The sequence below is a fragment of the Actinomadura sp. NBRC 104412 genome, assembly GCF_030269515.1.
GTDB lineage: Bacteria > Actinomycetota > Actinomycetes > Streptosporangiales > Streptosporangiaceae > Spirillospora.
Genome location: NZ_BSTM01000035.1, coordinates 1 through 56,252, shown reverse-complemented (window position 1 = coordinate 56,252; position 56,252 = coordinate 1). Strand labels below are relative to the sequence as shown.

55 protein-coding genes and 3 tRNA genes (1 of these 58 running past the window's edge) are annotated in these 56,252 nt (G+C 70.1%); 34 read left to right on the top strand and 24 right to left on the bottom strand.

The features are described from left to right. The 9 genes from dnaA to QSK21_RS30950 all read left to right on the top strand — a co-directional run. On the top strand, positions 1–212 hold the 3' portion of the coding sequence (dnaA, locus tag QSK21_RS30990; protein ID WP_285701032.1) for a chromosomal replication initiator protein DnaA. Its footprint begins 2,029 nt before the window's first position; only the last 212 of its 2,241 coding nucleotides appear in the window; the start codon falls outside the window, past its left edge; the stop codon is at positions 210–212. 725 nt (positions 213–937) lie between these two features. Beyond that, positions 938–2,080, top strand: a complete 1,143-nt coding sequence (gene dnaN, locus QSK21_RS30985; RefSeq protein WP_285701031.1) for a DNA polymerase III subunit beta — start codon at positions 938–940, stop codon at positions 2,078–2,080. 187 nt (positions 2,081–2,267) lie between these two features. After that, entirely contained in the window at positions 2,268–3,275 is a 1,008-nt protein-coding gene (gnd, locus tag QSK21_RS30980) for a phosphogluconate dehydrogenase (NAD(+)-dependent, decarboxylating) (RefSeq protein ID WP_285701030.1), read from the top strand. A 95-nt stretch (positions 3,276–3,370) separates the two neighbouring features. Then, a complete protein-coding gene (recF, locus tag QSK21_RS30975; protein ID WP_285701029.1) occupies positions 3,371–4,495 on the top strand; it encodes a DNA replication/repair protein RecF in 1,125 nt (374 codons plus the stop codon). 289 nt (positions 4,496–4,784) lie between these two features. Further along, on the top strand, positions 4,785–5,099 hold the full coding sequence (locus tag QSK21_RS30970) for a DciA family protein (protein WP_285701028.1): 315 nt from the start codon (positions 4,785–4,787) through the stop codon (positions 5,097–5,099). 620 nt (positions 5,100–5,719) lie between these two features. Next, the gene (gene gyrB / locus QSK21_RS30965; RefSeq protein WP_285701027.1) at positions 5,720–7,669 is read left to right on the top strand and encodes a DNA topoisomerase (ATP-hydrolyzing) subunit B; all 1,950 of its coding nucleotides are present in this window, start codon (positions 5,720–5,722) and stop codon (positions 7,667–7,669) included. A 235-nt stretch (positions 7,670–7,904) separates the two neighbouring features. Further along, a complete protein-coding gene (gene gyrA, locus QSK21_RS30960) occupies positions 7,905–10,418 on the top strand; it encodes a DNA gyrase subunit A (protein WP_285701026.1) in 2,514 nt (837 codons plus the stop codon). A 57-nt stretch (positions 10,419–10,475) separates the two neighbouring features. Further along, a complete protein-coding gene (locus QSK21_RS30955) occupies positions 10,476–11,624 on the top strand; it encodes a DUF3566 domain-containing protein (RefSeq protein WP_285701025.1) in 1,149 nt (382 codons plus the stop codon). A gap of 90 nt (positions 11,625–11,714) precedes the next feature. After that, positions 11,715–11,788: transfer RNA gene (locus tag QSK21_RS30950), tRNA-Ile, on the top strand. A 776-nt stretch (positions 11,789–12,564) separates the two neighbouring features. Here QSK21_RS30950 and QSK21_RS36240 read toward each other — a convergent pair. Further along, positions 12,565–13,050: an excalibur calcium-binding domain-containing protein gene (locus QSK21_RS36240; protein WP_352231350.1), complete on the bottom strand. Its 486-nt coding sequence runs from the start codon at positions 13,048–13,050 to the stop codon at positions 12,565–12,567. Positions 13,051–13,479: 429 nt separating this feature from the next. Here QSK21_RS36240 and QSK21_RS30945 point away from each other — a divergent pair, with 429 nt between their 5' ends. Then, a complete protein-coding gene (locus QSK21_RS30945) occupies positions 13,480–14,277 on the top strand; it encodes a DUF4253 domain-containing protein (protein WP_285701024.1) in 798 nt (265 codons plus the stop codon). Positions 14,278–14,790: 513 nt separating this feature from the next. Here the strand turns inward: QSK21_RS30945 and QSK21_RS30940 are convergent. Next, a complete protein-coding gene (locus QSK21_RS30940) occupies positions 14,791–15,558 on the bottom strand; it encodes a methyltransferase domain-containing protein (RefSeq protein WP_285701023.1) in 768 nt (255 codons plus the stop codon). A 211-nt stretch (positions 15,559–15,769) separates the two neighbouring features. Here QSK21_RS30940 and QSK21_RS30935 point away from each other — a divergent pair, with 211 nt between their 5' ends. The 3 genes from QSK21_RS30935 to QSK21_RS30925 are packed head-to-tail and all read left to right on the top strand — an operon-like array spanning position 15,770 to position 17,914. Beyond that, on the top strand, positions 15,770–16,003 hold the full coding sequence (locus QSK21_RS30935; RefSeq protein WP_285701022.1) for an RNA-dependent RNA polymerase family protein: 234 nt from the start codon (positions 15,770–15,772) through the stop codon (positions 16,001–16,003). A 52-nt stretch (positions 16,004–16,055) separates the two neighbouring features. Continuing rightward, complete coding sequence (locus QSK21_RS30930) at positions 16,056–16,862, top strand: AraC family transcriptional regulator (RefSeq protein WP_285701021.1); 807 nt, start codon at positions 16,056–16,058, stop codon at positions 16,860–16,862. A gap of 44 nt (positions 16,863–16,906) precedes the next feature. Further along, entirely contained in the window at positions 16,907–17,914 is a 1,008-nt protein-coding gene (locus QSK21_RS30925; RefSeq protein ID WP_285701020.1) for a DMT family transporter, read from the top strand. 27 nt (positions 17,915–17,941) lie between these two features. Here the strand turns inward: QSK21_RS30925 and QSK21_RS30920 are convergent, their stop codons facing one another. The 4 genes from QSK21_RS30920 to QSK21_RS30905 all read right to left on the bottom strand — a co-directional run bounded on the left by QSK21_RS30920 (position 17,942) and on the right by QSK21_RS30905 (position 22,026). Then, positions 17,942–19,807 carry a M64 family metallopeptidase gene (locus QSK21_RS30920; RefSeq protein ID WP_285701019.1) on the bottom strand — a complete coding sequence of 622 codons (1,866 nt, stop codon included), beginning with the start codon at positions 19,805–19,807 and terminating at the stop codon, positions 17,942–17,944. A 151-nt stretch (positions 19,808–19,958) separates the two neighbouring features. Further along, positions 19,959–20,831, bottom strand: coding sequence for an aldo/keto reductase (locus tag QSK21_RS30915; protein ID WP_285701018.1), 873 nt, complete (start codon positions 20,829–20,831; stop codon positions 19,959–19,961). Between the two features lie 85 nt (positions 20,832–20,916). After that, a complete protein-coding gene (locus QSK21_RS30910) occupies positions 20,917–21,714 on the bottom strand; it encodes an SDR family NAD(P)-dependent oxidoreductase (RefSeq protein ID WP_285701017.1) in 798 nt (265 codons plus the stop codon). Between the two features lie 99 nt (positions 21,715–21,813). Continuing rightward, entirely contained in the window at positions 21,814–22,026 is a 213-nt protein-coding gene (locus tag QSK21_RS30905) for a hypothetical protein (protein ID WP_285701016.1), read from the bottom strand. 234 nt (positions 22,027–22,260) lie between these two features. On the opposite strand from QSK21_RS30905, the gene QSK21_RS30900 reads away from it, so the two are divergent. From QSK21_RS30900 to QSK21_RS30890, 3 genes are all read left to right on the top strand, one after another. Then, the gene (locus QSK21_RS30900) at positions 22,261–22,380 is read left to right on the top strand and encodes a DLW-39 family protein (RefSeq protein ID WP_211245696.1); all 120 of its coding nucleotides are present in this window, start codon (positions 22,261–22,263) and stop codon (positions 22,378–22,380) included. Positions 22,381–22,450: 70 nt separating this feature from the next. Then, positions 22,451–23,170: an HAD family hydrolase gene (locus tag QSK21_RS30895; RefSeq protein ID WP_285701015.1), complete on the top strand. Its 720-nt coding sequence runs from the start codon at positions 22,451–22,453 to the stop codon at positions 23,168–23,170. 351 nt (positions 23,171–23,521) lie between these two features. After that, positions 23,522–23,594 (top strand) — tRNA-Ala (locus QSK21_RS30890). A gap of 97 nt (positions 23,595–23,691) precedes the next feature. Here QSK21_RS30890 and QSK21_RS30885 read toward each other — a convergent pair. The 5 genes from QSK21_RS30885 to QSK21_RS30865 form a co-directional block, all read right to left on the bottom strand. After that, positions 23,692–24,009 (bottom strand): MazG nucleotide pyrophosphohydrolase domain-containing protein, encoded by a 318-nt coding sequence (locus QSK21_RS30885; protein WP_285701014.1) that lies wholly within the window; start codon positions 24,007–24,009, stop codon positions 23,692–23,694. A gap of 83 nt (positions 24,010–24,092) precedes the next feature. Continuing rightward, positions 24,093–25,130, bottom strand: coding sequence for a radical SAM protein (locus QSK21_RS30880; RefSeq protein WP_285701013.1), 1,038 nt, complete (start codon positions 25,128–25,130; stop codon positions 24,093–24,095). 28 nt (positions 25,131–25,158) lie between these two features. Then, on the bottom strand, positions 25,159–25,641 hold the full coding sequence (locus tag QSK21_RS30875; RefSeq protein ID WP_285701012.1) for a hypothetical protein: 483 nt from the start codon (positions 25,639–25,641) through the stop codon (positions 25,159–25,161). Positions 25,642–25,658: 17 nt separating this feature from the next. After that, positions 25,659–26,261: a dTMP kinase gene (locus QSK21_RS30870; RefSeq protein ID WP_285701011.1), complete on the bottom strand. Its 603-nt coding sequence runs from the start codon at positions 26,259–26,261 to the stop codon at positions 25,659–25,661. Positions 26,262–26,873: 612 nt separating this feature from the next. Beyond that, on the bottom strand, positions 26,874–27,266 hold the full coding sequence (locus QSK21_RS30865; RefSeq protein ID WP_285701010.1) for a VOC family protein: 393 nt from the start codon (positions 27,264–27,266) through the stop codon (positions 26,874–26,876). A 172-nt stretch (positions 27,267–27,438) separates the two neighbouring features. On the opposite strand from QSK21_RS30865, the gene QSK21_RS30860 reads away from it, so the two are divergent. Genes QSK21_RS30860 through QSK21_RS30845 form a run of 4 tightly spaced genes read left to right on the top strand, consistent with a single transcriptional unit; the run spans position 27,439 to position 31,411 of the window. After that, entirely contained in the window at positions 27,439–28,134 is a 696-nt protein-coding gene (locus tag QSK21_RS30860; RefSeq protein WP_285701009.1) for a carotenoid biosynthesis protein, read from the top strand. Then, a complete protein-coding gene (locus QSK21_RS30855) occupies positions 28,122–29,573 on the top strand; it encodes a phytoene desaturase family protein (RefSeq protein WP_285701008.1) in 1,452 nt (483 codons plus the stop codon). The genes QSK21_RS30860 and QSK21_RS30855 overlap by 13 nt, the downstream gene beginning before the upstream one ends. Before the next feature lie 5 nt (positions 29,574–29,578). Next, positions 29,579–30,670 (top strand): glycosyltransferase family 2 protein, encoded by a 1,092-nt coding sequence (locus QSK21_RS30850; protein WP_285701007.1) that lies wholly within the window; start codon positions 29,579–29,581, stop codon positions 30,668–30,670. A 6-nt stretch (positions 30,671–30,676) separates the two neighbouring features. Continuing rightward, positions 30,677–31,411 (top strand): spheroidene monooxygenase, encoded by a 735-nt coding sequence (locus tag QSK21_RS30845; protein WP_285701006.1) that lies wholly within the window; start codon positions 30,677–30,679, stop codon positions 31,409–31,411. Between the two features lie 2 nt (positions 31,412–31,413). On the opposite strand, the gene QSK21_RS30840 is transcribed toward QSK21_RS30845, so the two are convergent. From QSK21_RS30840 to QSK21_RS30825, 4 genes are all read right to left on the bottom strand, one after another. Continuing rightward, positions 31,414–32,328 (bottom strand): phytoene/squalene synthase family protein, encoded by a 915-nt coding sequence (locus tag QSK21_RS30840; RefSeq protein ID WP_285701005.1) that lies wholly within the window; start codon positions 32,326–32,328, stop codon positions 31,414–31,416. Then, positions 32,325–33,770, bottom strand: a complete 1,446-nt coding sequence (gene crtI / locus QSK21_RS30835; protein ID WP_285701004.1) for a phytoene desaturase family protein — start codon at positions 33,768–33,770, stop codon at positions 32,325–32,327. Before crtI ends, QSK21_RS30840 begins: the two co-directional genes overlap by 4 nt. 73 nt (positions 33,771–33,843) lie before the next feature. Further along, positions 33,844–34,137 (bottom strand): hypothetical protein, encoded by a 294-nt coding sequence (locus QSK21_RS30830; RefSeq protein ID WP_285701003.1) that lies wholly within the window; start codon positions 34,135–34,137, stop codon positions 33,844–33,846. 109 nt (positions 34,138–34,246) lie between these two features. Beyond that, a complete protein-coding gene (locus QSK21_RS30825; protein WP_285701002.1) occupies positions 34,247–34,660 on the bottom strand; it encodes a hypothetical protein in 414 nt (137 codons plus the stop codon). 68 nt (positions 34,661–34,728) lie between these two features. Here QSK21_RS30825 and QSK21_RS30820 point away from each other — a divergent pair, with 68 nt between their 5' ends. Next, a complete protein-coding gene (locus QSK21_RS30820) occupies positions 34,729–34,959 on the top strand; it encodes a hypervirulence associated TUDOR domain-containing protein (RefSeq protein ID WP_285701001.1) in 231 nt (76 codons plus the stop codon). 12 nt (positions 34,960–34,971) lie between these two features. On the opposite strand, the gene QSK21_RS30815 is transcribed toward QSK21_RS30820, so the two are convergent. Then, positions 34,972–36,267, bottom strand: a complete 1,296-nt coding sequence (locus QSK21_RS30815; RefSeq protein WP_352231349.1) for a cryptochrome/photolyase family protein — start codon at positions 36,265–36,267, stop codon at positions 34,972–34,974. 128 nt (positions 36,268–36,395) lie between these two features. Here QSK21_RS30815 and QSK21_RS30810 point away from each other — a divergent pair, with 128 nt between their 5' ends. Further along, a complete protein-coding gene (locus QSK21_RS30810) occupies positions 36,396–36,893 on the top strand; it encodes an RNA polymerase sigma factor (protein WP_285700999.1) in 498 nt (165 codons plus the stop codon). 101 nt (positions 36,894–36,994) lie between these two features. Here QSK21_RS30810 and QSK21_RS30805 read toward each other — a convergent pair. Beyond that, a tRNA-Ser gene (locus QSK21_RS30805) sits at positions 36,995–37,084 on the bottom strand. Positions 37,085–37,217: 133 nt separating this feature from the next. On the opposite strand from QSK21_RS30805, the gene QSK21_RS30800 reads away from it, so the two are divergent. Continuing rightward, entirely contained in the window at positions 37,218–37,388 is a 171-nt protein-coding gene (locus QSK21_RS30800; RefSeq protein ID WP_285700998.1) for a hypothetical protein, read from the top strand. 15 nt (positions 37,389–37,403) lie between these two features. Here the strand turns inward: QSK21_RS30800 and QSK21_RS30795 are convergent, their stop codons facing one another. Next, positions 37,404–38,138, bottom strand: a complete 735-nt coding sequence (locus tag QSK21_RS30795) for a M15 family metallopeptidase (protein WP_285700997.1) — start codon at positions 38,136–38,138, stop codon at positions 37,404–37,406. 162 nt (positions 38,139–38,300) lie between these two features. Between QSK21_RS30795 and QSK21_RS30790 the strand changes: the two genes are divergently transcribed. Further along, positions 38,301–38,864, top strand: a complete 564-nt coding sequence (locus QSK21_RS30790; protein WP_285700996.1) for an MFS transporter — start codon at positions 38,301–38,303, stop codon at positions 38,862–38,864. A 94-nt stretch (positions 38,865–38,958) separates the two neighbouring features. On the opposite strand, the gene QSK21_RS30785 is transcribed toward QSK21_RS30790, so the two are convergent. Then, positions 38,959–39,420 carry a MarR family winged helix-turn-helix transcriptional regulator gene (locus tag QSK21_RS30785; protein ID WP_285700995.1) on the bottom strand — a complete coding sequence of 154 codons (462 nt, stop codon included), beginning with the start codon at positions 39,418–39,420 and terminating at the stop codon, positions 38,959–38,961. 183 nt (positions 39,421–39,603) lie between these two features. Between QSK21_RS30785 and QSK21_RS30780 the strand changes: the two genes are divergently transcribed. Next, entirely contained in the window at positions 39,604–40,629 is a 1,026-nt protein-coding gene (locus QSK21_RS30780; RefSeq protein WP_285700994.1) for a pirin family protein, read from the top strand. 365 nt (positions 40,630–40,994) lie between these two features. Next, positions 40,995–42,182, top strand: a complete 1,188-nt coding sequence (locus tag QSK21_RS30775) for an ATP-binding protein (protein ID WP_502871614.1) — start codon at positions 40,995–40,997, stop codon at positions 42,180–42,182. A 1,113-nt stretch (positions 42,183–43,295) separates the two neighbouring features. Here the strand turns inward: QSK21_RS30775 and QSK21_RS30770 are convergent. Together QSK21_RS30770 and QSK21_RS30765 are read right to left on the bottom strand one after the other, a co-directional pair. Continuing rightward, on the bottom strand, positions 43,296–44,168 hold the full coding sequence (locus QSK21_RS30770; RefSeq protein WP_285700992.1) for a MauE/DoxX family redox-associated membrane protein: 873 nt from the start codon (positions 44,166–44,168) through the stop codon (positions 43,296–43,298). A gap of 3 nt (positions 44,169–44,171) precedes the next feature. Next, positions 44,172–45,431: a hypothetical protein gene (locus QSK21_RS30765; protein WP_285700991.1), complete on the bottom strand. Its 1,260-nt coding sequence runs from the start codon at positions 45,429–45,431 to the stop codon at positions 44,172–44,174. 303 nt (positions 45,432–45,734) lie between these two features. Here QSK21_RS30765 and QSK21_RS30760 point away from each other — a divergent pair, with 303 nt between their 5' ends. From QSK21_RS30760 to QSK21_RS30745, 4 genes are all read left to right on the top strand, one after another. Then, positions 45,735–46,256 (top strand): SigE family RNA polymerase sigma factor, encoded by a 522-nt coding sequence (locus QSK21_RS30760; RefSeq protein WP_285700990.1) that lies wholly within the window; start codon positions 45,735–45,737, stop codon positions 46,254–46,256. Between the two features lie 190 nt (positions 46,257–46,446). Continuing rightward, on the top strand, positions 46,447–48,057 hold the full coding sequence (locus tag QSK21_RS30755; RefSeq protein WP_285700989.1) for a long-chain fatty acid--CoA ligase: 1,611 nt from the start codon (positions 46,447–46,449) through the stop codon (positions 48,055–48,057). Between the two features lie 30 nt (positions 48,058–48,087). After that, positions 48,088–48,279, top strand: a complete 192-nt coding sequence (locus QSK21_RS30750; protein WP_285700988.1) for a hypothetical protein — start codon at positions 48,088–48,090, stop codon at positions 48,277–48,279. Between the two features lie 126 nt (positions 48,280–48,405). Beyond that, positions 48,406–48,849, top strand: a complete 444-nt coding sequence (locus QSK21_RS30745) for a hypothetical protein (protein ID WP_285700987.1) — start codon at positions 48,406–48,408, stop codon at positions 48,847–48,849. Between the two features lie 145 nt (positions 48,850–48,994). Here QSK21_RS30745 and QSK21_RS30740 read toward each other — a convergent pair whose 3' ends face one another. Together QSK21_RS30740 and QSK21_RS30735 are read right to left on the bottom strand one after the other, a co-directional pair. After that, a complete protein-coding gene (locus tag QSK21_RS30740; RefSeq protein WP_285700986.1) occupies positions 48,995–49,537 on the bottom strand; it encodes a GNAT family N-acetyltransferase in 543 nt (180 codons plus the stop codon). Positions 49,538–49,539: 2 nt separating this feature from the next. Continuing rightward, positions 49,540–50,850 carry a helix-turn-helix domain-containing protein gene (locus tag QSK21_RS30735; protein WP_285700985.1) on the bottom strand — a complete coding sequence of 437 codons (1,311 nt, stop codon included), beginning with the start codon at positions 50,848–50,850 and terminating at the stop codon, positions 49,540–49,542. A 138-nt stretch (positions 50,851–50,988) separates the two neighbouring features. Between QSK21_RS30735 and QSK21_RS30730 the strand changes: the two genes are divergently transcribed. The 4 genes from QSK21_RS30730 (at position 50,989) to QSK21_RS30715 (ending at position 55,312) form a co-directional block, all read left to right on the top strand. Continuing rightward, a complete protein-coding gene (locus QSK21_RS30730) occupies positions 50,989–51,204 on the top strand; it encodes a hypothetical protein (RefSeq protein ID WP_285700984.1) in 216 nt (71 codons plus the stop codon). 230 nt (positions 51,205–51,434) lie between these two features. Continuing rightward, positions 51,435–52,304 (top strand): radical SAM/SPASM domain-containing protein, encoded by an 870-nt coding sequence (locus QSK21_RS30725; RefSeq protein ID WP_285700983.1) that lies wholly within the window; start codon positions 51,435–51,437, stop codon positions 52,302–52,304. A gap of 9 nt (positions 52,305–52,313) precedes the next feature. Further along, entirely contained in the window at positions 52,314–53,123 is an 810-nt protein-coding gene (locus QSK21_RS30720) for a protein kinase (RefSeq protein WP_285700982.1), read from the top strand. Between the two features lie 1,133 nt (positions 53,124–54,256). Further along, positions 54,257–55,312: a virulence RhuM family protein gene (locus QSK21_RS30715; RefSeq protein WP_285700981.1), complete on the top strand. Its 1,056-nt coding sequence runs from the start codon at positions 54,257–54,259 to the stop codon at positions 55,310–55,312. A gap of 323 nt (positions 55,313–55,635) precedes the next feature. Here the strand turns inward: QSK21_RS30715 and QSK21_RS30710 are convergent, their stop codons facing one another. After that, a complete protein-coding gene (locus tag QSK21_RS30710; RefSeq protein ID WP_285700980.1) occupies positions 55,636–55,725 on the bottom strand; it encodes a peptidoglycan-binding domain-containing protein in 90 nt (29 codons plus the stop codon). Positions 55,726–56,252 lie beyond the last annotated feature (527 nt).

The following is a 56,252-nucleotide window of genomic DNA, read 5'->3' as shown; positions in this document are numbered from 1 at the left end:
TGGTGACCGCCAGGCAGATCGCGATGTACCTGTGCCGCGAGCTGACCGAGCTGTCGCTGCCCAAGATCGGCCAGCAGTTCGGCGGCCGCGACCACACCACCGTGATGCACGCCGAGCGCAAGATCAGATCTCTGATGGCCGAGCGCCGCGCGATCTACAACCAGGTGACCGAGCTGACCGGACGGATCAAACACCAGGCGCGCAAGCGCTGACCCAAGCCCGTCGGCTCCCGTCCAGGGGGTCCGGCGGGTCGGTGGGGTCCGGCTTGAACGCGAATCCGAGCGCCTAGGGCCGCCCACACCAGAGCCGGACGACCCCAGCACATGGACAGGGCAAGAGGCCGGGCGCGCGTGGAGTGGCGAGAGCCAAGGCAAACCCCCGATACCCACAGGCTGGGGAAAACACTGGGGATCCAAGTGGAAAAGCCAGGGGACAACCTGCGGAGAACCTGAGGACAAGACGTGGATGGTTTGGGGACGGGCTGGGGACGCCGCCCGGCATCATGGGGACGGCTCCGTGGACAAGCTGAGGATTGCCTGGGGACGCGCTGGGGACGGAGCGTCCGGCGGCCCCGGCTCGGCGCGGTCTCCGGGGTGTCGGTCGACGGATCCGCGGTGTCCGGCTGGAGAACCTGCGGAGAACCCGTGGATAACCGGGGGATGAGGTGAGGATGACGTGTGGGGACGGTTTCGCCATCCTCAGGCGGCGCCGCCGCGTCCACTTCGAACCCACAGCGCCGGTGGACAAAAACAGGTCACCCACCTGCGCGGACGCCGGATGTCCACACTGTCCACCGCCCCTATGACGAGTACTGCCTCTTGTCTCTATCCAAGAAAAGAACATCTCAACTCAGGGCCTGGGGATCCCGTGTCCCGGGCGTCCCAAATGATCAGTTCCACCCAATCCGCGAACCGAAACCTTCAGGAGGCGGGTCCCCATGAAGTTCCGCATCGACAGAGACGCCCTCGCCGACGCCGTGGCGTGGACCGCCCGGACCCTTCCGGCCCGGCCGCCCGTGGCGGTGCTGGCCGGCATGCACATGGTGGCCGGGGGTGAGGGCAACACGGACCGGCTGAAGCTGTCGGCATTCGACTACGAGGTCTCCGCACAGGTCGCCACGGAGATCGACGTGGAGGAGGCGGGAAGCGCCCTGGTGTCGGGGCGGCTCCTGGCCGAGATCTCGCGCAGCCTGCCCCCACACCCTGTGGAGGTGACCACGGACGGCGCCAAGGTCATGCTCCGTTGTGGCAGCGCGAAGTTCACACTGCTCACCATGCCTGTGGAGGACTACCCGACACTCCCCCAGATGCCACCGGCCGCCGGTTCCGTGGGAAGCGACGAGTTCGCCGCCGCGGTCAACCAGGTCGCCGTCGCGGCCGGTAAGGACGCGACCATCCCCATGCTCACCGGTGTGCGTGTGGAAATCGAGGGCGAGACGGTCACCCTGGCCGCGACCGACCGCTACCGGCTCGCCGTACGGGAGATGCACTGGAAGCCGGACCGTCCCGACTTCACCGCGGTGGCCCTGGTGCCCGCCAAGACCCTGGCCGACACCGCCAAGTCACTGACCGCGGGCGCGGAGGTGTCCATCGCGCTGGGCGGCGCCGACGGCGCGGGCGAAGGGATGATCGGTTTCGAGGGCGGGGGGCACCGCACCACGTCCCGGCTGCTGGACGGCGACTTCGTGAAGTACCGCTCGCTGCTGCCCAGCGAGTACGCGGGCCTCGCCGAGGTCCAGACCGCGCCGTTCATCGAGGCGGTCAAGCGGGTGTCCCTGGTGGCCGAGCGGAACACCCCTGTACGGCTCTCGTTCAGCCAGGGAGAGGTCGTCCTGGAGGCGGGGACCGGTGATGAGGCCCAGGCCGTCGAGGCGCTTGAGGCGACGTTGGAGGGCGACGACATCGCGATCGCGTTCAACCCCGGGTTCCTGCTGGACGGGCTGGCGGCGATCGGCTCGGACGTGGCGCGGCTGTCGTTCACCACGCCCACCAAGCCCGCAGTGCTCACCGGCAAGCCTCCGCAGGAGGGTGAGAACCCCAGCTACCGTTACCTGATCATGCCGGTGCGGCTGTCGGGCTGACCCTCGGACCTGCACGGGTCCAGGGGTCCGCACCGTAGGGGAGGATGAGGCGGACTATGCGGACGCCCGTGCGGGTTGTCCACATCGGCTTCCGCCCTTGGGATCGCACCGGATCCACATGGGTTCACAAAGGCGGGCATTGCACGCGTAGGCGGCTGTTTGCGGGTACGCCTAGGCGCGATGCGGTGTGGGCCGCCCTGGGCGGGACGCCGACGATGTAGGGCACGCACGGCGACGTGTACGGCGACGACGCCACGTACAGGGGAGAGAAGACATGGAGATGGGGATCATCGGCCTGGGCAGGATGGGCGGCAACATGGCCGATCGCCTCCGCCGCGGTGGCCACACGATCGTCGGTTACGACCACCATCCGGAGAACAGCGATGTCTCCTCGATGGAGGAACTGGTGGAGCGGCTGACCCCGCCCAGGACGGTGTGGCTGATGATCCCCGCCGGCCCCCCCACGCATGAGGCCATCCACAGGCTTGGGGAAATCCTCGAACCTGGGGATCTCGTCATCGACGGCGGCAACTCCCACTATGTGGACGACCAGAAGCACGGCGAGGAGCTGTCGGCCCGAGGGATCGGCTTCCTCGACTGCGGGGTCAGCGGCGGCGTATGGGGGAACAAGAACGGCTACGCCCTCATGGTCGGCGGCGACGAGGAACTGGTGAAGCGCGCCATGCCGATCTTCGAGACGCTCAAGCCCGAGGGCGAGTACGGCTTCGTGCACGCGGGGAAGGTCGGCGCCGGGCACTTCGTCAAGATGGTCCACAACGGCATCGAGTACGCGATGATGCAGGCGTACGGGGAAGGTTGGGAGCTGATCGAGGCCAGCGACCTGGTCACCAACGTGCCCGAGACGTTCCGCAGTTGGGAGCAGGGCACCGTCGTCCGCTCCTGGCTGCTCGACCTGATGAACCGCGCGCTCGCCGACGACCCCCACCTGGAGCGGCTGCGCGGCTACGCCAACGACTCCGGTGAGGGACGGTGGACCGTCCAGGCGGCGGTGGACCACGCCGTGCCGCTCCCCGCCATCACCGCCGCGCTGTACGCCCGGTTCGCCTCCCGCCAGAAGGACTCTCCCGCGATGAAGGTCGTCGCGGCCCTCCGCAACCAGTTCGGCGGCCACCCGGTCGAGGCCGCCAAGGGCGCCGACTCCCCCGGCGCAGACGTCAAGCCGCCCTCCCTGTAGTCCCTTGTAGTTCTCCGGGGCCGCGCGGGCGGACGCTCGGTGGTGTACCGGCCGCCAGGTACCGCGGGCCTGCGAAGGCTCTACCCTCGTGTCTCGTGCACGTCGCCCACCTCTCGCTACAGGACTTCCGCTCGTACGCCTCCGCCGAGGTCGCGCTGGAGCCGGGAGCCACCGCGTTCGTGGGGCCGAACGGCCAGGGCAAGACCAACCTTGTGGAGGCCATCGGTTATGTGGCCTCGCACAGCAGCCATCGTGTGGCGACGGACGCCCCCTTGGTACGCCAGGGGGCTCCCCGGGCGATCGTGCGGGCCGGGGTGGTGAAGGACGACCGCAAGGCCCTGATCGAGCTGGAGATCAACCCGGGCAAGGCCAACCGGGCGCGCCTCAACCGTTCGCCGGTCCCCAGGCCCCGCGAGATCCTGGGGATGCTGCGCACCGTCCTGTTCGCCCCGGAGGACCTGTCCCTGGTCAAGGGGGACCCTGGGGAGCGGCGCCGCTTTCTGGACGAGTTGCTGACGGCACGCGCGCCCAGGTTCGCGGGCGTCAGGTCCGACTACGACCGGGTTCTGAAGCAGCGCAACGCCCTGCTCAAGTCGGCGGCCGCGCACAGGCGGTCCCCCGGACCGGAGGTGCTGGCCACCCTTGACGTATGGGACTCGCACTTGGCCCGTACGGGTGCGGAGTTGCTCTCAGCCCGGCTGGAACTGGTGGCCGCGCTGCGTCCCCTGGTCGCCCGGTCCTATGCGGCGATCGCGCCTGGGAGCGACTTGGCGGGGCTTGTGTACAAGAGCTCCTTGAGTGAGACGGAGTTGTCCACAGACCGTGCACAACTCGAGGAGCAGATGCTCGCCGCTGTGGCGGAGACGCGGCGGCAGGAACTGGAGCGCGGGATCAGCCTCATCGGCCCGCACAGGGACGACCTCGTCCTGCGCCTGGGGGAACTGCCCGCACGCGGCTATGCCAGCCATGGCGAGTCGTGGTCATTCGCCCTGGGACTGCGGCTGGCGGCCTTCGACCTCCTGCGCGCGGACGGGGACGACCCAGTGCTGATCTTGGACGATGTGTTCGCCGAGCTGGACACGGGACGGCGCAGCAGGCTCGCGGAGATGGTGGCGCAGGCGGAACAGGTCCTCATCACTGCGGCGGTGCCGGTGGACGTCCCAAGGGAACTGGCCGGCAACTCTTACACCGTCGCCGATGGGAAGGTGACCCGTGAGTGAGCCCACTTCCAGTCGGCTGCCCGACGGCCCTTCGGGTGGCGATGATCCACAGGCTGTGCATAACTCCACCGATGCGGCGAATTACGCCGGAGATCCGGCCGACTCAGGTGGGGACGACGGCAAGTCCGTATCTTCGGCGAAATCGGGGATCGAGCTCGCTCGCGAGGCCCTGGCGCAGGCGAAGGCTGACGCCCGCAAGTGCGGCTCCGTACCGGGGCAGGGCGGAAAACGTAAGGGCGGCGGCCGTCCCCTCGTAATACGGGAGCCCGGCCGTGGGGGCGATCCCAAGTTGTTCGGGACGGCCATACGCGAGCTTCTGGCGTCCCGGGGCTGGGAGCAGCGCGCAGCCGTCGGAGGGGTCTTCGGCAACTGGCCCGGCATCGTGGGCCCTGAGCTGGCCGAGCACACCCGTCCCGAACGCTTCGAGGACGGTGAGCTGACGGTGGTCGCGGACTCCACCACCTGGGCGACGCAGCTCAGGTTGCTGGCGTCCACGCTGGTCAGGCGGCTGAACGAGGAGCTGGGGCACGGAACGGTCCGGAAGGTCAAGGTCGTCGGCCCGTCCTCGGGCCCCCGCCGCCCCGGAGGCTGGCGCGTCCGCTGACCGGCGGCCCGAGCCTGACCGGCGGCCCGAGCCTGACCGGCGGCCCGAGCCTGACCGGCGGCCCGAGCCTGACCGGCGGCCCGAGGCTCCGCGGCGGCCTTGAAACCGCGGCCGGGCACGGCTCCGAAGCCACCGCCGGGCGCCCGGCGGCGGGCACCCTGCGTGATCGAATCGGCCTTCGGCGAACACGGAATGTCAGTGCCGTGTGACAGCGTTCATTCCGTACGACTGGACCACGCGCAGGAGGCGCTATGGACCGGCCACGCGGCGCGATCGGGCGGCTGCGCGCGGCCATCGGATGGCGCGGAACCGGCCCGGCCGGCCGCCGGATGAACTTCGCGGACGAGCGCGCCGTAGGCCAGAGAACCCCCCCGGGCCTATGGGGGGTCACATCTCCTCGCCCGTCCGGCCGCCACACGCGCACACAGCGCTCGTCAGTGCCACTTTTTGGGCTACGAGCCGGTAGAATGAAATCGGGTTCAGGATGCTGTGCCGCCATGGGTCGCCCGGGTCTCTGGCCGACTGTCCAGAGCGAGAGGGGCGCCCATACGTGTGTTACGGGGCACACCGCGCTCTCCGACGAGCGCGGGCGACGGGCATCCCCGGCAGGAGGATCTCCTTTGGCGTACGACGCTAGTTCGATCACTGTCCTTGAAGGTCTGGAGGCGGTCCGCAAACGCCCGGGCATGTACATCGGCTCGACCGGCGAGCGGGGACTGCACCACCTGGTATACGAGATCGTCGACAACTCCGTCGACGAGGCCCTGGCCGGGTATGCCGACGAGATCGTGGTGACGCTGCTGGCCGACGGCGGCGTCCGGGTGTACGACAACGGGCGCGGCATCCCCGTGGGCGAGCATCCGGTGGAGAAACGCCCCGCCATCGAGCTGGTGCTGACCACGCTGCACGCGGGCGGCAAGTTCGACGGCAAGTCCTACGCGGTGTCCGGCGGCCTGCACGGCGTCGGGTCGGCGGTGGTGAACGCGCTGTCGTCCCGGCTGGAGGCCGAGGTGCGGGTGGACGGCCACGTGTGGCGGCAGTCCTACACCTGGCGCGGCCCGGTGGCGCCGCTGGCCAAGGGCGAGCCGACGTCCGAGACCGGCACCACGATCACGTTCTGGCCGGACGGGACCATCTTCGAGACCCTTGAGTGGAACTTCGAGACCCTGTCCCGCCGCATGCAGGAGATGGCCTTCCTCAACCGCGGCCTGTCGATCTCCCTTGTGGACGAGCGTCCTGGGCACGGCGTGGGCGACGACGGCGAGCCGCGCACCGTCCGCTATCACTACGAGGGCGGCATCGAGGACTTCGTCCGCTACCTCAACAGCAAGCGCGACGCCGTGCACGACTCGGTGATCTACTTCGGCGACGACACCGAGGGCATGTCCGTCGAGATCGCCATGCAGTGGAACTCCTCGTACGCCGAGTCGGTGCACACCTTCGCCAACACGATCAACACGGCCGAGGGCGGCAGCCACGAGGAGGGCTTCCGGGCGGCGCTGACGACGATCGTCAACCGCTACGCCAGGGAGCAGCGGCTGCTGCGGGAGGGCAAGGACGACAACCTCACCGGTGAGGACGTCCGCGAGGGCCTGACCGCGATCATCTCGATCAAGCTGGCCGACCCCCAGTTCGAGGGGCAGACCAAGACCAAGCTCGGCAACACCGAGGCCAAGTCGTTCGTCCAGAAAGCCTGCAACGAGCATCTGCGCGACTGGTTCGAGCGCAACCCCGGCGAGGCCAAGGAGATCGTCAACAAGGCCACGCAGGCGGCGCGGGCCCGGATCGCGGCCCGGCAGGCGCGCGACCTGACCCGCCGCAAGAGCCTGCTGGAGTCGACCTCGCTGCCCGGCAAGCTGTCGGACTGCCAGTCCACCGACCCCTCGGTGTCCGAGCTCTACATCGTGGAGGGCGACTCGGCGGGCGGCTCGGCCAAGGGCGGGCGCAACCCGCACTTCCAGGCGATCCTGCCGATCCGCGGCAAGATCCTCAACGTGGAGAAGGCGCGGATCGACCGCATCCTCAAGAACAACGAGGTGCAGGCGATCATCACCGCGCTGGGCACCGGCGTGCACGACGAGTTCGACATCAACCGGCTCCGCTACCACAAGATCATCCTGATGTCGGACGCCGACGTGGACGGCCACCACATCAACACGCTGCTGCTGACCCTGCTGTTCCGGTTCATGAAGCCGCTGATCGAGGCCGGCCACGTGTACCTGTCCCAGCCCCCGCTCTACAAGATCAAGTGGGACGCGCGGGGCCAGGACGCCGACTACGCCTACTCCGACCGCGAACGCGACGCGATCATCGAGGCGGGCATCGAGGCGGGCAAGCGCGACCCGCGCCCCCGCGACCTGGTCCAGCGGTTCAAGGGTCTGGGCGAGATGAACGCCAGCGAGCTGTGGGACACCACCATGGACCCGGACAACCGGCTTCTGTTGCAGGTCACGCTGGACGACGCGGCCCAGGCCGACGAGCTGTTCAGCGTGCTCATGGGCGAAGAGGTGGAGCCGCGCCGCGAGTTCATCCAGCGCAACGCCAAGGACGTCCGATTCCTGGATATCTGAGGACCCGGCCATTGAAGCTCCCAGGCATCGAAGTCCTCAGCCGACCGAAGACGGCCGCGCCCTCCCGGGCACCCGAGCGCCTTCACCCGGGTGACGCGGCCGGCACGCCGGCCCGCACCCCGGCCGCCGTACCGGACGACGTACCGAACGGTGCCCCGGGCGGGCGGTACGGGCGGCGTCCCGGTCGGCACAGTCGGGCTTCCTTTGCTTCCACTACGAGAAAAGGTCTTTGAGAGTGACGGACGTGACCACAGAGAGCGGGGGCCCGCCAGAGCGCATCGAGCCCGTCGACATCCAGGTCGAGATGCAGCGCAGCTACCTCGACTACGCGATGTCGGTCATCGTCTCGCGCGCGCTGCCCGATGTGCGCGACGGGCTCAAGCCGGTGCATCGCCGCGTGATGTACGCGATGTACGACGGCGGCTACAGGCCCGACCGCGGCTACTTCAAGTGCGCCCGCGTCGTCGGCGACGTCATGGGGAACTACCACCCCCACGGTGACTCGCCCATCTACGACGCCCTGGTGCGCCTCGCCCAGCCTTGGGCGATGCGGTACCCGCTCATCGACGGCAACGGCAACTTCGGCTCGCGCGGCAACGACCCCGCCGCGGCCATGCGGTACACCGAGTGCCGCATGGCGCCCCTTGCGATGGAGCTGCTGCGCGACATCGACAAGGAGACCGTCGACCTCTCCCCCAACTACGACGGCCGTTCCCAGGAGCCGGACGTCCTCCCGTCCCGCTACCCGAACCTTCTGGTCAACGGGTCGGCGGGCATCGCGGTCGGGATGGCGACCAACATCCCGCCGCACAACCTGCGCGAGGTCGCCGAGGGCGTCCAGTGGTACCTGGAGAACTACGGCGTCAGCGATGAGGAGCTGCTGGAGGCCCTGATCCAGCGGATCAAGGGCCCCGACTTCCCCACCCACGGCCTGATCGTCGGCCGTAAGGGCATCGAGGACGCCTACCGCACCGGCCGCGGCTCGATCACCATGCGCGCGGTCGTCGAGGTCGAGGAGATCCAGGGCCGCACCTGCCTGGTCGTCACCGAGCTGCCGTACCAGGTCAACCCCGACAACCTCGCGCTGAAGATCGCGGAGGGGGTCAAGGAGGGCAAGCTCGACGGGATCGCCGACGTCCGGGACGAGACCTCGGGCCGCACCGGCCAGCGGCTGGTGATCGTGCTCAAGCGGGACGCCGTCGCCAAGGTCGTCCTGAACAACCTTTACAAGCACACCCAGCTCCAGGAGACGTTCGGCGCGAACATGCTCGCGCTGGTGGACGGGGTGCCGCGCACGCTGCGCCTCGACCAGTTCGTCCGGCACTGGGTGGCGCACCAGATCGACGTCATCGTCCGCCGCACCCGGTTCCTGCTGCGCAAGGCCGAGGAGCGCGCGCACATCCTGCGGGCCCTGCTCAAGGCGCTGGACCGGATCGACGAGGTGATCGCGCTGATCCGCCGGTCGCCGTCGGCGTCGGAGGCGCAGAGCGGCCTGATGCGGCTGCTGGAGATCGACGAGATCCAGGCCCAGGCCATCCTGGACATGCAGCTGCGCAAGCTGGCCGCCCTGGAGCGCCAGCAGATCACCGACGAGTACGACAAGCTGATGGCGGAGATCGCCGACTACAACGAGATCCTGGCCTCGCCCGAGCGGCAGCGCACGATCGTCGGCGAGGAGCTGGCCCCGATCGTCGAGAAGTACGGCGACGAGCGGCGCACCCAGATCGTCCCGTTCGACGGCGACGTGTCGTACGAGGACCTGATCGCCGAAGAGGACGTCGTCGTCACCATCACCCGCGGCGGCTACGCCAAGCGCACCAAGACCGACCTGTACCGCGCGCAGCGGCGCGGCGGGAAGGGCGTGCGCGGCGCGCAGCTCAAGCAGGACGACATCGTCGACCAGTTCTTCGTCACCACGACGCACCACTGGATCCTGTTCTTCACCAACAAGGGCCGGGTGTACCGGGCGAAGGCGTACGAGCTGCCCGAGGGCGGCAGGGACTCGCGCGGCCAGCACGTCGCCAACCTGCTGGCCTTCCAGCCGGACGAGCACATCGCCCAGGTCATGGACCTGCGTGACTACGACGTCGCCCCGTACCTGGTGCTGGCCACCAGGAAGGGCCGGGTCAAGAAGACCGCGCTGGGCGACTTCGACTCCCCGCGCACCGGCGGGATCATCGCGATCAACCTGGTCGGCGACGATGAGGTGATCGCGGCCCGGCTGGTGTCCCCCGAGGACAACCTGCTGCTGGTCTCCACCGGCGCCCAGGCCATCAGGTTCCGCGCCGACGACGAGTCGCTGCGCCCGATGGGACGGGCCACCAGCGGTGTGATCGGGATGCGGTTCGACGGCGACCACGACGTCCTCAACATGCTCGTCGCCCAGCCGGACGGCGGGGCCGACGTCCTGGTGGCCACCGAGGGCGGCTACGCCAAGCGCACCCCGATCGATCAGTACCCTGTCCAGGGACGCGGGGGCAAGGGCGTGCTGACCGCTAAGATCGTGCAGACCCGCGGCCAGCTGGTCGGGGCGCTGATGGTGGGCCCGGACGACGAGGTGTTCGCGATGACCTCCAACGGCGGCGTCATCCGCACCACCGCCGCGGAGATCAAGCAGTCCGGCCGGCAGACCATGGGCGTCCGCCTGATGAACCTCGCCGAGGGAGACAGCGTGGTCGCCATCGCGAGGAACGTAGAGTCCATGGAGGAAGCGGACGCCGAGGTGCCCGGGGGGAGCGAGGGTGACTGACCACCCTGAGCACGTCCCCGGGCCGCCTGGCGGCCATCCCTCAGGCCAGGAGGACACGTGAGCACCCAGCCCGGCAAGGACGAGGCCCGGTCTCCCGCCGGCCGCACCGGTCAGGCGCCCGCCTCCGCCTCCGAACCGGCCCCGGGCTCCCAGCCCGGCCCGGCCACCGGGCCGGACCTGCCCACCGTGGCCGGCTCGTCCTCCGGTCCCGGGCCGGGCGGGACGGCCGGCACGTCCGCCGCCACATCCGAACGGGACGGGACGACCGTGGAGATCTCCGAGGCCGACGAGACCAAGGCCGACCTGCCCAAGATCGACGCCAACGCCGACAAGCCGGTGGTCTCGTCCGCGGCGGCGCCGATGCCGTCGGCCGCTTCGAGCACCGGATCCGCGTCCGGCATCCCGCCGGTCAAGGACACGCCCTCGGCGCCGTCGTCCGATCCGTCCGCCGGGCGGCAGAGCTGGACGCCGCCGTCCCCGCTCGCCTCGTCGGCGTCCACCGACGGCGCCGGGGCGAAGGGCGCACCCACGCAGCCTCGGCCCGACGCTCACAGTTCGGGACCGGGTGGTTACGGTTCCGGCAACTCGGGGCCGGGCATACAGGGTGCCATGAACGCCACCCCGGCCGGACCTGATCCCGCAGGTGGGAACCACGGCAATCCCGGCGCCCAGACAGGTCAGGCCCCGGGCACGGCCGCGCCCCAGCAGGCCTCGTCCGGCCCCGGCGGCGGCCAGTCCCGGTTCGGGAAGGGCGGGTTCTCGGGCACCCTTCTGAAGAACAGGACGGCCAAGCCCGCGTCCACCGCCACGCCCACCGGCGGTGGCAAGACCGCGCGCAAGGCACAGCTCCAACTCGCCCGGCTGGAGCCCTGGTCGGTCATGAAGTTCAGCTTCGTGATGTCGCTGGTCTGCTTCGTCGTGCTGCTCGTCGCCGTGATCGTCCTGTACGTGATCCTGTCCTGGCTGGGCGTGTTCTCGGCGATCACCGACACGGTGTCCGAACTGACCCGCCGCCAGGGCGAGACCACCGGCGGCCTCGACGCCGGAAGCTGGTTCTCCTTCGCCCGCGTCTTCGGCTACACGGTGCTGGTCGGCGCCCTCAACGTCCTGCTCATCACCGCCCTGTCCACGGTCGCGTCCGTCATCTACAACCTCGCCGCGGACCTGGTCGGAGGCGTCGAAGTCACCCTCAAGGAGGCCGAATGACCGGCCCCGTCCCCTTACCGACAATCGATTTCCGGTTGCCCCTCCCGATGGGGTAACCTCTCGTTGCGCCGCGAGACATCCGCGGCATCCGGGCCTGTAGCTCAGTCGGTTAGAGCGCATCGCTGATAACGATGAGGTCGGAGGTTCAAGTCCTCCCAGGCCCACCCGGATCAGACTCTTTCCGAGGTCGAGATCGCAGAAGTGCCATCCCCTTTCTGTGGGAATTTCATGGGCGATCGTCCCTGGCCTTCTCTGTCACCCGTGGCCGGGACCTTGGCGGCACGTCCAAAGACTTCTTTCAGCTTGCTGTCAGCGCGTCGAGGAGTTCCTGACACATCGCCGCAGCACGTGCGAATAGACACCGCCGCTGCGGGTGTGGCCGAGCTGCTCACGTCCACCAGGCGTCCGTACGGTTGATGAACGGCTGGTAGGTGCGTACGGACACGTCATCCTCGGAAGTGTTGGATCGGGGACTCCGCCTGACCGACTGGACGGCGACGTGTGCGGATGAGGCCCGGTGACCGGGCGCGTTACGCGCTCATCGAGGTCCCCGAGAAGTTGCACCGGTAGGGGCTTCGCCCCGGCGCCTCCGGCGCCCTGGGCACGCCCCTCTTGGGGTGGTTGCGGGACTGGTTGATTGGTCTGTGGGTTGGATCGTGAAGGTGCTCCCGTTTTTCGTTCGGGAGGGGCGGCAGGTGGGTTATTCGCAGACCGTGCCGGCGACGTGTGCGGATGAGGCCCGGTGACCAGGCGCGTCACGCGCTCATCAAGCTCCCTGAGGAGTTGGACCGGTGGGGGCTCCGTCCCGGCTCCCCTCGGCCCCCCGGCGCCTCCGGCCCCCCGGGCACGCCCCATGGGGTGGTTGCGGGACTGGTTGATTGGCCTGTGGGTTGGATCGTGAAGGTGCTCCCGTTTTCGTTGGGGAGGGACGGCAGGTGGGTTATTCGCAGACCGTGCCGTCGCGGTCCCGGTCCTGGTACCACGCGTACTCGGGGTCGACGCCTTGGCGGTAGGGGCCCAGGCCCGCTCGCTTTGCGGCGGCGCAGGTGGGGTAGCGCGGGTCGAGCGCGGGTTTCGGCTTGGGGGCGCGTTTGGGTGTCCGGCGGGTTGTTGGGCGTTTGGTCTGCCTGGTCGGGGACGGGCTGGCTGTGCGTGCGGGTGCCGGTTGGCCGGAGGTCTCGGTCGGCGACGGGCTCGATGGCGGCGCCGTCGAGGAGGGCGAGGGAGGGGCCGAGCTTGAGGCGGCGGCTTCGGTGCCCGCGGTCGTCGGGGTGGACGCTAACCCGAAGCCGGTGATGCAGCCGCCCAGGCAGCCCAGCAGCAGGCATCCGGTGGCGATGGCCGCGACGGCTGGGCGGGAGACGCCCGGGTCACGGCGGTAGGGGCGAGGGCCGGGCGGCGGTGGTGCGGGGGGTGGTCCGTACATGGTGTCGATCCCGTCGTGAGAGGGCGGTCCGGCGGGGGGCCTGCCCTCTGGAGCGGGTGACGTTCGTGTGACGCTTGATGCCGGCGCGGCGGATTACACGTGGCGTGATGCGGCCAGTACGGGCCGCGGGGGTGCGAGGATTCCACTGAGGCTGGGGACAAGGTTGCGGATAGAAGGTGGACACCGCGCATCAAGTTCTCAGTGGAATGTGGAGACGCGTTATCCACAGGCTGTGGATCGGAATCCGCGCCGCGCCCCTTTGTGCAGGTCAGCCCGCTAGACCTGGGGTGAGCTGCGAAGACGGTGCCGGGGACGGATCGGTGGACGAAGCGTCGGGCGGGTTGTCCACCGTTGGGGATCGGCTTCATCCACAGGCGGTGTGGGCCGGATGCGCGGCGAGTGTCGGAGGGGAGCGCTAGATTGCGCGTCATGCCGATCGAGTCTCCTTTCTCCCGCTTGCCCGACGATCTTCCGGAGGGCGCGCCGGTGGAACCCGACCCCGCTTACCTCGATGAGGAGGAGTGGTCGGGTCGGGATTTCCTGTGGGTCTCGAACGAGCCCGCCGGTGACGCGGCCGTTCACTGGATGCGGTTGTTCGAGCGCCGCGAGGAGACGGGGTTGTACCCGTTGCTGCTGAACACGCTGCACGGTGAGCCGGGTCGGCCGTGGCACGAGGGCGAGCTGTGGCCGACACCGGTGGGGACGATCGACGTCCTGACCGCGAACGGGGTGCTGCGGCGGTTCTGGGACGCGGTCGCGCCCGAGCCTGAGGACGACGGGACCGATGACCTCCTCAGCGGGCCGTGGCCTGGGCTCGCGGCGGCCGGTGAGGGCGGAGAGGACCCGGACGTCGTGGCGCGGCGGCTCGCCGAGTCGTTGTCGATCGGCCGGGACTGGTTGCTCGGCCTGGTGCCGGCGGCCCGGGGCGCCGACACGCTGACCATCGTCGGATGGGGCGGTCCCGGCAACCACACCAACCACACTCAGGAGATCTCGGCGGTGGTCCGGTCCTGGGAGGAGCGCTTCGGCGCCCGGGTGGTGGCGGTCGGGTTCGACGAGCTGAGCCTGTCGGTGGCGGCGCCTCCGGTGACGCTCGACCACGCGCTCCGGGTCGCGGCCGAGCACCTGGCGTTCTGCCCGGACAACATCTGGCAGGGTGTCGGCTCACTTGAGGATTACGCGGAGGGCCTGGTCGGCGCCGACCACTGGTCGTTCTGGTGGGATTGACGGCGAGCCTGTCCACAGGTTGTGGACAGGCGGGTGTGGTCCCATCTCCCGGCGGCTGTGGGTGCTTGATCGGTTGCACGGTGTTGATGTAGTTGGGGATGGACGGTGGGTGACGGCGATCCACCGTTCCCGGGCGTTGTGGAGCGCGGTTGTCCACAGGGTGTGAACGAGCTGCGGCCACGCCTCGACAACACCGTGTCTCTGCTGGTCAGCGTTTTATCCACGGCGTGGATAACGGTGCACGCCGGGTGAGGGAGAACTGTGGACGACTGTGGAGCCCGGTACCCACACGGTGTGGGTTTTGGTTATCCACAGGGTGTGGACGGCAAGGTTGTGAGGGGGCTGGGAGCGGGGGCGCCCCGTGAGGGCACGGGACGCCCTGCCGGAGGGCCGATGCGACTGCCTCGCTGGGGATTTCGCTGTGGAGGCGTCCCCCGAACCGCCGTTCCGACGGGGCCTGGAAGGTGTGCGTCGCGTTACCCCCAGCCTGTGGATGAAGCGGATCCCCGGTCGTCAGGGACGGGTCCCCGCGGCCATGAAGAACGGGACGGCGACGAAGAGCCGGTCGTTCCCGGCCCGGAGGCGCTGTTCGTCGAGCCACCTGTCGGCCTCCGCCTCCGTGACGGCCTCGGCGTCCGTGACGGCCTCCGCCTGCCGGCACGCCCCCACCGTGTCGGACACCAGCAGCATCGCCAGCTCACCGGTGAACACCGCCGTGTGCGCCTCGACCGTCACCTCCCGGAAACCGGCGTCGAGGAGCAGGCGGCGTTGCGCACGGGCCGCGCGCGGGTTCCGGACCTGTGCGGCACGGGCCTGTACGACGCGGCGCGTCAGCTCCGGGCTGTCCGAGTCGATCACGGTGGCCTCCCAGTCCTGGCCGAGCACGACGGCTCGCCCACCGGGGGCCAGGACGCGGTACGCCTCGGCGATCCCCTGGGCGGGGTCGGGAAGGGTGTGCAGCACCTTGTCGGCCCGGTAGCCCGCCAGCTCCCCGTCCTTGAAGGGGAGCTCGCAGGCGTCCCCGACACGGACATCGATCTCCGGCCAGCGGCGGGCGGCCACTTCGATCATCTGCTCGTTGTGGTCGACGCCGATCGCGCGCACGCCTCGTTCGGACAGCTCGGCGACGGCGCGTCCGGCGCCGCAGCCCACATCCGCCACGGGGCCGCCGGGGCCGTCGGCGGGAAGGAGGAGATCGTACGATCGGGCTCGCAGCGCGGTGGCGTCGGGCCTGCCGTCGAACGCGTCGAGCATGCGGATCAGAACATCTGTTGCGGTCATGAGGGCATGCTGCGACTTCAAGTCGGCTTGAAGTCAACCCGTGCCGCGACGGTACGGTGAGGACACGCCACGCCGGGAGGTCCTGTGTTCCGACCGTCCGCCGGGCATACCGTAGGAGCCCGTGACCGAGGCGTTCCCGTCCGCCCGGGGAGCCGGGGAACCGCCGGCCGTTGCGAACACCAGTTCGAACAGGTGCTAGGGTCCTGGTCACATGGGGCACCTTCTCAACGAGCCGATCAGGGCCGAACACGATCCGGCGGGGCGGCTCACCGCGTACGAATGGCGGGGAGCGCGTTACGCCGTGGACGAGGTACTGAAGACCTATGGATCATCCCCGGAGGCGCTCGTCTACCGGGTCAGGATCAACGGGGACGACGGGGTGGCGATAGCGGAGCTCAGCCGTGACGCCGATCGCTGGCGGATCCGGCACGTCTTCCCCGCCTGACCGAGCGGTCTGGACCCGGATCGGTGACGTCGGGGGCGTCCACCTGGATCTGATGACCGCGCGGATCGGCCGCCGGCACTACGCGCCGCACGCGCACGAGGAGTACGCGATCGGCGTGTGCACCGACGGGCTCGAAACGATCCGCTACCGGGGCGAATACCACCACTCGGGGCCAGGGAGCGTGGTCGTCCTGGAACCCGGCGAACCGCACACCGGTGGGCCCGCGGACGAACGCGGGTTCGCCTACCGCGTGCTGTATCCCGTTCCGGAGCTGCTGGAGGACGCGCTGCCGTCCCGCGGGGAGGGCGCGTTACCGCACTTCCGGGACGGGATCATCGACGACGGCCGGCTCGCGCGGCGGCTGTGGACGGCGCATCGCGTCCTGAGCCGTCCGGACGGGGACCCGCTCGCGGGCGAGACGATGCTGCTCTCCGTGCTGGACGCGTTGGTGCGGCGGCATGCCGAACGGCCGTCCCGTCCGCACCGTGCGGCGATGCGCGGGAGCGGAAGCGAGGCCGCGTGGATCGCCCGTACGGTGTCGTCCCGGCTGGCGGACGAGCTGGTCGCGCCACCGGCGCTGGGCGAGCTGGCCGCCGAGATGGGGGTGTCGCGGTACCGGGTCGTGCGCGGCTTCAGCGAGGTGATGGGGATGCCGCCGTACGCCTGGCTGGCGCAGCACCGGGTGACCCGTGCCCGTTCCCTTCTGGACGCGGGTCTCCGCCCGGCGGAGGTGGCGACGCTCGTCGGGTTCGCCGACCAGGCGCACCTCACGCGGTGGTTCCGGCGCGTCATCGGTGTCACGCCCGGCCAGTACCGCAACAGCGTTCAAGACGGCGCGCGGCCCGGCCCGCGAGACTGACCCCCGTGCCGAGGCGGGCGGCCTGGGCGTGAGAGGAGGACGGCGTGAGTCGGCGCGGCTGGGTGCTGTTCGCCCTGATGAGCGTGTTATGGGGCATCCCCTATCTGATGATCAAGGTGGCGGTGGAGGCCGGCATCTCGGTGCCCATGGTGGTGTTCGCGCGCACCGCGCTGGGCGCCGTCCTGCTGTTACCGCCGGCCTTCTGGGGCGGGAGGGGACGCGGTACGCCGGCGGCGCTGCGACGGCACTGGCGGACGATCCTCGTGTTCGCCACCTTGGAGATCATCGGTCCGTGGGCGCTGCTGTCGGACGCCGAACGGCACCTGTCCAGCTCGATGACCGGGCTGCTGATCGCGGCCGTGCCGATCGTCGGTGTCGTCCTGGCGCGGGCGGCCGCCACCTGGAACGGAAGGCGGCGCGACGGATCGGGTCGGGACGAGGCGGGCGCGGAGGTGGAGAGGCTCGGGGCCGGACGGTGGGCCGGGTTGCTGCTCGGCCTCGCCGGGGTCGCGGTGCTGGCCTGGCCGCATCTCGGCGGGAACGCCCGGTCGATCGGCGAGATCATGCTGGTGGTGCTCGGCTACTCGATCGCCCCGACGATCCTGGCGCGGCGGCTCGGGGACGTGCCGAGCCTGCCGCTGACCGCCGCCTGCCTGACCCTGGCCGCGCTGATCTACGTCGGCCCGGCCGCCGCGACCTGGCCGGAGGCCGTTCCGGACGGAACGGTGCTGGCCGCGCTGGCCGGGCTCGGCGTGGTGTGCACCGCGCTCGCGTTCGTGATCTTCTTCGAGCTGATCCGTGAGGTCGGGACGTCCCGGGCGATGGTGTTCACCTACATCAATCCCGCGGTCGCGGTGCTGGCCGGTGTCCTGTTCCTGGACGAGCCGCTCACGGGCGGGATCGTGGGCGCGTTCGTCCTGATCCTGGGCGGTTGCGTGCTGGCGACCTCCCGCCGCGCCCAGGACCCGCCCGGCGGGACCGGCCGCCCGGACGAGCCCGGGCCGGATGTCCCGGCGGACACCCTGGGGCGTGGAACCCCGGCGATCCAGTGACGGGCCGTTCGCCGGGCAGGTGCCGGATCATCGCAGCGTGGCGATGAACTTTTCGGCCCGGCCGATGTTGCCGGCGGCGTCGATGGCGCGGTACTCGATGGTGTGGCGGCCCTTGCCGATGCCGCCGTACGAGAGGTGGTCGATGACCGTCCCGTTCTCGGTGAAGAGGAACGGCGCCGAGGAGTCGGTGGGCCAGCCGAAGTAGTTGTACCAGCCGTCCCCGTCCACCCTGAACTCGCCGACCACCGTGCCGGGACGGTCGTCGGCCGTGGTCAGGCGCATGGTGAACGAGCCGTCGAAGACGTACTCCGGTGGCCTTCCGGGACGCCGCCGGGTCTCGGACGGCCGCGACACGGCATAGGTCGCGGTGGGCCGCTGGGCGTCGATCGTCCATTCGCGGGTCTTGTCGCCCACGCGGGCGGTGACGCGGTGCGTGCCGGAGGAGAGGCGCAGGCGTCCCAGGTCCAGGTCGCGGTCGTTGCCGGAAACGCGCACCGGACGCCCGTCGACCTCCCAGCGCACCCGCGGGATCTTCCGGACGGGATGCGTGGTCTCCGCGTACACGACCTCCTCGGCGCCCACCGTCCGGTTCGTCGGGGTCGTGTCGCCGAAGCCGACCGGGACGTCCGCGGGCGGGGTGGTGACGGTGGTGTCGACCGTCCAGGTCCGGGTGCGGGTGAGTGCGGCGGAGCCGCGGATCGCGGGGTCGCGGACGAACGCGGTCGGGTCGGTGACCGTGGCCGTGACCGTGTGCCGCGTGCCCGGCTTGAGGCGCAGGGACGCGAGGTCGAGGTTCCGGGCGTCCCGCGCCCGCCGGATGTCCTTGCCGTCGAGCTGCCAGCGGACCGACAGCGCGTGACCGCTGGGGTGCATCGTCTCCAGCCACAGCACCCGGTCGTCCCCGACGGGCGCGGTGGTCGGGGTGTGGTCCTGGATGAGGTCGACCTTGGCCGAGATGCGTTGCGTCATGCGTTCGCGGGCCGGCTGGTCGAAGTAGTACCCCAGTGACTTCATGATGGAGTGCCGGCTGGGCCGCCAGACGCCCTTGGTGAAGTAGAGCCCGCCTTCGTACCGTCCGATGCGGCCGCCCGCTTCGCTGGGCTCGCCCAGCCAGCGCCACCACTTCTTCCGCTGCTCCCGCATCTCGCGTTCGGTCAGCAGGGTGTGGTGGATGGACTCGGGTTCGCCGCCTTCGTAGGTGCCGCCGGGGACGCCCCGCTGGTAGTAGTCGTACTCGTCGTCGAGGCCGCCGAGGGAGTGGCCGAGTTCGTGCGGGGTGATGAGGGCCGACAGCGCGTTGCCGCCGGACGCGGTCGCGTACGTGCCGCCCGCGCCGCCGTAGGTGTCGCTGTTGGCGAGCGCGAGGATCTGCCGGTTGCCGTCGGACGTGCCGGACACCAGGTCGGCGTACGTCCTGGCGGCGCCCGCGTCCATGGTGAGCAGGCGCTGCGGGCCCGCCTCGCGGCAGCCGCCCCAGAACGCCATCTTCAGCGGGGTCGCGCGGCGCGGGGACGACAGGTCCGGATCGCAGCTCACACCCGACTCGTCCGAGACGATCTCGACGGCGTACACGTTGACATAGCTGCGGTACGTCTTGAACGGCTCGATCGTCCACAGGTCGTTGAGGTGCCTGTCGACATGGGCGCGGAACTTCGGCAGGTCGGCGGCGGTGTATCCGTCCCCCAGGATCACCAGGTTGAAGCGTTTGGCCGGATCGCCGGTGACCTGGACGGGGACCACGGTGGCGCTTTCGGCGGTCGTCGCCCGGGCCGGGCCTGCCCACGCGCCGGTCGCGGTCAGCGTCGCCAGCGGCAGCGCCAGCGTCGCGGTGAGCACGACTGTCGTCCGGGGACGTCCCTGGCCGCGGCGGGCTCTCACCATGTACGTGACCATGCACGGGCCTCCCTCGTAGGGGCGCGCCCGTTGGACGGGGTCGGTCCGCCGGCACGGCGCGCCGGCTCAGCCCTCTTGATCAAGAGGACTGAGCCGGATTATCGCGAACGGAACGCCGGATGTCGCCACCCGTCCGCGAATCGGCGCGCCCTCAGCCGGAGAGCTTCTCGAACTCGGCCACCTCCTCCGGGGAGAGGGAGATGGCCGCGGCGGCGACGTTGTCCTCGAGATGGGCGACCTTGGACGTGCCGGGGATCGGCAACATCACCGGCGAGCGGTGCAGCAGCCAGGCCAGTGCCGCCTGCGCCGGGGTGGCGCCATGGCGGGACGCGACGTCGGCCACGACCGAGCCCGGCTTGGCCAGCTCGCCGGTCGCCAGCGGGAACCACGGGATGAACGCGATGTCCTCCGCCTCGCAGTACTCCAGGACGTCCTGCGACTTGCGTTCCGTCAGGTTGTAGAGGTTCTGGACGGACGCGATGGGGGCGTGCTCGCGGGCCGCCTTGATCTCGTCCACCGTGACCTCGGACAACCCGATATGCCGGATCTTCCCCTCGTCCTGGAGGGCGCGGAGCTCACCGAGCTGATCCGCCGGCGGCACCTTCGGATCGATGCGGTGGAGCTGGTAGAGGTCGATGCGTTCCAGCTTCAGGCGCCGCAGGCTCATCTCCACGCACTGCCGCAGGTATTCGGGGCGTCCCACCGGCACCCACTTGCCCGGCGCCGTCCTGACGAACCCGCCCTTCGTGGCGATCACCAGCTCGTCCGGGTACGGGTGCAGCGCCTCGGCGATCAGGTCCTCGCTGACGTACGGGCCGTAGGAGTCGGCCGTGTCGATCAGGTCGATGCCCAGCTCGACCGCGCGCTTGAGCACCCGGATCGCCTCGTCGCGGTCCGCGGGCTCGCCCCACACGCCCGGCCCGGTGATCCGCATCGCCCCGAACCCGAGCCGGTGCACCGGCAGGTCGCCGCCGATGCGGTACACGCCGCTGCGCTGGGCGGGACGTTCGCCGGTCTCAGTCATCCCCTACCTCCAGTGTCAACACGCACACCCCTCCCATTTGATCACCATGGGGGGCAGTACCCGGACGCCGGGGCGGTGGAGAAGGTCAGCGCTTGTGACGCTGGCGGGCGGCGAGGTCCCGTACGACCCTGTCACCGCCGGCGCGTCGCTGGAAGGCGGCCGCCATGGCCGGTGCGGCACCGGCGATGAGCGCGCCCACGCGCAGCGCCAGGGGCGCGACGTCGACCTCGGCGATGTTCTTCTCGACGGCCCGCACCGTCGCGCGCGCCACGTCCCGTGGCGAACGGGTGCCGACGCCGCGCGGAAGGGTCACCTCGGCCTCGGCGAACATGCCCGCGTCCCGGATGAAGCCGGGGAAGACGGTGGACACGCCGACGTTGTGCTCGCGCATATCCTCACGCATCGCCAGCGCGAAACCGCGCATGCCGAACTTGGTCGCGTTGTAGAGCGCGGCGCGTCCCGACGCGGCCTTGCCGGAGAGGGAGGAGATGAAGACGAGGTGCCCTCGGCGGCGGGCGGTCATCCGTTCAGCGGCGGCCTTGGCCATCACGATGGGCGCGCGGAGGTTGACGTCCAGGGCCCGGTCGATCTCCGCGACGGAATAGTCGGCGAGCAGCCCGGACGCGGGCAGCGCCGCGTTCGCCACCAGGACGTCGATGTCGCCCGCCTCCTCCACGAGCCGCAGGGGCGCCTCCCGGTCGGTGAGGTCGGCGGTCAGCGTCGTCGCCCGCGCGCCGATCCCGTCCGCGAGCTCCTTCAGCACGTCGGCGCGCCGGCCCGTGAGCACCACGTCCGCGCCGCGCGCCGCGAACGCCGTCGCCAGCGCCTGGCCGATGCCGCCGGTCGCACCCGTGACCAGAACCCTGGCGCCGCGAAGTTCCATGCCGGTGATGATGGCACGGCAATCGCCCGAGATGTCGGGATCGTTCGACGCCCGGCGGTCGCCGTCCTGTGACCGGAAGCGGCCGGGACGCTCGGCGGCTCAGAGCCCGGCGCGCCAGAGAAGCAGCACGATCGACGCGATGATCAGCCCCGCGGTACCGAGCGGCACCTGACCGAGGATGATCAGAGTGGCGCAGCCGGCCGCGGTCAGGGCGGCCACGAGCACCAGCGCCTTGACGCCCGTGCCGGTCTCGACCGGCGGATCCTCCAGCTCCCGTTCCCAGAGCCGGAAGTCGTCCTCTGCGCCGCCCATGGTCCGGATTATGCGACCGGCCCGGACGCGACGGGAGTCGGCACGCGGGCCACATGATCAGTACCGTGAACGTCATCGATGTCCCGGGTCCGCGCGTGTGGACGATCGCCCAATGACTCGGACACGGTGCGGGTGGCCCCGCACGGGTTGCTAGGCTGCGGAGAGCCTGGGGGCACCGTCGCGGAAAGCGCGCCCGGGCATGACTGGACAGTCGAGGTTGAAGGGGATCCCACCGTGAAGAAGCTGCTCGTTCTCGCTGTCGTCGCGCTCGGTGGCTTCGTCGTGTGGCGCCGGCTCCAGCAGGACCGTGCCGAGCTCGACCTGTGGACCGAGGCCACGTCCACCGACAGCTGACACGGCGCCCGCCATGACCCGTCGGCGCGCCCGGCCGCGGACGGGATGACGGCTTCGAGGGAGGCCCGGCGTGAACGGTGCGGAGCGGATTACGATCGCCTGCCTCGATCTCGCCGGCACCACGCTCGTCGATGGGGACGCCGTCGAGACGGCGTTCGCCGAGGCGATCGCGACCGTCGGCGTCGTCCCCGGGACGGGCGCGCACGCGCGCGCGATGTCCCGGGTCCGCGAGAGCCGTGGCCGCCAGAAGATCGACATCTTCCGGGCGCTGTTCGACGGGGACGAGGCGCGCGCGCAGGCCGCGAACCTGTCCTTTGAACGCTCCTACGACCTGGTCGTCGATCGCCGTGGCCTGACCCCCGTGCCCGGGGCCGAGTCCGCGCTCGAACGGCTGGGCCGCGCCGGCGTCCGCATCTGCCTGACGACCGGTTTCAGCCGCCGCACCCTCGGCCGGATCCTGGACGCCCTCGACTGGTGGACCAGGGTCGACCTGGCGCTGTCCCCCGAAGACGGCATCGGCGCCGGCCGCGGCCGCCCGTACCCCGACCTGATCCTCACCGCGGCGCTCCGGCTGGGCGCCGACGACGTCCGGCACATCGCCGTGTGCGGCGACACCGAGAACGACATCCTGTCCGGCCGCCGCGCCGGCGCCTCGATCGTCGCGGGCGTCCTGACCGGAGCGCACGACCAGGACCGGCTCCGCAGCGCGGGCGCCACCCACGTCCTGGGCAGCGTGAAGGAGTTCCCCGACCTCTTCCTCCCCCTCCCAACCACCGCCAATTCGCCGTAGCCCATGCCGCATGCACCGCCCCGCCGACGCACCCTTTTGCTGCGATAACCCCTAGGGGCCATCCGGGGCGGTCCTGACCGTGCTGTGGACGAGACTGGCGCCCGCCTCGTCGCGGAGCCACGCGGCGAACCGCTGACGTCTCCGTACGTCTCGACGGTTTTTTCGGAGACGTCGCGGGCCTCCAGGGCGAGGCGCCAGAACTTTCATGCGGCCATGAGCGACAGGCCCAGCGTGATGGGCTCGGCGGGCGTGTGCTCTATGTCCGGCGGCCCGCTCGGGAAATCCTGTGCTGTACGATCGATGCCGGTTGCGACCGGTCGGCGTAACCGCAGGTAGGACAACTGAACACGAGGGGCCATAGCTCAGTTGGTAGAGCACTGGCTTTGCAAGCCAGGTGTCCGGGGTTCGAATCCCCGTGGCTCCACGCGGCATTCAGAACGCCCGGCCTGCATTCACCTGCGGGTCCGCCGCGGCCGTCACCGAACGCGGCGACCAGCGGAGATCGTGGCGAGGGCGTCCAGCTATCGCCAGTGGCGGGTGTTGTTGCGTTCTTCCTTGCGGCGCAACGCCTCTTCCAGGTCGACGTCGTACCGGTTGACGACCGCGATGAGCATGAGCAGCACGTCGGCCGCTTCCGCACCCAGGTCGGCGATCCGGCCGGCAGGGTCGACCGGTTGGCCGGATAGTGCGCCGACCGCCCGGCTGAGCTCGCCCGCTTCCTCGAAGAGCTTGAGGCATTGATCAACGGCCGACCGGTCCTGGAAGCCGCGTTCGACCTCGAGCTTGCGAACGTAGTCCTGGATCGTGCGCAGTGAGGCGTTTTCGGGCAACGGCTGCATGCGTCCACCCCGTTGAGGTCGATGAGGCTGACGAGGCGGACGTTAACAGCCGATCATGATGTGCCGCCGGGTTCCTTGAGGTTTCAGTCGACCACCATCAGAGTGCGCTCCAGGTACTTGTCCAGGTGCTCCTTCTTGTACGGGTACGCCTCCCACAGTTGCTGGGCCGTCTGCTCGTGGAGGTTCCCAAACGGGACGATGCATTCGGGTTGCTGCCAGACCGGGGAGGCGACGGCGCGTCCGTCGGGCTCGATGAGGATCGCGTGTCCGGCGCCAATCTTCATCCAGTCGGCGATGGTGATGCGCGGCAGCCACCCGCACGCCTGGCGCTCGGCCGTCAGGAACGCCTCCAGTTCCTCCAGTTCTTCGCCGGTGGTGAAGTCTTCGAACAGGTTACGGCTGTACCCCTTGGGGATCGTGGTGAGGATCTTGACCTTCTTCGCGCCGAAGATGTCGCCGGTCTGGCAGATGTAGTGAATCTGTCGCTTGTTACGGCCGAGATACACACAGATCACGGATAGCGGGATGTCCTCTTCGGCGATACGCCGTAGCCCGCGGATCACCATGTCGTAGTTTCCGCGGATCCTGTCGTGCTGGGCGCGCGGCCCGTCCACGGTGATGTCGACATAGTCGACCAGTTCCCGCAGCCGCGCGGCCCCGTCCCGGGTGATCATGGATGCGTTGGTGGACAGCACGACCTGGCCGAACTTGTCCTGGCAGTACTCCAAGACCTGCCAGAAGTGCTTGTAGCGCATGGGCTCGCCGCCGGACAGGATGATCCGGCGCATGCCCGAGAGCTTGTCGAGCATCGCGAGCAGTTCCTCGAGGGAGCGCGTGCCGATGCCGGGCGGTTCGCTGCAGTAGGCGCAGCTGAAGTTGCAGTCGCGGGTCAGCTGGAAGGTCAGCGACAGCGGCCGGTCCATTTGCTCGATCAGCACGCTGGTCTTCTCACCGCCCGGGGCGGTGAAGCACTGTGCGCCCTCGTCGAACACCAGTTGCGGCAGGGCGCCGGGTGGGGCGACGTAAGCGCTGCGCCGGTGGCTGGTGGAGCGGGGGAGCCGGCGGGTTCTCGGGATGCCGCCGGTCGGGTGGGCGACCGGGTTGGTGGACGGTTGCGTCATGGCGCTGGCCCTTCTGGGTTGGGGAGTTTTAGGTCACGAGGACCTCGCTGAGCCTCGGGCAGGAGGCGAGCGCCTGGGCGGCTAGGTCATCGGCCGGGCCGGTGAGCGGCAGGTCGTACTCGCGAGTGAGGAGCGCGATCGCGACTGTCGCCTTGTGGTGGCCGATGCCGGGGAAGGCGGTCAGCCTGCGCAGGAGCGTGGCCGCTGGCGGGCAGTCGTCCCACACCTTGGCTGCCTGACCGTCGTATAGGGCGATCAAGCGCTCGCACATGGCGATGACGTGGGCGGCCATCGCCACAGCGAACGGATGGACGGCTGGCCGCTGCTGCATCACTGCGGCGAGTGAGTCCGGGGCGGTGGCCGCAAGTTGGTGAACGTCCAGGCCACCGAGCCGTTCGCCGAGGCGGACCGGTGCCCGCCAAGCGGTCTCGGCACGCACCTGCTGGTTGAAGAGCACGCCGAGCATGAACTGCAGGTCGCCTCGCGGCGCGGCGAGATCCGGCAGCTCCACGGCGGCTGGAGCGGAGTTCACTGACCGCTCCCGGCGTACTGGGCGATGAGCCATTCGACGAGCTGATGGTGTTGGGTCATCGTGGAATTATCGACGAACCGGCTCGGGACGCCTTGGCTTTCCATGAGTTTTGAGTAATGCCGGTAGGCGAGCGATTCGGCTGCCGGGTCGTTGCTTTGTAACCGAGTCGTGCCGGGGCGACGGGATCGACGGCGGCGCAGCTCCTCCGTGGGCACTTCCAGGACCAGGTTGAGCGTGGGGGTCGGGAAGGCGCGGTTCAGCCTGGCGATGACCTCTGGAGCCACCCCGTCCGGAACGTGGAATACGTATGAGGACAGGATGTACCGGTCGCAGATCACAGCACGCCCGGCCTTGAGAGCTGGAGCGATCACTTCGGCGACGTGTCGTGCCCGATCCGACGCGATCGCCTCCGCGAGCGCTTGGCCCTGAAGCTCCTGTTCCCGGCGTAGATCGAACGCCGGGGTCGGTTCCTTGGTGAGAACAAGCCGGGGAGGGTGGGGTAGGCGGGCGGCTACGGCGGTGAGCAGCAGGGATTTCCCGGCTGCTTTCGGCCCTTCGAGGGCGATGAGTTTCCCGCTTGATTCGGGCAAAGCCGCCATGAGGAACCTCCGAGAGAGAGGTCTCACAAAGGAGGTCGAAATCCTGAACGGTATCCCCAGACAGCCACGAACGCATGTGTCTGGCGCGGCAGAAATGGGTGTACTGCGGGTCGACACCGGCCTACTGTGGCCGCTTCCGGTGGCCGTCACCTGGGCCTCGCTCTGGCGCGGCGGACCGGCTGCGCGAGCTCGCCGGGCTGATCGGCCTCCACCAGATGCGCGTCGGCGAGCGCCCACCAGTGCCGGTGAACGTGCCGTACCAGGCCATGACGTTGAGCTGGTTACGGAATGTGCGCATGGTTTCGGCACGGCGGCGTGCTTCGGCGCTTGTGGCGGGGTCAGTGATTGTGTCCGTTGGGCGGTTCAGGGTGGCCGGCCTTCCGGGGGCGTTTCTGGCAGTGGATGGAGCCGGGGATGGTGATACCGCGCACCATGTGGTTGGTCTGGTGGGCGGCGGACACGCCGATCTCGCAGCGGGTCTTATATGTGGCCCGCGGTCGCGCCGGTGTCTTCGGCGGCGGATCGGGCAAGCCGTACCGCTAGCTCAGCCGGGCGAGGATGGGCTCGTACTGGTAGGCGCGACTTTGGCTCATGCCGAGTGCGCGGCTGGCGTCAGGCGGGGCCGAGTAGATCCCATCGGTTACCGGCGATGTCCAGGAACACGGCGACGCGGCCGTACTCTTCCGTGCGGGGCGAGGTGACGAATTCGACCCCGGCGGCCGTCATGCGTTCATAGGCGGCGTCGAAGTCGTCCACTTGAAGAAAGAACCCGACGCGGCCCGCGACCTGGTTTCCGACGGCGCCGGCCTGGCGTTCACCGTCCGCCCGCGCGAGCAGGACGCCGGTCTCCGCCCCTGGCGGCCGGACGACGACCCATCGTTTCGGACGGCCGTCGTTGGTCAGGGACGGCGAGTCCTCGACCAGCTCGAACCCGAGCGCCCCGACGAAGAACCCGATCGCCTCGTCGTAGTCGTCCACCACGATCGTGACAAGCCCCATCCGCATCGCCTGACGGTAACCGACCGGAGCACGCCGGAAGGGGTGCATCCGTGACGACGGCTTGGTGCGAAGGCCGTGTATGGGGCAGGTGCGGGGGCGGTGGGCCGCTCGGCGTTCGAACGGCGTTGGGCGTCGGGTAGGGGCCTGGGCGCTTGCCGGGGCCGGTTTTCTGGGCGCGATGGTGGTGGCGCAGGTCCTGTCGGGGCTGCGGCCTGAGCCGATCCGGTTGACGAGCGTCGTCGTGGTGCTGCTGGCGGCGAGCGCCGTGACGTTCGCCGCGGGACGGGACGGGGCCGGCCGCGCGGCCGGAGCCTTCTGTGCCGCGGTGGGCATCGGGTATGCGGCCGAATGGATCGGTGTCCGTACGGGTGTCCCGTTCGGGACGTACTCCTATACACCGGTGTTGCAGCCTCAGCCGGGTGGCGTGCCGGTGATCGTGGCGTTGGCGTGGGGCGGCATGGGGCTGGCCGCGCACGCCGTCGCCACCGCGATCGTCCCGGAGGGCGGGCCGAGGCGGTGGGCTGCGGGAGCGTCGGCGTTGACGGCATGGGATCTGTTCCTGGATCCGCAGATGCTCCGGCTGGGCCTGTGGACGTGGGCGGACGGCGGGCCGTACCGAGGCGTCCCGATCAGCAACTTCGCGGGATGGCTGGCGGTGTCGCTGCTGGTCATGGCGGCGATCGACATGATCGTGGGGCGGGTGGAGAGGACCCCTTCCGGGGGGCTCGTCGCGATCTACGGGGTGATGGCGGTGATGGAGGCGGTGGCGTTCTCGGCGGTGTTCGAGCCGCCGGACCGGGTGGTGGCCGCGTTCGGCGGGACGGCCATGGGGGCGTTCGCCGTCCTGGCGTGGAGGCGCCGATGGCCGAGGTGATCGTCGTCGGTGGCGGCGGCGGTGGGATGGTCGCCGCGCTGCTGCTGGCACGGCGCGGCCACCGGGTCCGACTGTACGAACGGCTGGGCCGTCTCGGCGGGAAGCTCGCCGAGCGCCGACGTGACGGGTTCACCTTTTCGCTGGGGCCGTCGCTGCTGACCCTCCCGGAGATCTTCCGGGAGCTGGGCGTCGCACGCGCGCTGGTGGAGTTGGAGGAGCTGTGCCGCTACCGCTTCGCCGACGGGTCCGAGCTGCGCGCCTACAGCGATCCGGATCGGATGGCGGTGGAGGTCGAGCGGCTGGCCCCTGGTGAGGGGGCGGCCTGGCGCGCCTTCTACCGGTGGGCGGTGAGCTGCCTGGAGGCGTCCCGGCGGACGTTCTTCACCGCCCCGAGGGGCCACCGGCCCGAGCAGGCGCGGATCGGTGACCTCCTCGCGATCGCGCCGGGCCGGACGCTGGACGGTCTGGCGCGCCGGTTCTTCCGTGACCCGAGGCTGCGGCAGTACGTCGGCCGGTACGCCACCTACGCGGGGTCGAGCCCGTATCGGGCACCGGCCGCGCTCGGCTGCATCCCGGCGATCGAGCATGGCGACGGTGGCTGGTACGTGCCGGGCGGCCTCCCCCGGCTCGCCGACGACCTGACCCGCCTGCTGGCCGAGGCCGGGGTCGACGTCCACACCGGCCGCGAGGTGGTGGAGGTGATCGCCGACCGGTCGGCGGTGTCGGGCGTGGTGCTGGCGTCCGGGGAACGGGTGAGCGCGGACGCCGTGGTGGTGAACGCCGACGCCGCCGCCCTGTACGGCGGGCTGCTGCCGGATCGGCGCAGGATGCGCCGGATCGCCAGGCTGGGCCCGTCCACGTCGGCGTTCCTGCTGCTCGCGGGTGTGGAGGGACGCACGGAGGGGCTGCCGCACCATTCCATCGCCTTCTCGGCCGACTACCGGAGGGAGTTCCGCGACATCTTCGAGCGCGGGGTGCCGCCGGAGGACCCGACGATCTCCATCGGCTGCTCGGCGGTGGACGACCCGTCCCAGGCACCGGCCGGGGCGGAGAACTGGGTGCTGCTGGTGAACGTCCCGGCCGGTGATCCGGGCCGCTGGCCGATCCCTCCGGACGCCTACCGCGATCTGGTGCTGGAACGGCTGGCGCGCCACGGGCACGACCTGTCGGGGCGGCTGCGGTTCGTGGAGTCGTTCACCCCCGCCGACCTGCGCGACCGGTACGGCGCGTGGGGCGGGGCGGTCTACGGGACGGCCTACCGGGGCGTGCTCGCGCCGTTCCGCAGGCCGGGCAACCGGGGGCCGCGCCGCGGGCTGTACCTGGTGGGAGGGTCGGCGCATCCGGGCGGCGGCCTGCCGCTGGTCGCGATGGGCGGCCGGATCGTCGCCTCGCTCGTCGAGCGGGACTTCCCGGCGCGGACGGGCGTGCGGTCCCTATGATCCCGATGATGTGGCTGACGCCGTTCCAGGCGGTGGCCGCCGGGGTGGTCGCGGCGCGGCTGGCGCGCGGCCGGGACCGTCCCGCGCCTCTCGTGCCCGGACCCTCCGCCCCGCCGCCGGAGCCGGTCTCGGTGGTCGTCCCGGCCCGTGACGAGGAGCCGAGAATCGCAGGCTGCCTGCGGCCGCTCGTCGCGGACCCCGACGTGTCCGAGGTGATCGTCGTGGACGACGAGTCGCGGGACGGCACGGCACGGCTGGCGGCGCGGCTGGGCGCCAGGGTCGTCCACGGGACGCCGCCGCCGGACGGCTGGGTCGGCAAGCAGTGGGCCTGCCAGCAGGGAGTGCGCGCCGCCAAGGGACCGATCGTGGTGTTACTGGACGCCGACACGCGCCCGAAGCCGGGCCTGTGCGCGGAACTCGTGGCGTTGCTCGACGACGTCGACCTGGTGTCGGCCGGGCCTCGATTCGTGTGCGACGGGGTGGCCGAGCAGGCGTTGCACGCCTCGCTTCTGACCGGGCTGGTCTACCGGTTCGGGCCGATCGGCGTCGACACCGCGCGGTCTCATCGGCTCCTGGTGAACGGCCAGTGCATGGCGTTCCGGAAGGCCCCGATGCTGGAGGCCGACGGGTTCGCGCGGGTCCGCGGCCACTTCGCCGATGATGTCGCTCTCGGTCGCCTGCTGGCGGGGGACGGCTGGCGGGTCGCCTTCCGTGACGCCGGCGCCCTGCTGGAAGTCGACATGCACGAGTCGGTCGCCGGTGTGTGGCGCGAGTGGGGCCGTACGATCTCCTTGCGGGAGGTGACCGGAAGTGGTGCGATGGCGGCGGATCTCGCGGTCGTCTGGCTGACACTCGCCCTGCCCGTGCTGCGGTTGGCGGCGGGCCGCCCGACACCGCTGGACCTCGCACTGCTCGTCCAGCGGTGTCTCGTGTCGGCGGCCCTGCGCGGTAGTTACGCGCGTCCAGGGGTGGGCCTGGCGATCTCGCCGTTGTCCGACGTGCCGGCGGCGGTGCGGCTGACATGGTCGGTGCTGCGGCCGGCGCGTACCTGGCGTGCACGCACGTACGGCCGTCCGATGACGGCGTCGCGCGGGTAGCCGCCGATGGTCGCGCCGAGCAGGGGAGCCGCCGATTCCAGGGTCATCGCCTCGTTCCATCTCATCCGGTACGCAAGTGTGGGCGCCATGCGGCACATGGCGTTCGACCGGCCGCTGCTGCGCGGCACCGCTGGGCTGTCGTTCTGGCGCCTGCTGGGCACGGGCCGCGGCCGGTCGATGAGCCTGGGCGCGGACCTGCGGCGCTGGGCGTTGTTCGCCGTGTGGGACGGGGAGCCCGCGCTGGAGGAGTTCCTCGCGCGCTCGCCGGTGGCCGGACGGTGGCGGGAGGAGGCCGAAGAGTCGTGGCATGTCCGGCTCCTCCCGCTCGGTTCGCGTGGCCGGTGGGGTGGACGGGACCCCTTCGCGGCGGCCGAACCCGTCAGAACGTCCGGGAACGGGCCGGTGGCCGTGCTGACCAGGGCGTCGATCCGTCCTGGCAGGCTGATGGCGTTCTACCGGTCGGTGCCGGGCGTGAACCGGAGGTTGCAACGCCAGGACGGTTGCCTGGCCTCGATCGGAATCGGGGAGTGGCCGCTGGCCCGGCAGGCGACCTTCTCGCTGTGGGCGGACGAGGCCGCTGTCACGCGCTTCGCCTACCGCACGGACGAGCACCTCACCGTCATCGGACGGGTGCGCCGCGAGGACTGGTACGCCGAGGAGCTGTTCGCTCGTTTCGTCCCGTACGCGAGCCAGGGGACATGGGACGGGCATGACCCGCTGCACACCCGCATCGCGGAGTGACCCTACGAAAGCGCGGCGGCGGGCCGCCGCCGTTCGGCGTGGCCTGCGGCCCAGGCGGCCACCAGGTGCCGTGTGAAGATCGCGGCCCGGCGGCGGCGTGGCACCCGCGCCCGCCCGGTCAGCACGTCGTGGCCGGCCAGGGCGATCTCGTCCAGGATGCCGCCGTACAGCTCGTACGCGGCGCGGATGCAGGGACGGGAGGACGGTGCCAGCAGCTCGATGCCGTCCAGGGCGCGGCGGTAGTGGTCGCGGGCGCGTTCGGCCTCGAACGCCACCAGGTCGCGTAGTGCCGGTGCAGGGGTGCCCCGGCGCAGGTCGTCCTCGGTGACCCCGAACTTGGCGAGGTCCTCCCGCGGCAGGTAGATGCGGCCACGGGCCAGGTCCTCGGTGACGTCCCGCAGGAAGTTGGTCAGTTGGAACGCCCGTCCCAGCTCGCGGGCGGGCTTGCGGGCCAGCCGTCCGGCACCGGGCATCGTCTCCAGGATGGGCAGCATCATCAGCCCGATGGCGGCGGCCGAACCCTCCATGTACAGCATCAGGTCGTCGTACGTGCCGTACCGGGTGACGGTGAGGTCGGCGCGCATGGACCGCAGGAAGGCGTCGAGGTCGGTCCGCTCGATGCCGAACGAGCGGACGGTGTGCACGAAGGCGGGCAGCACCGGGTCCTTGACCGTCTCGCCCGCCAGGCCCGCGTTCAGCCGCCGGGTCACCTCGTCGAGCGCGCAGGCCCGGCCGCTCGTGTCGGCGGCCGTCTCGCCGCAGGCGTCGACGATGTCGTCCACATGACGGGTGAACCCGTACAGGGCGTGCACATGCCTGCGCTTCCAGGCCGGCAGCAGCAGGGTGGCCAGGTAGAACGAGCGTCCGTGACGGGCGTTGAGGCGGCGGCAGTGCTCATAGCTCGCGGTCAGCGTCATCGGCTGCCTTCCAGGATGCGGGTGGCGGCGAGTCGTCCGGAGATCAGAGCCGGTGGGACGCCCACACCGGGCGCGGTGTACATCCCGGCGAAGTGCAGGCCGGGGACGCGGCGGCTGCGACCGGCCGGCCGGAACCAGGCCGTCTGGGAGAACCGGTGGTCGAGCGCGAACGGCGTACCGGCCGAATGGCCCAGGCGGGACCAGACCCGCGGATCGAAGGTCCGCCGGGGTGCCCCCGACAGGTCGCCGTACCCCAGGTCCGCCAGGCGGCCGAGCAGGCGCCGCTCCAGTCGCGGCGCGAGACGGTCCCAGTCGGCTCCGCTCTCCAGGTTCGGGGCGGGTTCCAGGACGCTCAGCGTGCAGTGGCCGGGCGGCGCCATGATGCCGTCCGGCTCTGGGCAGGTGATCAGCAGGCTCGGGTCGGGCTGCGGCCGTCCGGCGGTCAGCGCCGAGAAGGTGCCGGCCCACTCCCGGCCGAAGTGCAGCGTGTGGTGCGCCCGACCGGGCGGCCGGTGGTCGAGCCCGAAGTGCATGACCAGGCAGGACGGCGAGTAGCGCGGACGGCGCAGCCGCCAGTCGCCCGCCGCGTCGGGCAGCAGCCCCCGGTGGGCGCGCACCAGGTCGCAGGCGACCACGACCGCCCCGGCGGCGAGCCGTTCGCCGCCGTCCAGCCGTACCGCCGTCACCCCGGAGGAGTCCGTCTCGACCCGCTCGGCGCGCACGCCGTACCTGAACGCGGCGCCCGCCTTCTCGGCGACGGCCGCCAGGGTCCGCGGAACGGCGTGCATGCCGCCTGACACGGGGAAGTACACCCCGCCGACGGTGTCCATGTGCGCGACGACCGCGTAGATGGCCAGCGCCTCGCCGGGAGGGAGCCCGACGTACAGCGACTGGAACGTGTGCGCCCTGACGAGCCGCTCGTCGGTCAGCTCACCCGCCACGAACCGGTCCAGGCGCCGGAACCCGCCCGCCGCCGCCAGCCTGAGCAGCGCGAACGGGCGGGCCATGCTCCGCAGACGGGTCATGTCCGCGTCGATGAACGACGACCATTCGGCCTCGAACATCGCCTCGAGCCGGCGCCGGAACCGCAGGTAGCGGGCCGCCTCGTCCGGCCCGCACAGCGCGCGCACGTTCTCGGCCATCCGCTGCGCGCCCGCCACCACGTCCAGCCGTGAACCGTCGTGGAACGACAACCGGTAGAAGGGGTCCAGGCGCCGCAGCGGCAGCAGGTCCTCAAGATTCTCGCCCGCCGCGCCGCACGTGTCCGCCAGCACCTCCGGCATGGTCAGCACCGAAGGCCCGGTATCGAACCGGTAGCGTCCGGTCTGCGCGGATCCGCAGCATCCCCCGGGTTCGTCGCGGGCCTCGACCACCATGACCTCGCGGCCTCGCGCCGCCAGGTGGATCGCCGCCGACAGCCCGGCCAGACCCGCCCCGATCACGACGACCGGACCCTTCCCCGCCATCAACGCCCGCCGGCGTGTCGGGGGTGCGCCTCGGCCGTGGTCCGGGCGGTCACCGCATGGCGGCGGATGGCTGCGCGGCGCCCCTTTCCTCGACCGGGGCGTACCGCTCGGTCGTCTGATCCGCCTCGTCCCGCATCTCCTCCGCGCGGAGGGCGAGACCCATGGCGAAGAACGTCGGGGCCCATTCGCCGATGAAGATGCCCCAACGGTCGGCGCGGTCCAGGCCCGCCTCCTCAAGGCGGTTGGACGCCAGCCAGGAGGCGAACGCCAGACCGATCGAGGCGGTGCCCGCCGTGTAGAGCATGTTGGACTTGATACCCATCTTGTGCAGTGAGCTGATCATAGTTCCCCCCTTGGTCGATCCGGCCCCTACCCTCCTCTGACCTGCGCAAAAGCGCGTCTGAAGCGATTTTGCCTGCCATGCACCATTTCGATGGCGCCGCGCCCGGCGGCTATCGCGCGAGCGCCGACACCTCCCGCAACCGGAGCGCGGCCAGGTCCGGGTCGGCGAGGGTGAGGGTCAATCCGGGATGGCGTACCCGGCCGGTCGGCTCGATGCCCGCGACCGGCTCGTGAAAGCGGATGCAGACGCCCCGTGCGGCGTTCGTGCCGAACGTGAGCCCGCGGTCGGCCATCGACACACGCGGGCCGATCGCCCTCCAGACGCTGTACGGCCCGGTGAGCTCGGCACCGGCCACGTTGTCCAGAGTCGTCCGTACCGTCCACGGACCGTAATGGACCTCCAACCGGGACGGACCCAGCATGAGCCGGCAGTTGTCGGGCCGGATGCCCAGCAGCGCGAGCGGGCGGGCCATGCGGCGGTCGAAGGCGAACTCAAAACATTCGGCAGCGGATTCCGAAGCCACCCCAATCCCCCCTTTGACCAGGTATTCATGGTGACTACCCATGCCTGCGGACGGGTACCGCGACGTACATGGGAAACCAGGAGGAACCCGCCGTGGGCGACAAGGTCACCTGGCGCAGCCACGGCTCCACGGTCGAAGGCCGTGTGGAGAAGAAGATCACCGACCGTCGCCAGGAGGCGGGCCGCACCGTCGCGGCCTCGCCCGAGGAACCCCAGTACCTCGTACGCAGCGACAAGAGCGGCAGGACGGCCGTCCACAAGGGCTCGGCGCTGCGCAAGCGGCCGGACGACTCGGCGTGATCCCGGACCCGCTCACTTGGAGTTCGCCGGAGGATCGAGCTCGATGATCGGCGGCGGGTAGTCGAGGCGGGCGTCGTCCAGCCTCCAGGGGCGGTGGACGCGGCCCCCCTCGATGGCGGCGAGCTCGGGGACGTACCTGCGGACGTAATCGCCGCGCGGGTCGAAGCGGGACGCCTGACGGAGCACGTTCATGGTCTGGTTGGGCCGAGGGCTGTTGCCGGTGCCGGCCACCCACTGCCAGTTCCCCGCGTTGTCGGCGATGTCCCCGTCGGTGAGCCAGTGGTTGTAGTGGCCCAGCCCCTCCCGCCAGTCGATGCCCAGGTCACGGGTGAGGAACGAGGCGGTGATCAGCCGCGCCCGGTTGTGGATGTAGCCCTCGGCGCGTAGCTGCCGCATACCGGCGTCGACGATCGGGATGCCGGTCATGCCCTCTTGCCACGTGGAAAAGGCGTCCTGCTGCCCGTCCCAGCGTTGCCCGCGCGACCGGTAGTCGCTCCTGGGCAGCGCGGGGAACGCGGCGGCGACCTGGTGGTGGAAGTCACGCCACGCGAGCTGGCGGCGGAAGGCTTCCGGCGTCTCGTCCGCGATCTCCCTGGGCGAGACGCAGCCGAACTTGATGTAGGCGCTCAGCCGGGACGTGCGGTCCGCCGCGAGATCGTCGCGGACGCGCTCGTAGGCGGCGGCGTCCTCGTCCAGCCACGCCGCGAGCCGGGCACGTCCCGCCGTCTCGCCGCCGGGCGCGCGTTCCGGAGACGACTCGCCCGATGCCAGGTCGTCCGGCAGCGCGCCGGGGTCCACACCGGCGGGCAGGCGAACCCGGCGGGGCGTCCGCGCCACCGGACGCCACTTCGCCGCGTCCCACACCCGCCAGTACGGGGTGAACATCCGGTAGTGATCGCCGCTCGCCGGGGTCAGGTCCCCGGGCGTGACGACCGTGATGCCGGGCAACGCCGACACCTCCAGGTCCAGCTCGCGGAGGCGGGCGAGGCGCCGCGACCCGTAGGCCGACCGTTCGTCGGCGAGGAAGAGCGCGTCGGCGCCGGTGTCCTTGGCCAGACGGGCGACCTCGGCGACCGGATCGCCCCGCCGCACCACCAGGTCGCCGCCCAGCCCGCGCAGGGACTCCCGCAGATCGGCAAGGCTTTCCAGCAGGAAGCGGACGCGGTTGGGCACGGCGAACGAACCGCCCAGGATCGCGTCATCGAAGACGAACACCGGAACGACCTGCCCGGCCTCGCACGCGGCGGCCAGGGCCGGATTGTCGCGCACCCTCAGGTCACGGGTGAACAGCATGATCGAAGTTCTCATCACTAGGACTTCGGTGCGGCCCCCGCGACCGGTTGCCCTCCTGACCTGCTATCACGGCGCGGCCCGTACGCTCTGCACCGCCTTGTCACGGCACGTGATGAAGCGGTTTTCGTGGGCATCGGGACTGCATGACCCTGGAACAGCGGCTCGCCCAAGGCGACGAGGAGGCGCTGAGCGAGTGCTACGCCGCGCTAGGTCCCCTCGTTCGCCACCACGCGGGAAGGCTGGTGCCCGCCCACGTCGTGGACGACGTCGTCCAACTGGTCTTCCTGGAGGTCTGGCGATCGCGCGCCCGCTTCGACTCGGCCCGCGGCCTGGAGCCCTGGGTCGTGGCCATCGCCCGGAAACGGGCCATCGACCAGCTACGGGCCGAGGCGCGGCACTCCCGGCGGTCGGTGCCGCTGGACGACACCGTTGGCGTGCCCGACGCCACCTGTGCCGTGGACGCCGCATGCGACGTCCGCAACGCGCTGGCCGGACTGCCCGTCCCGCAACGACAGGCGATCGTGCTCGCCCACTTCGGCCAACTGACCCAACGCGAGATAGCCGACCGCCTGGCGATCCCCCTGGGCACCGTCAAAGCCCGCACCACCCGCGGCCTGAGACGCCTGAAAGACCTGCTCTGACCAGGCCATCCGGTGGCGGATCCGCCCCGCATACAGGTGTTCAACCGCAAGGGCGCCCGGGACATCATCGCGGCGACGAAACACGCGTTCCAACTGGTGAGCGGAGGCTGTGGGATTCGAACCCACGGAGCCGGGGTTACCGACTCAACGGTTTTCAAGACCGTCGCACTCGTCCACTATGCGAAGCCTCCTGAGGCAGCCACCACGATAGCGGGTTGGGCGAGGCGGGTTCACCAGGCTTATTCGGGGCGGGGAGGGGGTTACTGGGACCAAGGTTGCCTTTGGGCCTTAGGGGACGGGTGGGCATCCGTTACGCTCGTCCGCATGTCTGAGACATCGAACGACCCGGCAGGGACGACGCACCAGTTTCAGAACTTCGCGGCTCAGGCGCCGGCCGAGCAGCCCGGCAAGGTGAACGTCGGGCTTGTCGTGGGGATCGCCGCCCTGGTGGCCTTGCTGGTCGTCGTGGCGGTGGCGGTCTGGATGGTTCTCTGAGCCCGTTCCCGGGTGTCAGCGGCCGGACGCCGAGAAGTGCTGATAGTCCTTGACGCCGCTCCAGTTGCCGCCCCAGCCCCAGCCGATGGAGGCGAACGCCTTCACCACCCGGCCGTTGGCGTGGATGACGCCGGGGGCGTCCAGGTCGCGGTTCTTGAACTTGACGCAGTGCTTGTGGGCGACCGTCCCGTCGGAGCTGACATAGGGGTTCTCGCACGGGTTGAGGTCGACGGCCAGGCCGTAGGCGTGCTGTGAGAAGCTGGTCGACCCGGTGGCCCTGCGGCAGTTGAACGCCGAGGTGTTGTCGGCCTCGATGGAGTCGAAGTCGGACCCCTTGAACCTGTCCACCGGCTCCATGCGCTTGATGGGGTAGCGCATGGCGAACAGCTTTCCGAAGACCGTGACCAGGTCGTCCGCCGCCTTGGCGTTGACGACCAGCCGTCCGCCGGCGTGCGCGCGGTCGTCCATGCCCCAGTACGTCATCTCGATCATGCGGAGGCCGGACGGGGGCACCGGGCAGCCGCGGCGCCACGAGTGCGGAAGGTCGGCGGCGGTCACTCGCCTGATCTTGGACTGGAAGCGCTGCGGGGCCGTCGTGGCCGGCGCCGGGGTGCCCCGCGTTCCCGAGGCGGTGGGCGGGTTGGCCGGGTTGGTGCGGTCCGGGTCACTGGAGCCGCGGCCACATCCGGCCGTGCCGACTATCAGGACGGCCGCCGTCGCTGCGCTGATCACAAGCCGTTCACCAGGCATAACTCTAGGATGGCACGTCGCGTCGGCCTCGCGTCGCAACCCGCCGTTCGCTACGGTGCGTTTCGAGGCGTGCCGCCGCGAGGGGGACGGGGCGGGCACGCCGCGCCGATTCGTACAGCCCAAGCCGGGGTAACCCGGGCGTCCCCCGGGCAGGGAGCCGGCATGGCCGAGTCTCAGGAACGCGACGCGCCCCCCGAGCGCGACCTGCCGACCATCAAGGACCTCCCCAGGATCGAGGACCTCCCCGAGATCCGCCTTTCCCGGATCGAGGTGCCCGACGACGGGGACCCGGTCGGCGCCGTCCCGTACGAGCCGGGTGAGCGGGTCGACACCTCCGAGGCGCCTGCCAGGAGCCTTGAGGACGAGATCTTCGCGATGGCGTCCACGGTGGAGGTCGAGGACGCGTCGCGCGCGGAACCGCCGCTGCTGTGGCTGTGGCAGGGACCGGTCCAGATGCCGCCGCCCCTGGTGATCGGACGGGCCGTGGCCGGGTTCCTGACGTTCCTGTTCGTGGACGCGGTGATGATGTACGCGCCGCTGATGATGAGCCGGAGGCCGAGCCTGCTCCCGCAGATGGTGGCGCTGCTGACGCTGGCCTTCGGACTGGGCGGGCTGCTGGTGTGGAAGGTCAGGGGGGCGTGGCGCCCGTTCGGGATCGGGATGATGCTCGGCTGGCTGTTCCTGACCCTGGTGTCGCTCGGCCTTCTTACAGGGGTCAGCCCCTAGGAAGACGCCGCAGACGCCGCACACGCCGCAGACGCCGCGCGTCCAGGCGGTCCCGGACGCAGGGACGCGCGGGACCGGACGCCGGTCGGCGGCGTCAGCCGGATTCGGCGATGCGCTTGATCACGGCGGTGAAGGCGCGTCCGATGGCCGCCAGGTCCTCGGGCTCGATGACGTCGACGAAGAAGGTCCGCACGGTCTCGACATGGTCGCGGGCGGCGCGTTCCAGTGCGGCGTAGCCCTCGGCGGTCAGGTTCGCGTACACCCCCCGCTTGTCGTTGGGACAGTTGTCCCTGCTGACCAGGCCCTTGGATTCGAGACGGGAGCAGGTGTGGGACAGGCGGCTGCGGGACTGGCTGGCGTTGTCGGCCAGTTCGGCCATCCGCAGGCGCCGGTCGGGTGCCTCGGAGAGCCGTACGAGGATCTCGTACTCGGAGATCGAGAGCCCGTGCTTGCTCTTGAGATCACGGTCCATGATCTCGCTGAGCCTGGTGCTGCCGTCCACGAAGGCCCGCCAGTCGTGCTGTTGGGCGGCATCGAGCCAGCGTGGTTCGCTCATGCCCGCCAGTATAGTCCATATGTTGAAGATTCAATTAATCGGCGGTACGGTCGGTGGAGGGCCCGTGCCCTCGACCGTCCAGGAATAGTTTAGATTTCAACTAGGTTGTACGCGCACAAGCGCTCCCCGGAGGAAGGCACGGACGGACGTCCGGGGGCGGCCGACGAGTGAAGAGGAGAGCCGATGCCTGCCATCACGGCGGACCCGCTCACGCTGCCCCGACTGCCACGCCTCGACGAGGCCGGCACCGGCTGGCGGCGCGTCGCCAGAATCATCACTGCCCAGCGGCACCTTGAAGGCGAGGGCTTCCAGGTGCGACGTCCCTTCCCCGGGGTGGACCTTCCCATGGCCGACCCGTTCCTGCTGCTCGACCATATGGGGGCGGTCGAGTACGCGCCCGGTGAGGCCAAGGGGACCCCGTGGCATCCGCACAGGGGCTTCGAGACCGTCACCTACATCATCGACGGCGCGTTCCAGCACCAGGACACCACGGGCGGGGGCGGCCTCATCTCCAACGGAGACACCCAGTGGATGACGGCGGCCGCCGGGATCCAGCACATCGAACAGCCGCCGCCGGAGCTCGTCGCCAAGGGCGGCCTGTTCCACGGCATCCAGCTCTGGGTGAACCTGCCTCGCGCCCAGAAGTGGGTGAACCCGCGCTACCAGGACATCGAGGCCCGGAACGTGAGGCTGCTCGCGTCCGACGACGGGTCCTCGCTCGTCAGGGTCATCGCGGGCTCCCTCGGCGGGTACGAGGGCCCCGGTGTCACGTACACCCCGATCAACTACCTGCACGCGACCGTCGCGCCCGGCGCACGGCTGGCCTTGCCCTGGCCCCAGGACTTCAACGCGTTGGTGTACGTGCTGTCTGGACGCGGCATGGTCGGCACTGAGGAAGTCGGCCTCGACGAGGGCCAACTGGCGGTCTTCGGGGGCTCTCACCACAAGGGCGACCAGGACGGCATCATGCTCAGGGCCGCCGATGTGCAGCCGGTCGCGAGCCCGAACGGCTGGGAGATCCTCGTGCTCGGGGGGATGCCGCTGCGCGAGCCGGTGGCCCGGTACGGCCCGTTCGTCATGAACACCCGCGAGGAGATCGTCCAGGCGTTCGAGGACTTCCAGGCCGGCCGCATGGGCACGATCCCGGCCGAGCGCGTCCCGCACCTGACCAGCGCGGACGAGTCGGTGGACGCCGCAGGGAACGAGTAGCGGAACACCCTCTGAGCAGGGCGTTCACCCGTCGGACGGCCACGCGTTCCAGGAGGGGCGCGTGGCCGTCCGGCTTTCCGATGATCCCTCGGGAAAGTTGGCGCGTTCGGGTGACGGCGGGGACGGCATGCGCTACTGTGTTCGAACAGTCGAACAGAGATTCGACCGGCTCGTCAGCGCTCGGGTGCCCGGGGAGGTGGCAGAGGGTGGCGACGATCACCGCGTCCGCCAGGGACGTCAGGGGTGCCAGGGACGCCGGGGCGCGCTGCACGCGGCGGGCGCCGCGCGCGACACGCCGCATGAGTTTCTACGCAAATCTACGGCCTCAGCTATATCGCCTCATAGAGTCCGAGAGCGTGGACCCCGTGCGCAACCCCTATGCCCCGGGCGCCGGGCAGCGCCCCCCGGAGCTGGCCGGCCGCGACCGCGAGCTGCAGCAGTTCGAGGTGGTGCTCGAACGGGTGGCGCGCGGCCGTCCCGAGCGCAGCATGATCGTCACCGGTCTTCGCGGTGTGGGCAAGACCGTGCTGCTCAACGCGTTCCGCTCGATGGCGATCCAGCGGCTGTGGGGCACGGGCAAGATCGAGGCCCGTCCCGACCAGTCGATCCGCAGGCCCGTGGCGTCCGCCCTGCACCGGGCGGTGCGCGAGCTGGCGCCGCGGCACCGCGCCCCCGACCGTATCGAGGAGTTCCTCGGCGTGCTCAAGGCGTTCGCCCAGGCCGGTGAGGAGCCGGGCGGCGGGCGGGGCAAGGCGCGGGCCCACCGCTGGCAACCCGGTATCGACGTGCCCGCCGCCCGTGGCCGCGCCGACTCGGGCGATCTGGAGATCGACCTCACCGAGTTGTTCGTCGACGCCGCGTCCGTCGCCACCGACGTCGGCGCCGGCATCGCGCTGTTCGTCGACGAGATGCAGGACGTCCCCGCCGACGACGTCTCCGCGCTGTGCGCCGCCTGCCACGAGCTGTCCCAGAACGGCGGCCCGCTCATCGTCGTCGGCGCGGGCCTACCTCACCTGCCCGCCGTGCTGTCGGCCAGCAAGTCCTACTCCGAACGGCTGTTCCGCTACGCCCGCATCGACCGGCTCGACCGCGAGTCCGCCGACATCGCGCTGCTGGCCCCGGCGGAACGCGAGGACGTCACCTTCACCCCCGAGGCCCTCGACGCCCTGTACGGCGCGGCCGACGGCTACCCCTACTTCGTCCAGGCGTACGCCAAGGTCGTCTGGGACGTCGCGCCCGACAGCCCCATCACGGCCGACGACATCAAGGTCGCCGCCCCCGAGGCGGAGAGCGAACTGGCCGTCGGCTTCTTCGGCAGCCGCTACGAGCGCGCCACCCCCGCCGAGCGCGACTACATGCGCGCGATGGCGATGCTGGGCGACGACCCCGTCCCCACCGCCGCCGTCGCCGACGAGCTCGGCCGCAAACCCTCCAGCCTCTCCCCGGCCCGCGACGGCCTGATCAAGAAGGGCCTCATCTACAGCGCCGAACGCGGCCTGGTCGCCTTCACCGTCCCCCACTTCGGCAAGTTCCTCCGAGCCCAACCCGTCTGACCGACGACACCGCCCATCCACCACACCGGCGCCCGGCTTGTGCCAGTGCGCGGTCCAACCCTCGCAACCCGCCCACCCTCGACGACGTAAGATCCACGCCCGCAGCTCTCCGCCCGCACTTCCGGAGCAGCGCGGCCCCTCACCCTCACCACGCGGTCCGCTAGCCCCCGTGCAGTACATGCAGTGCGGACGAAACAACCGTTCGGCAGGCAAGTGCCCGTCAGGACTTTCTAACGCTTTCTAGGGAGAACTCTAGAGAGCGGTAGAGAACCCGATCGGCACACGTCGTCACCATTCTCTAGTCGTTTCTAGCGCTGTTCATAGAAATTGCTAGATTCCGATATCGGCCCCTACCCGCACAACCTGCTCACCAAGGCGTCGAAGCCGCACAGCCATGGCCGGCGCCGTCACCACGACCAAGCCCCCGATGTGGCCGACCGTTCGGAGGCGGCTCGCCACGATCTGGTGGCCTTCGGCTTCCCACATTGGCTGTGAACGTGGGCCTGGCCGAACGATCCGCGGGGCGGCTGACGCGTGCTCCGATAGTGGTTGTTGGTCAAGCGGCTACGGGGGCTTGGAGGCCCCGGCCAGGCAGGTTTGGAGGCGGTGAGAGCTGGCCGATCTTCCGGTTGAACGGAGGTCGTAGGGCGGTGGGGTTCTTGTCGCCGGTGGTGGGGCGTCGCTCGTGGTGATGGCGTGCCGGAGGATGGTCGGTGAGGGCGATGAACGCCCAACTGAGGCCCGGTGGCGGCGAGGTTTGGTGGCGTGCCGAGGTGGTCGGGATCTTTCACGAGCGGCCGCGATCGTCCGCCTTGCCGGTGCTGTCGCAGTGGAACAGGCCGACGAGAGGACCCCAGCGCCAGCGCTGTCTGGATCCGGAATCCATGGCCAAAGCACCCGTGCGTCAGCGAGGTCTTGGTGCCCGAACGCGGAATGGACGAGCGAGAACGACCCTTGTGCCACTCCGCTCGACCGTGACCGGAACGGTGATGCTCGAAGGCCCGGTCTCTGTGTTGAGTGAGGTTCGTTTTCGCGAGTTGCTTCGGGTGCTTGTCGGGACGGGGGCGTGTGGTAGCGCGCGTGGTGGGTGTGGCTGGGGGTTTCTATGGGGTTCTAGTGGAGGCCCAAGAGAGGACTAGAGACGGGCAGAGTGGGGGATGCGTCGTCTCCGGTCGGATTCGGCTTGGGCGGCGGGGGCGAGACGGGGGTGGCTCGTACTGTTCTGTCGCGTTCGGTGGTGGACACGGCGAAGACGATCTCGGTGTCGCGGCCGTCGAGCCGGGCCGGGAAGACCACGAAACGCCAGCAGCCCTCGCGCCACACGTCCACCGGTACGGCGCTGGTGACGGAGTCTTCGGCGGCGAGCCAGGCGGGGCTGTCGTACAGCGTCGCGAACGTCTCCGGCACCGGGCTGCGGCGGCGCGCGCACGGAGTCGCCGGGCGGGACCGTCCGAGCCGGCTGCGCCGGGCGAGGACGGACAGCTCGGGCGAGAGCGCGGCGAACAGCGCGAGCTCAACGACGAAGACCAGCACCACCTGCGCGGGAACCTGCCGGAGCACCTCGGCGCCCGCGTGCGGAGCGCCCAGCGAGGCCACGGCCGCCGCCGTGAACAGCGCCGCGCGGAGCACGCTCCGGCGGTTCACCCGCTTCTCGCTCAGCCCGCCGAAGCAGCCGCATCCCGCGTCCGGACGGTGTACGCGCAGCTCCTCCACCGCCCAGGTGGCGGCCGCGAACGCCACGGTCGTGGCCACCCGTACCGACACATGGGACGTGACCAGCAGTGCCAGCGCCAGCAACCCCTCGGCGACGGCGAGACCGACGTTCATGTGGCGGCCCAGTCGCGGCCTTGCAGGGACGGGGACGCTGTGAACATGCTCGGGCGCGGACGACGCCACGGGGGAACGGACGGTCAGCTTGGCCACGCAGGCGGCGAGCAGGACGGTCGCGAGCAACAGGACCTGTGTGTTCTGGATGTTCTCCAGCATCGGTCAGTCCTCCGCGGCGTGCGGCGGGTCGTCCCCGAAGCGTAAGGCGGCGTTGAAGCATCCCGCGTCCAGATCGCCGCCGAAGGCCACGAAGGCGGCCGGGGTGAGTTCGGCGAGGCGGCCGCGCGGCGAGGTCCCGCATTCGACGCACCGGTCGCAGTAGCGTGCGGCCACGCACCCGCATTCGATCAGCGGCAGGGTGGCGCGCAGGCCGGTGCATTCGTTCTGGAGCGTGAGTTCCGTGCCCAGGGAGAGGTAAGGCAGGGCGACGCAACCGGGAGGCGTGTCGGGGCAGGCGTCCGCGTCCTCAGGGTCGACGAAGGGGTAGGCGATCCCCTGCTCGCCGGTCAGCAGGAAAGCGGAGCCCGCGCCCGGTCGCGCGATCCGGGCGGGTGCGTCCTGGTCGGCACGGCGTGCGGTCGTTCTCCGTCTGCGGACGGGCGACGCGTGACGTGGTCCGGTACGAGGTCGGGGGTTCTCCTTGGCCGGGCCTGAGGCCGAGGGGGTGAACGAGGGATGGATGTCCGGCCGGGGCATCGCGTCAGGGCTGATCGTGTCGTCGGTCTCGCACGGCGACGGGTGGGCCGGTGGTGTGGCGGGACGAGGTGCCGGGCGGGACGGAACGTCGGCGTAGGTGGCGCCGCCGAACCAGGTGACGGTGCCGTGGAGGACGTCCGCGACCGGGGTGTCCGGGCGCGGTGAGGCCAGGTCGGCGGGCAGGTAGCCGGGCTGGGACGTGCCGGGACGGGCCGCCCTCGGACCGTCCGGTGAACGGACGCAGATGAGGTCGATGAGGTGACCGGGTTCGAGCCGGGGATGACGGACCAGGACGCGGCCGAGGGCATGCGGGGGGATCACCACGGAGGTGTGCCCCCGATGCGGGCCCGAATCCACTTCTACGGTGTCCCTTTCGTACTCCAGGATCGTCCCGGTGATCCTGCCGATGTCCACCCAGACGCGGTCGGCGACCGGACCGTCCGGCGCCATGCGCACGATCGCCTCGCGTCCGGGCCGCAGCGCGGCGGGACCCCCGCGCCCGCCGTGCCAGACCGTGGTGGAGGGGGCCAGCGGCACCGTGATCTCGCCGCCCGGGCCGCCCCTGCCGTCCAGTACGAGGAGGTACGGGTCGGCGTCGAGGATGGTCCCGGCCAGGACCCGGCGGCGTTCCTCCCGATCATCCGCAGGGGAACGTGCCGATGTCCCCAGTACGAGGTCCCGGTAGAGACGGCGCGTCCCTCCGCGGGCCCGGGGTGGTAGCGGCATGGCGTTGCTCCGGCGTCGGTCATCGAGGGTCACGTCGCGGCCACGACTGTTCGGACAGCGTGTCAAGAGTGGTACGCACCGTGTCCACGCAGTCTGCGGATTTGTCGCGATAAGTCATGCACGGGTTGAGGTTTGTTCGACCGGGGATGATGTTTGTCCACTGGTTGACCCGAATATGAATTTTCAGTTAGGCCAAAATTGAGCTCCCCGTGCGATCGTCGAGTCATATGGATCATGAACCGGTGGGGTTCCGCGACCGGCGAGGGTCCGACGAGGCTCCCGAACCCCTGGCTCGGTGGTGACGTGAACAGCGCACGGCACGAGGAGTTCCGCGACTATGTCGCGGCCCGCGGGCCCGCCCTGATGCGGGCCGCGCTTCGCCTGACGGGAGACCGCGCCGAGGCCGAGGACCTGCTCCAGGCGGCGCTGGCCAAGACCTATTCGGCCTGGGACCGTATCGAGGACCGCGCCGCCGTGGACGGCTATGTCAGGCGGGCCATGGTCAACACCCGGATCTCGTGGTGGCGCCGGCGGAAGCTGGAGGTGTACCCGACCGACGAGCTGCCCGAGCAGCCCGTGGACGACCACACCGGGAACACCGAGTTGCAGGACGCGCTCGGGCGCGCGCTCGACAGGCTCCCCGAGCGCCAGCGGCTCGCCGTGAAGCTCCGCTATTACGAGGACATGCCCGAGAACGAGATCGCGAAGGTCCTCGGGGTGAGCATCGGCACCGTCAAGAGCACCGTCTCCCGTGCCATGGCCAAGCTCAGGGTCGACACCGCCCTCGAAGCCGACTTCCCCGGCATCCCTTCCCATCGCCCGTGAACACCCTGTGAACACCCCGTGACCCCCTGTCCCGGCCGTTTCCGGGCGGCACTCTCGGTTCGGGTCCCGGGCGACGACCCACCATGATGCCCCGAAATATGGGGCCTTCGAGGGCTGACAGCGTGTCGCCGTTCGGGCAAGAATCCGGTTCTGAGATCCACCGAGCTGGAGGTGCGCCGTGCGGAGCACGATGCAGGATTTCCCGCTGACCCTCACCTCGATCATGCGCTTCGGCGTCGATATCTGCGGTGACAGCGAGGTCGTCACGTGGACGGGTGACGGGTCGCGCCGGCGGAGCTATGCCGATCTGGGTGAGCGCGCCGCCCGGCTGGCCGGGGCGTTGCGCGCGCTCGGGGTGGACGGCGACCAACGCGTGGCCACGTTCATGTGGAACAACGCCGAGCATCTCGAGGCGTACCTGGCCGTGCCGTGCATGGGGGCCGTGCTGCACACCCTCAACATCCGGCTCTTTCCCGACCAACTCGTCTACATCGCCGACCACGCCGAGGACCACGTCGTCATCGTGGACGGCTCGCTGATCCCGCTGCTGGCGCCCATCCTTCCGCGGTTGAAGACCGTCAAGCATGTGCTCGTGGTCGGCGAGGCCGACACGGCTCCGCTGGCGGACGCGGGTAAGGAACTGCACTCCTACGAGGACCTGCTCGCCGCCGCGCCCGCCACGTTCGACTGGCCGGAGATCGACGAACGGTCGGCCGCGGCGATGTGCTACACCAGCGGCACCACGGGCAACCCGAAGGGTGTGGTGTACTCGCACCGGTCGGCGTACCTGCACTCTATGGCGATCTGCTCGGCCAACGCCATAGGCATCAGCGCGACCGACCGCGTGCTGCCGGTCGTGCCGATGTTCCACGCCAACTCCTGGGGCCTGCCGTACGGCGCGCTGATGGCGGGCGCCTCGCTGGTCATGCCCGATCGCCATCTGCAGGCCGAGCCGCTGGTACGGCTGATCGAGGCGGAGCGTCCCACGGTCGCGGGCGCGGTGCCGACGATCTGGGCGGACGTGCTGCGCTACGTCAAGGAGCACGGCGCCGACCTCAGCTCGCTGCGGATCGTCCCGTGCGGGGGGTCGGCGGTGCCGGAGTCGCTGATGCGCGGGTTCGACGAGATCGGCGTGCGGATCGTCCACGCGTGGGGCATGACGGAGACCTCGCCGGTCGCGTCGATCGCGCACCCGCCGGCAGGCGCGGAGGGCGAGGACGCGTGGCGAGCGCGCATCTCGCAGGGCCGGGTGCTGTCCGGCCTGGAGATGCGGGTCGTCGGGGACGAGGACAAGGTGCTGCCCAACGACGGCGAGGCGGTCGGTGAGATCGAGATCCGCGGCCCCTGGATCACCGGGTCGTACTACAAGGACGAGGACCCGGAGAAGTTCCACGACGGCTGGCTGCGCACCGGCGATGTCGGCACGGTGACCCCCGGCGGCTTCCTGAACCTGTCCGACCGGGCCAAGGACGTGATCAAGTCGGGCGGCGAGTGGATCTCGTCGGTGGAGCTGGAGAACCATCTGATGGCCCATCCCGACGTCCTGGAGGCGGCCGTGGTGGGGGTGCCCGACGACCGCTGGCAGGAGCGCCCCCTCGCGACGGTGGTGGTACGGGAAGGCGCGACGGTCACGGCCCGGCAGCTCAAGGAGTTCCTCACCGGCCTGATCCCCAAGTGGCAGCTTCCCGAACGCTGGTCGTTCATCGAGGCGGTCCCGAAGACCTCGGTCGGGAAGTTCTCTAAAAGAACTATTCGGCAGTGGTACGCCGACGGCGAGTTGGACGTCATCCGCGTCGACTAGAGCAGCAGCCCATGACCCCAGGGAGGGGCCATGGGAGAGACGGCTTTTCTGTTCCCGTACGAGGGTGAGGAGCCGGAGGAGGTGCGGGCGCCGTCGGAGTGGCGGCGGCTCGGCCGGCGGCTCCGCGTGTGGGCGCTGGGCGGTGTCGGCGCGATCGCGTCCGTGATCGCCCTGGACGTCCTGCCGTTCCCGGACTACGGCGTCCTGTTCCCGCGGTGGTGACCTGACCCGGACGGCGCGCGCACCAGCGGGCGTCGGCGGGCGTCCTACCCGGCACCCCACCCACATCCCCTGAGGTGCCCCGTGGACTACCACACGCCCAGTCCATCCCGTGAGTCCCGCCGCATCGTGTGGATCGCCGCCGCAGCGATCCTCGTGGTCGCCGTATCGGCCGTGGGCGTGATCGTGCTCGGAGACTCGCTACGCACCGCCGGGACGCGAACGCTGGGCGGCCGGGTCACCATCATCGATACCGACCCCACGGTGATGAAGTTTGGCTGGAATCCGGGCACGTGCGCGGGTGAGGGCTCCTTCGCGGATGTGACCGAGGGGGCGTCGGTCGTGGTGATGGACCAGGACGGCAAGACGCTCGCGGTCGGCACGCTGTCGGGTGGGGTGCCGGCTCGTCTCCAGGAGACCGAGATCGGACAGATCGCGGAGGAGTGCTATGTCCTGGTGCGCCCGCTCAGGGTGCCGGGCCGTGACTTCTACCGGGTGAAGGTCGGGAGGCAGGCGGAGACGATGGTGGCGGGTGACAGTATCGGACAGGTGGACATCCGGTTCGGGTCGTAAGCCCGCGCTGCCCGCTGCGGACGCCCGGGGCATGGCCTGCCTCGATCCGTAACGTCCCCTAATGGGGACGAAGCCCCGTCCTCCTGGTGCAAAGGAGGACGGGGCGCCACGGTCCCGATCAAGGAACGCGCAGCCGACACCAAGCCTAATCGCCGGCTGCTGGATGCTTGTTTGAAAGGTCCAACACCAGCGCATCGGAATAGGGCGGTTCGGCCCGGAACTCGGCGACCTTCCGCCAGCCCCTGCGCAGATACCAGGCGTAGGCGTCCGCCCCTATCACTGCGGCCAGAGTCGCCCACCGCTCGGCACGGCCCTCGAGCAGCTTGTCCAGCAACGCACCGCCCGTCCCGCGGCCACGGTGCTCCCGGTCAAGGATCAGCTCGATCACCGCGAACTTCCGCTCCTGCAACACCTCACCCGGAGGCGCCGACGCATTCCCCCACCATGACCCCGCCGGCATCGTGAACCCGAATGCGAACCCCACCAGCCGGCCGCCATCCCGCGCGGTCACCAGCCGGAACCCCGGGGCGCGCATCTGGCTCCGGGTGCGGTCCTCGAAACGCCTTCGGGAGAACTTCGGCGCCGAGTTGTACGGCGGCTCCGCGTACACCGGCACGTACACTCCGGCCAGCTCGTCCAGCATCTGCGGCGCCTCACCACCGTGCGGCACCTCCAGCTCTACCGGCACGGCTACTCCCCCCCATCGATGGCCGCGGGCAGCGCCAGAACTTCCCGGTACTCGCCCAGCGCCACCCGGTCGGCCTCCGGCACGGCCTCCAGGACCATTCGCGCGCCCCGCCGGATCGTCGTCGTGCGCTGCTCGAGGGGCAGCGCCTGAACCGTCCGGGCCGCATGCTCCACACCGGTCGCGACATCACCGGAGCCGATCAGGCACTTGGCGCGCAGCAGCTCGATCTGCGCGCGCTGGCGCGGCATGGTCTCCGGGTACAGCGCCAGCGCCGCCTCTTGGGCACGCTCGGCTAGGGGGTAGGACCCGGTGTAGGAGTAGGTGAACGCGGCCGTGTGGTGCAGCCCGGTCTCCGGCCACGCCCCGGTCCGCAACCGGTCCTCGACCGGCGCCTGCGGCAACCGCGCGAACTGGGTCTCGAGCTCGTGGATAACGTTCTCGGCTTCGGCTGCGCGGCCCAGGATTGCCAGGGCCTGAGCGCGGCTGGCCATCGCCTCCATCATCGCGGCGCCCCCGGACTCGCCTGCCAGGCCGATCGCCTCGTCCGCCAGGCGGAGCACCAGCGGTATCGGGCGCAGCGAGTACAGCGCGCTCATGGCCTCGTGCCCGCGCACCCACACCCGCAGGTTCAGGTCGGTGGAGGCGTCGGCGGTGTGCCGGGCGGTCTTCCACCAGTCCCGTGCCTGCCGGGGATCCCCGAGCGTCGCGACCGTCATCGCGACCAGCGCGGCCAGCTTCGCGGCCGGGCCGGACAGGCTCTGACGCAGACTGCGCAGGCCGGTGCCCTTGGTGTCCCGGATGATGTGCTGCAAATGGACCAGGTCCTGGGCGAGTGTCGGCAGCATCAGCCGCGGCGGGGTGGTGAGGAACGCGTGGCCGTGCTCGTAGGCGATCTCTTCCCAGTCCGCCACCAGGTGCTTGGACATGCCGCCCGGGAGTGCGCGGGTTAGAGCCTGCCGGATCGGTTCCAGATCGTGCGGCACGGCCGACTCGACGCTCAGTGCCGCCAGTCCGGCCAGCAACTGGCGGCGTTCGTCGTTGAACTCCTCGGAAGGCCCGTTTGGCCCTTCGCCGAAGAGGGCGAGCTGATCAATTTGTAGGGCCTGGGCCAAGGCGCGCTGGTGGCGGCGGGAGATACCGGCACGCCCGGCCTCCCACCGTTTGACATAGCCCAGCATGGTGTCGAGTTCGGGTTTCTGCGGGCCGGGTAGCGCGCCGAGGACCCGCTCGGCCAGCTCGAGCTGGGTCAGTCCAAGCGCCTTCCGTTCGGCCGCGATCCGGTGGCCGCGTGCGCGTTGCTGGTCTGGCGTCATACGTGTGCACCTCACGTGTCGCCGTGCCACCTGTTTGCACCCCAGGTGCCCCCCAGTATGCCCCTACCTGGTTGCGCCGCCCGCCGATTGACTGCCTGTAATCGAAACGCGACCGCGCCATTGCTGGAGATGGTTCCGATGAGTAACGACGCCGCCCCAGCCGTTACCGCCACAACCGCCGAAGCACGCCGCGCCGACATCACGCGACAGTTCCGTAACCGGCTCAACGTCATCGCCTGGTACGGCCCGTTCACCGGGCACTGGTGGGCGGTGGCCGACGGGTATCTGGTGGAGGCCGCCCAGCCCGGCGAGCTTGCGCAGCGGGTCCGCTATACCCAGGCGAGGTTTAGGTGACGGCCACCGGAAGCGGCCGCACGCTGGCCGAGGCCGGGCAACTCGCCAGCGCCGCTGCCCGGCGGTAGCAGGTCCCCGCGGCGCTCGCCTGTACTCCGTGGGCGAGGGTCGCGGCCGGGGGGCAGGTCGGGTGTGCGGCGCGGTAGCCCGGCCCGCCCCCTTCCACACCGCCGCAGGGTTCAGGCGCGCACCCGCGGCGGCCACACACACGAGGCGCGCCGGAGGTGACCATGACCATCACCATCGACCACCAGCGGACCAAACCCGCCACCAGGCAGGCACCGCGGATGCTCTGGCTGGACCTCACCCGCAAATGCCAGCTCGCCTGCTCCCACTGCTACAACGACTCCGGCCCCGAAGGCACGCACGGCACGATGACCCGCGCCGACTGGGACCGCGTCCTCGACCAGGCCGCCGCGCTCGGCGTGGAGCACATCCAGCTCATCGGCGGGGAACCGACCCTGCACCCTGACGCGCTGCACCTGGTCGACCACGCCCTCGCCCTCGGCCTCCAAGTCGAAATCTTCTCCAACCTCGTGTCCATCCCGGCCCCCTGGTGGGAGCGGCTCGACCGCCCCGGCGTCAGCGTGGCCACCTCGTACTACTCCGGTGACGCCAGCGAGCACAACACCGTCACCGGGCGGCCGACGCACGCCCGCACCCGCGCGAACATACAGACCGCAGTCGACCGCGGTATCCCCATCCGGGTCGGCATCATCGACACCGGCGACCCCGGCCGCGTTGAAGCGGCACGCCGGGACCTGGAGACCATCGGTGTCGACCGCATCCGTGTCGACCGCGTCCGCCCCTACGGCCGCGCCGCCACCGGCCCCGGCCTGGACCCGGCCGGCCTGTGCGGCCAGTGCGGCTCTGGCCGCGCGGCGATCGGCCCCGACGGCGCAGTCTCCCCGTGTGTGATCTCGGCGTGGATGAGCGTGGGGAATGTCCACACCGACGGGCTGGCCGATATCCTCGCCGGCACCGCCATGGCCGAGGCCAACACGCAGATCAGGGCGGCGTCCCGGACCGGGAAGTGCGACCCCGACGGCGAGTGCAGCCCCGGGTTTCCCGGCAGCGGGTGCAGCCCCCGCACCGCCTGAGGTACACCCGTGACCAGCCTTCCCGGGCCCGAGTTCGAGGCCCTGATCCGCCCGCACGTCGGCGACCCGCTGCGGCTGCACCCAGTCGGCCGCGGCCACACCTCCGACGTCGCAGCGATGGCCCACGGCGCGCACGGCTCGTTCTTCGTCAAGGCCGTGCGGAACCGTCCCGGCGGCCGCCGCGATTCCCTGGTCCGGGAAGGCCAGATCAACCCCTATGTGCGGCCGATCTCCCCGGCCGTGCGGTGGCGGGCAGAGAGCGAGGACTGGGTTGTTCTCGGCTTCGAGGCCATCGACGGCCGTCCCGCCGACTTCACGCCAGGCTCGCCTGACCTGCCGAGGATCGTCGGCATCCTCAACCGGATCGCCGCCGTGCCGCTGCCCGAGATCGCCCGGGACTGGGTGGAGACCCGATGGGACCGCTACGTCACCGATCCGAGCAAGGTCGAGCTGCTGCGCGGCGACGCGCTGCTGTACACCGACATTCAGCCCGACAACCTGCTGATCGGCGCGGACGGCGCGTGGGCGGTGGACTGGGCGTGGCCGACCCGCGGTGCCGCGTTCATCGATCCGGCGTGCCTGGTGGTGCAGTTGGTCGCCGCCGGGCACACCCCGGGCTCGGCCGAGGCGTGGGCGAGCCGCTGCGTGGCGTGGGCGTCCGCCGACCCTCGGGCGGTTGACGCGTTCGCTGCGGCGATGTTCGCGCTCTACGGCGATCTTGCCGCGCGTAATCCCGATGCCGGCTGGCTCAAGGCGATGGCCGCAGCCGCTGAGGGATGGGTCGTCCACCGCGGTTTCGCGTGCTCGTCAGGGCACTGAGGCTCACGCCGGGGTGCCCTGCCTCATGACCCGGCCCGCCACCGGCCGCGTCATCGGCTGCACAGCCGTGATCTCCTGGCAGGCCCTACGCCGAGAGGTAGGCATGACGCATCAGATCGCGCCCGACACGGCCAAGCCGTCCGGCGTCACACCCACGCAGTTCCACTGCTACCGGTACTCCGCTGCCGGGCAGGAGTGGGACCGGGCGATGAAGAGGGACATGCTTGACTGCACTCGCCGGACCGGACGGTCGACTGGCTGATCAAGTCGTCCCGGTTCATCGCGGCCGTCCACCGACCCGGTGGCGACGCGGGACTGGCTGGTCGCCGCGTGAGACGCGGCGGCCGAGCGGGCAATGCACCCCGTCCCGGACTGGGTGGACTCCAAAGAGCGCGGCGAACGTGCCCTGCGGGGCATCGAGACCGGGTGCTGGCCGTCATGGTCTCAGTGGATCGCCGGGGGCGTGATCGTGATGATGGCCGTCGTGGGCACGGACCAGGCGTGCCACTAGGGGCATGCCAATGACGCCCCCGTCCTCCCATCGCCGGGAGGTGCGGGGGCGTCGCTTGTCACGGGGTAAAGCGCTTCTCCGTCGAACCGAGCTACGGCCAATCCGTCTGGATTCCTCGCGTTGGATGGGTCGCGCATAACAGGATACAACCGGGCATTTCATGGAAAATCGCCAAGGCTGCCCGAAGTTGGGAAAATTTGGAATTCAGCCTTATTATTTAATTCCGTGATGTACATGACATGATCGTGACTAGTTGGTCATATTTATCTCGGTCTCTAACTAACTATGATCGATCAGACGTCTTCCCAGGTCACGGGGGTGCGAAGCCGTTCACCCGCCCTTGTCTGTACAAGCTCGACGATTCTGTCCATATACCAGCAAGTACGTGGGGTCGAACTAAGTGGCGAAGGATTGCCGCGGTGCAGTACATTCCAGGACCAAGTAAAAGCCCCGCGCGGTTGCGTGGGCCGCCGGGGCTGTGGTCCGCTCCTTGTACAGGAAGGAAAGACGTGAGTGACTGTAGCATCGCTGTGCCCCGCCCCTGCAAGGGGATTCGGCCCATTGGCCGCATCCAGCCGACGGACGGGTCCAAGGCGCCCGGCCACCCGTGGGAGGTGGCCTGATGTCCGACCCCGGCGAACTGATCCTCTACCAGACCGAGGACGGGCGGTCCCAGATCCAACTCCGAGCCGTCGACGGGACGGTCTGGCTAACGCAGGCCGAGATGGCCGAGCTGTTCGACACCACTCCCCAGAACGTTGGCCAGCACGTCCGGAACGTCTACGAGGACGCTGAGCTGAGGCCCGAAGCAACTAGAAAGAATTTCTTTCTAGTTCGCGAGGAGGGGACGCGACTCGTACGACGTGAGGTGACGGCCTACAACCTCGACGTCATCCTGGCCGTGGGATACCGCGTCCGGTCCCCCCGTGGATCCCAGTTCCGGCAGTGGGCGACCACCGTCCTGCGGGAGTACTTGGTCAAGGGCTTCGCGCTGAACGATGAGCGGCTTAAGGACCCGGCGGGGCTGGACTACTTCGACGAGCTCCTCCAGCGCATCCGGGAGATCCGGGCGTCGGAGAAGAGGTTCTACCAGAAGGTCCGGGCCCTCTTCGCCACCAGCGTCGACTACGACTCCGGCAGCGAGACGGCGAAGACCTTCTTCGCGACGATCCAGAACAAGCTGGTCTTCGCCGTGACCGGGCGCACGGCCGCCGAGCTGGTTCTGGAGCGGTGCGACCCGAACGAGCCGAACATGGGCCTGACAAGCTGGAAGGGTGACCGCGTCCGCAAGAGCGACGTGGTGATCTCGAAGAACTACCTCACCCGCGAGGAGATCGAGATCCTCAACACCTTGACCACTCAGTTCCTGGACTTCGCAGAACTGAGAGCTCGCCGTCGCCAGCACACCACGATGGCGGACTGGATCAGCGCCACTGACCGCTTCCTGACCCTCAACGAGTTCGGGATCCTCAACGGGCCCGGCAAGGTGTCCGCCGCGCACATGAAAACGGTCGTCGAAGGGCTCTACAAGCAGTTCGACGAGCAGCGCCGCCGGCTGGAGGCCATCCGAGCCGCCCAAGAGGAGGAGGCGGACATCGAGGAGCTCCTTGACGAGCAGCCGATCGCTGAGCTGACTAAGGTCGAGAAGGACATCGAGGCGCGCCGCAAGGACGGATGACGCTACGAAACGCCCTCGCCCTCCTCGTGGAGGGCGGGGGCGTCCGTGTCGGGGTCTGGCGAGTCCGGACGTACTCCGGAGCGCGTTTCGACAAGCCAGCCGACGGCAGGACCCGACCTGCCGCAGGCCACGTCTCTGCCAGCCACCGCGCTAGCGCGTAGTACGCCGCGCCCACGAGGGCCGTCAAGATCGAGGTGACGGCGCCCTCGTCCAGGTCTAGGCCGATGCGGGCGGCTTGGCCGAGGACGAGCGCGACCACGAGCGGGACCACGGTGCGGATGATCGAGTGGTACATGGTGACCTCCTCAGGTCACAGGGGCGGTTTACGCCGCCGGGCCAACGATGCCGTCCACCGTCAGCCCCTTCTCCTTCTGGAATGCTCGGCAGATCGCCTCGGAGCCGGGGCCGTACACCCCCCTCCACGGCGATGTCCCACCCGCGTTCGCGCATGCGGTCTTGCCAGGTGCGTGCCGCACCGTCGGCGGCTGCGTCAGGTACACCCCCGGCCGCGCTCGCGGTCGACTTCGACGGCGCCGTGGCCAGCGCGTCGCTGTCGTATGCGGGGCGGCCGTACCCGTAGATTCGATCGGACGACCGGCTGACCGTCTTCTGGTAGACGCCGTCGCCGTTGTAGTACCGGCCGTTCAGGCTGATGGAGGTGTTGCCGCCCTCGGTCGGGATGTTCTCTAGGAGAACTCTTCGCGACATGTACGCCAACGGTGAGCTGGACGTTCAGCGCGTCGACTGAGCGACGTTCGGCGGGTCGGTCTAATCCGGGCCCGGGACGGCGTTTTCACGGCCGTGCCCGCCAAATGTTGATTCCGCCTGAAGACTGACCCTGTGGTTCCGGCCGAATCGTGACCCGCCCCTGGACCCTGGTGAGGTGTTGAAGGTGGAGGACTGGGCGGAGATCCGTCGGTTGCACCGGGCTGAGGGGCTG

Bases quoted from the DNA above. Each gene is read 5' to 3' on its own strand.
- dnaN (WP_285701031.1), top strand. From the start codon at position 938: ATGAAGTTCCGCATCGACAGAGACGCCCTCGCCGACGCCGTGGCGTGG.
- QSK21_RS36240 (WP_352231350.1), bottom strand. From the start codon at position 13,050: ATGTACGGACCACCCCCCGCACCACCGCCGCCCGGCCCTCGCCCCTAC.
- QSK21_RS30945 (WP_285701024.1), top strand. From the start codon at position 13,480: ATGCCGATCGAGTCTCCTTTCTCCCGCTTGCCCGACGATCTTCCGGAG.
- QSK21_RS30940 (WP_285701023.1), bottom strand. From the start codon at position 15,558: ATGACCGCAACAGATGTTCTGATCCGCATGCTCGACGCGTTCGACGGC.
- QSK21_RS30935 (WP_285701022.1), top strand. From the start codon at position 15,770: ATGGGGCACCTTCTCAACGAGCCGATCAGGGCCGAACACGATCCGGCG.
- QSK21_RS30930 (WP_285701021.1), top strand. From the start codon at position 16,056: ATGACCGCGCGGATCGGCCGCCGGCACTACGCGCCGCACGCGCACGAG.
- QSK21_RS30920 (WP_285701019.1), bottom strand. From the start codon at position 19,807: ATGGTCACGTACATGGTGAGAGCCCGCCGCGGCCAGGGACGTCCCCGG.
- QSK21_RS30915 (WP_285701018.1), bottom strand. From the start codon at position 20,831: ATGACTGAGACCGGCGAACGTCCCGCCCAGCGCAGCGGCGTGTACCGC.
- QSK21_RS30910 (WP_285701017.1), bottom strand. From the start codon at position 21,714: ATGGAACTTCGCGGCGCCAGGGTTCTGGTCACGGGTGCGACCGGCGGC.
- QSK21_RS30905 (WP_285701016.1), bottom strand. From the start codon at position 22,026: ATGGGCGGCGCAGAGGACGACTTCCGGCTCTGGGAACGGGAGCTGGAG.
- QSK21_RS30885 (WP_285701014.1), bottom strand. From the start codon at position 24,009: ATGCAGCCGTTGCCCGAAAACGCCTCACTGCGCACGATCCAGGACTAC.
- QSK21_RS30880 (WP_285701013.1), bottom strand. From the start codon at position 25,130: ATGACGCAACCGTCCACCAACCCGGTCGCCCACCCGACCGGCGGCATC.
- QSK21_RS30870 (WP_285701011.1), bottom strand. From the start codon at position 26,261: ATGGCGGCTTTGCCCGAATCAAGCGGGAAACTCATCGCCCTCGAAGGG.
- QSK21_RS30865 (WP_285701010.1), bottom strand. From the start codon at position 27,266: ATGCGGATGGGGCTTGTCACGATCGTGGTGGACGACTACGACGAGGCG.
- QSK21_RS30860 (WP_285701009.1), top strand. From the start codon at position 27,439: ATGGTGGTGGCGCAGGTCCTGTCGGGGCTGCGGCCTGAGCCGATCCGG.
- QSK21_RS30855 (WP_285701008.1), top strand. From the start codon at position 28,122: ATGGCCGAGGTGATCGTCGTCGGTGGCGGCGGCGGTGGGATGGTCGCC.
- QSK21_RS30850 (WP_285701007.1), top strand. From the start codon at position 29,579: ATGATGTGGCTGACGCCGTTCCAGGCGGTGGCCGCCGGGGTGGTCGCG.
- QSK21_RS30845 (WP_285701006.1), top strand. From the start codon at position 30,677: ATGGTCGCGCCGAGCAGGGGAGCCGCCGATTCCAGGGTCATCGCCTCG.
- QSK21_RS30840 (WP_285701005.1), bottom strand. From the start codon at position 32,328: ATGACGCTGACCGCGAGCTATGAGCACTGCCGCCGCCTCAACGCCCGT.
- QSK21_RS30830 (WP_285701003.1), bottom strand. From the start codon at position 34,137: ATGATCAGCTCACTGCACAAGATGGGTATCAAGTCCAACATGCTCTAC.
- QSK21_RS30820 (WP_285701001.1), top strand. From the start codon at position 34,729: ATGGGAAACCAGGAGGAACCCGCCGTGGGCGACAAGGTCACCTGGCGC.
- QSK21_RS30815 (WP_352231349.1), bottom strand. From the start codon at position 36,267: ATGAGAACTTCGATCATGCTGTTCACCCGTGACCTGAGGGTGCGCGAC.
- QSK21_RS30810 (WP_285700999.1), top strand. From the start codon at position 36,396: ATGACCCTGGAACAGCGGCTCGCCCAAGGCGACGAGGAGGCGCTGAGC.
- QSK21_RS30800 (WP_285700998.1), top strand. From the start codon at position 37,218: ATGTCTGAGACATCGAACGACCCGGCAGGGACGACGCACCAGTTTCAG.
- QSK21_RS30795 (WP_285700997.1), bottom strand. From the start codon at position 38,138: ATGCCTGGTGAACGGCTTGTGATCAGCGCAGCGACGGCGGCCGTCCTG.
- QSK21_RS30790 (WP_285700996.1), top strand. From the start codon at position 38,301: ATGGCCGAGTCTCAGGAACGCGACGCGCCCCCCGAGCGCGACCTGCCG.
- QSK21_RS30785 (WP_285700995.1), bottom strand. From the start codon at position 39,420: ATGAGCGAACCACGCTGGCTCGATGCCGCCCAACAGCACGACTGGCGG.
- QSK21_RS30780 (WP_285700994.1), top strand. From the start codon at position 39,604: ATGCCTGCCATCACGGCGGACCCGCTCACGCTGCCCCGACTGCCACGC.
- QSK21_RS30770 (WP_285700992.1), bottom strand. From the start codon at position 44,168: ATGCTGGAGAACATCCAGAACACACAGGTCCTGTTGCTCGCGACCGTC.
- QSK21_RS30765 (WP_285700991.1), bottom strand. From the start codon at position 45,431: ATGCCGCTACCACCCCGGGCCCGCGGAGGGACGCGCCGTCTCTACCGG.
- QSK21_RS30755 (WP_285700989.1), top strand. From the start codon at position 46,447: ATGCAGGATTTCCCGCTGACCCTCACCTCGATCATGCGCTTCGGCGTC.
- QSK21_RS30750 (WP_285700988.1), top strand. From the start codon at position 48,088: ATGGGAGAGACGGCTTTTCTGTTCCCGTACGAGGGTGAGGAGCCGGAG.
- QSK21_RS30735 (WP_285700985.1), bottom strand. From the start codon at position 50,850: ATGACGCCAGACCAGCAACGCGCACGCGGCCACCGGATCGCGGCCGAA.
- QSK21_RS30730 (WP_285700984.1), top strand. From the start codon at position 50,989: ATGAGTAACGACGCCGCCCCAGCCGTTACCGCCACAACCGCCGAAGCA.
- QSK21_RS30725 (WP_285700983.1), top strand. From the start codon at position 51,435: ATGACCATCACCATCGACCACCAGCGGACCAAACCCGCCACCAGGCAG.
- QSK21_RS30715 (WP_285700981.1), top strand. From the start codon at position 54,257: ATGTCCGACCCCGGCGAACTGATCCTCTACCAGACCGAGGACGGGCGG.